Origin of the sequence: Flagellimonas sp. CMM7 (genome assembly GCF_021390195.1) — a bacterium.
GTDB lineage: Bacteria > Bacteroidota > Bacteroidia > Flavobacteriales > Flavobacteriaceae > Flagellimonas.
In genome coordinates, this window is the sequence record NZ_CP090003.1 from 994385 (window position 1) to 1052055 (window position 57671).

The following is a 57671-nucleotide window of genomic DNA, read 5'->3' on the forward strand; positions in this document are numbered from 1 at the left end:
TTTTTGATAACGGCACTGATCTCATCTCCAGGGATTGTAATTACCTGTCCAACCCGAAGTCCGGTATAGGTTTTAACCGTTTGCTCATTGTAGCTTTGTAGGCCAGTAACTGCCAACCCACCTAAAATATAACTCTTTCCATCTTCAAAGGAAGTTTCCTGAGAAAAGCTTTGATTGGTAAAAAGTAATAGGAGGAGGAGTTTTAAGTATAGTTGGGTGGAATTTTTTATATCCTTAATTGAGTTGTTCGCTAGTTTTTCCAAATCGTCGTTCTCTATTTTGGTAACTTAATATTGCTTCTACCAAATGATGCTCACTAAAATCAGGCCAAAATACATCAATAAAATATAATTCAGCGTATGCAATTTGCCAAAGTAAAAAATTACTTATTCTACGTTCCCCACTGGTACGTATAAGTAAGTCTACATCAGGTAAAAAATGCGAGTAAAGATGAGTATTTATAACGGTTTCGTCAATATTTTCAGGTGAAATTATATTATTTTTAACTTTGATGCTAATCTCTTTTATGGCTGTTTTTATTTCTTCCCTAGAACCATAGCTAAGGGCCAAAGTAAGCATCATACCAGTATTGCCAGATGTTTTTGAAATAACTTCCGCAAGTTGTTTTTGGGCTTTAGAAGGCAAAGAATCTATATTGCCAATTGCATTTAACCTAATGTTATTTTTATTTAACGTCTTTAGTTCTTTGCGTAAAGAAGCCACTAAAAGTTTCATTAAGGTTTCCACTTCCAGTTTGGGGCGGTTCCAGTTTTCAGTGGAAAAAGCATAAAGCGTTAAAAATTGTATTTGAAGTTTTGCGCAGTTCTCAACGGTTTTTCTTACCGCTTCCACTCCATTCTCGTGACCAAAAACTCTGAGTTTACCGCGTTGTTTGGCCCACCTACCATTACCATCCATGATAATGGCAACATGTTTTGGAAGCTTATCAGTGTTTACGTCCTCTAATGTGTGCATTTTTATTCAAAACAATCCTGGCAGGGCTTACGTCCAAAGGTATACGTTAACGTAAAACCTGAAAAGACATACCAGTCATCGCTTAAAATATTTCCAAACCTAAATTGCTCAAAATTGGAACCTTCGGGATTGCTTCCATCCAAATTGTCTGTAAACGTGTACCTAGCCCCAATTTCAGCACCAAGAATCAAGAATTGATTTAATCGATACTTTGCCCCTACCGTCATAGGAATTGCAAAACTACCTTCTTTTTGGTTAATATCCTGCACCTGAAGGGCATCAAAATAATTAAAATCGTACCTAAAGAAGGTAAGACCCCTGTAAAGATAAGGGGTAAAGGCCGGTCCAAGTTTGTGAAGATTATACTCAACAAAGTTAAATTCGATGCCTGCAGAGGCCTCCAGAACAGAATTATCTATTACATATCCGCGTTGTTCTCTTGAAGATTTGCTGGATTTGGAGTCGTCAGCGGTAAAGCTTCCGTACATTACACTTGCACGCCATGCATATCTTTTACTTTTATTCCACTTAAAAATACCTCCAAAAGCAGGCCCAGAGGGTAGTATGTAATTTGTTCTGCCCACATCACCAATTACATTGGCTCCACCGGCAAAAACACCGATCTCATAGGTTTGGGCATTCACCTTAACTACAAAGCACAAAAAAATAGCCAAAACTATTCGCATACTATCTAAACGTTATACATGTTAGGGGTAAAGGAAGGTCTATAGGATATACTGTTATAAATGTTCTCTTTTGTTAAACAGTTTTTAGCTTCTTTTATTGTTTTTGATAGGTTCAATTACGTTTATCTTGTCCCCAAAGTAATTTATTGCGAAGCGTTTTAAAAAAACTTTCTGAGTTATATTCTATCATTTTAATGGTAAAATCAGACTTTTTAATAATGATTTCCTTTCCATTGGGGATACTTGCAATTCTAGAATCCAAGGAAACTAGATGGTTTTCTTCTCGTCCAGATACTTTTAACCGTATATAGGTATCATCTGAAATTACCAAGGGTCGTGCATTAAGGTTATGGGGAGCAATTGGTGTTAACACCAATGATTTTGCCGTTGGGGCTATTACCGGGCCTCCACAACTTAACGAATACCCTGTGGAACCAGTTGGTGTTGAGATAATTAATCCATCTGCCCAATAAGATGTCAAATACTCATTGTTCAAATAGGTTTCCACCGTTATCATAGAAGTGGTATCCTTTCTGCTGACCGTAATTTCGTTTAAAGCAAAATTGATATTTCCAAATTCATCCAAATCAGAATTTAAACCTACCTCTACCAAACTTCTTTCTTCTATCTTGTAATGTCCTGCAACAAATTCAGTTACTATTTTCCGGACATCCTCTTTTTTAAATGTGGATAAAAAACCCAATCTACCGGTATTGACACCTACTATAGGAATCCCAAGATCCTTGACATACGTTACAGCTCTCAGCATAGTACCGTCACCACCAAAGCTTATAAACATATCAAAAGAGCTATCTAAGCCAGAGGTCTGGGAAAATACGCCACAATCAAAGTCTAAATTATATCCAGAAAAAAGCTCAACAAACTCTTCTACTACATAAACAGAAGCCTTTATCTTTTGAAGTTCTTCCAAAAGCTCCATGACATAGGCTTTATCATGCTCTTGAAAAGCTTGACCGTAAACAGCGACTTTCATCTTAAACGTTAAGATATTTTTCTAAATAATCTGACCGTTGTTTTAAATCCTCTAAAAACTGGTCATCACTATTCCCATATACAATTGTGTAGTTGTACCTTCTAAAAGTTTGCGCCACTTCATTAAGGTTAAGTGTACCTACCTTTAATGTGATCTGTACTACATCATTTTGGGAATCTGTAATAAATGCACCCAATAAACGAGCATTGTTACTTTCCACTATTTGAGCTATTTCACTAAAAGAATAGTCTTTTATGCCCTTAGCAACAACAAGTATTCCTCCTGGTTCTTTAAAAAAAGGAGTGTTTATAAAAAAGGCCACAATATCTTCCAAATCGTAATAACCAATTATAATCTGATTTTCATCCAATACAGGAAGAACATTTGCTTCGTTTCTAGAAAACATTTCCAATACATCTAACCAGGCCGTATCCTTTGTTACCGAAAAGGTTTCCAGTTCAAACCTAAAGTCCTCTATTTTTTTGCCTGGTTCAAAACATGCGAGGTCATTTTCAGACAATAACCCAATATAAGTTCCATTTTCAGTAACTGCAACGTGAGAAAAAGTGGTTTCTTCAAAAAATTGAATAACCTCTTTTAAAGTCTCGGAGACCTCAAAAACGGGTACAGTAGTAATTATTTGATTTTGGATTTGCATTACAATTCTATTAGGCGCAAAATACTACTTTTAAATCGCAAAAGGCGTGCCTAATTCTTATTTTTGACATTCAAAAAATGTAATCTTATGACAAAATTAAGTGTCAACATCAATAAACTGGCAACATTAAGAAACTCACGAGGCGGCAACATGCCTAATTTGATTAAATCTGCCAAGGACATTGAATCTTTCGGGGCAGAAGGCATAACTATTCACCCAAGGCCAGATGAGCGACATATTCGCTACAAAGACGCTTATGACCTAAAAAATGTGGTTACTACGGAATACAATATAGAAGGTAATCCAATTCCGAAATTTATGGATATGGTTCTTAACATAAAACCAACCCAAGTTACCTTGGTTCCAGATGCGGAGGATGCAATTACCTCCAATGCCGGTTGGGACACCATTAAGCATAAAGATTTTTTAGCAGATGTAATCAAAACCTTTAAAACCAATGGAATTCGCACTTCCATCTTTGTTGATGCAAATGTAGAGATGGTCAAAGGGGCCGCCCAAACAGGTACAGATAGAATTGAATTATACACAGAAAGTTTTGCCAAAGGATTTTCTAAAGGAAAAAACTTAGAAAGTATTCAGTCTTTTGTGGATGCTGCCAAAATGGCCAGTGAAATGGATTTGGGGATCAATGCCGGTCATGATTTAAGTTTAGATAACATCAAGTTTTTCAAAGAACATATTCCCAACCTATTGGAAGTTTCCATTGGTCACGCGCTTATTTGCGAATCCCTTTATTTGGGCCTGGAAAACGTAATCAATATGTACCTACATAGATTAAAATAATGAAACTATTACATTCAAAAATTTTGGGAGAAGGGAAACCGTTATTAATTCTTCACGGTTTTTTAGGCATGTCCGACAACTGGAAAACGCTAGGAAATCAATTTGCCCAAAATGGCTATCAAGTGCATTTAGTGGATCAACGTAATCATGGAAAGAGTTTTCACTCAACTGATTTTGATTATGAATTGATGAGTGAGGATGTTTTATTCTATATGGACTCACACAAAATTGATAATGGCGATTTTATTGGGCATTCCATGGGAGGCAAAACGGTAATGCAACTAGCCACCTCACATCCAAAACTTGTCACTAAATTGATTGTTGCGGATATTTCCCCAAAATACTATCCTCCACATCATCAACCAATTATCGATGCTCTAGGAAAACTGGATTTTGCTAAAATTTCGAGTAGAAAAGAAGCTGATCAGGAGCTTTCTAATTATTTGGCCGATTTTGGAATACGTCAATTCCTTTTAAAGAACCTCCATTGGGTAGAACCAGGAAAATTGGGTTTACGTTTCAACTACGAAATTCTCAAAAACAAAATGGATGAAATTGGAGAAAATATAAGCGCTACGGCAAATTATGAAGGGCCTACCCTATTTTTAAGAGGAGATCGTTCAGAATACATTATGCCCAATGACTTTCCTGAAATAAAAAAACATTTCCCAAATGCTGACATTGAAACTGTTGATAACGCTGGTCATTGGCTCCATGCGGAGAACCAAAAACAGTTTTTTGAAAAGACGTTCCGCTTCTTAAATTCATAAAATTTAGCCCTTTTTATTATGCATGCATAATTTTTTTAGCCATTTAATTGTCTGTATAACAAATTTGACATAGTTTTGGTAATACAGGTTTAACTAAAATTTAACCTAAACTAACTCTAACAGATTTTAAAGATGAAAAAGTTTTATGCCCTGCTCCCCTTCTTAGGCTTATTCTTGATAGCATGCTCAGATGATGATGCCCCTCTTACAATGACGCCAACACCAGACCCAGTAGTTTATACTTCTGGATCTGCAGATTTTACAAAATATGTATCTGTAGGAAACTCACTTACCGCAGGATTCTCAGACAATGCCCTTTTTACGGCAGGTCAAGAAGCTTCTTTTCCAAATATGCTAGCATCAAATTTTGCTTTAGCAGGAGGTGGAGCCTTTGAAATTCCTCTTATGGCTGATAATCTAGGTGGCGCTACCATAAACGGACAAACAGATGCCAACATGGATGGTTCACCAGATATAGGCAATAGATTAATTTTGCAATTTACTGCAGATGGACCTGTCCCAACTCCAAAAGAAGGAACGGGCACTACTGAAATCACCAGTAAATTATCTGGACCTTTTAATAATATGGGAATTCCAGGCGCCAAGAGCTACGAGCTTTTAGCTCCTGGCTATGGTAGTTTGGCAGGTTTGGCTGTAGGAGCGGCCAATCCTTATTTTGTTCGTATTTCTTCTGCTGAAGATGCCTCGGTAATAGGAGACGCAGCTGCACAAGCTCCATCTTTCTTTTCACTCTGGGCAGGGTCAAATGATATTCTGCTATATGCAACCAGTGGTGGTTCCGGAACTAATCAGTTAGACCCTATGGTAAGTCCAGCTACCTATGCAAGAAACGATATAACTAATCCCTTGGTTTTAGCTGGTGCATTGGATGGCATGTTACAAGCACTAACCGCTGGCGGTGCAAAAGGTGTTATTGCCAATTTACCCAATGTTACAGATATTCCATTTTTCACTACAGTGCCCTTTGCTCCATTAGACCCAACAAATCCAGCATTTGGCCCTCAAATTCCGGCTCTAAACGAACAATTTGCTGGCTTAAACTTGGTTTTTCAAGCTTTGATGGTACCAGAAAGACAATTTGTTTTTTCCGAATCTGAAGCTAGTGCGGTAATTATTAATGATGAAGATTTACCAAATTTATCCATTCCAATAAGAGATGCATTAATTAATTTTGGAGTAGATGCGGGTACGGCAACCTTAACCGGCATAATTTACGGCCAAGCACGTCAGGCAAATGAAGATGACCTTTTGGTACTTACCAGCAGAACAGCAATTGCCACTTTGAATGAGGAAGTTTTTGCTATGTTACAAAATGATTTTGGCTTACCTCCCGAAACAGCTGGTCAATTAGCTATAAACGGAGTTACCTATCCATTAGAAGACAAATGGGTTTTAACACCTGAAGAACAATCAGGTATTGAAGATGCTTTAACTGCATACAACCAGACCATCTCTGGTTTGGCCACAACATATGACTTGGCCTTTGTTGATGCAAACGCGCTTTTAGCGGAGTTAAAAGCCAACGGTTTCCCGCAGGCAGATGGCAGTGTAGTTACTTCCACTTTTGGTACTGGTGGCGGTTTCTCCTTAGATGGGGTTCATCCTGCACCAAGAGGGTATGCCATACTGGCCAATGCTTTTGTTGCAGCCATTAACGAGAAATACGGTTCCAATTTACCAGGTGTAAATCCATTGGATTATACCGGATTATATATTGATTAAATAACGCTTAATTTCATTATATTAAAGGCACCGTTAAATAACGGTGCCTTTTTTTATTAAAAAATAAATTACCCTGTATGAAATTACTTTTAAAACTTCTTCTAAATGCACTGGCTGTTGTTATACTATCTTATGTACTGCCTGGTATAGGTGTAGACTCTTTAACCACTGCCGTTATAGTTGCTTTGGCACTCAGTATCCTTAATTTTATTGTAAAGCCTATACTAGTTATTTTAACCTTACCCATTACCATAGTCACCCTAGGTTTATTCCTACTTGTCATCAATGCTATTATCATTCTCATTGCTGCCGATTTTATTTCTGGGTTTCAAGTTTCCAGCATTTGGTGGGCCATCATCTTCAGTCTGTTACTTTCATTTTTACAGTCTATTTTACATTCAATCATTAAAGAGGATAAAAAGAAATGATTGTGTTTGGCAATCAACACTTTAAAAAAGTTGTTGTCATGCAGAAAATGCGTTACTTTTGCCACCCATTTTTGAATAGGAAAATTAAGTAGCAGATGAATATCACAAAAGAGCAGATTGACGAGCTTAATGCTGTTGTAAAAGTTGCCATAAGTAAAGATGATTATCAAGATAATGTAGAGAAAATCCTTAGGGATTATAGAAAGCAGGCCAATATTCCTGGTTTTCGAAAAGGTCAAGTTCCCATGGGACTTATAAAAAAGCAGTACGGTAAAGCCGTTTTGGTCGATGAAGTAAACAAATTACTTCAAGACAATCTGAATAAATATCTAACTGAGGAAAAATTGGATGTTTTAGGTAATCCTTTGCCAAAACAGCAAGACAATTTTGATTGGGAAAACGATAACCTTGATTTTGAATTTGAACTAGGCTTAGCTCCTAGTTTTGATGTACAGGTAAAAACCAAAAAAGCAGTTACCCAGTACAAGATTGTTGCCGATAAAAAAATGATTGAAGAACAAGTTGATCGTATTCAAAAACAATACGGAAAACTAGTTTCTAAAACTGAAGTTGGAAAATCTGATGAAGTAACCGGCACTTTCACAAATGAAGCAGAAGAAATAGAACACAAGGCCACTGTTGAACTGGATAAAATTAAAAGTAAAAAAGCTATTGATGCTCTTGTAGGCAAAAAAGTTGGAGAGGTTGTTTCACTTAAGACAAAAGGGCTGTTCAAAGAAGATTATTTACTTTCAAGTGCTCTTGGAATCGACAAGGAAAAAGCTGCCAAGCTGAATATTGAGGTTTCCTTAAACATTGAGGAAATTAATGAACGTGAGCCAGCCGTACTTAATCAAGAATTGTTTGATAAGTTGTTTGGAAAAGACAACGTAAAGACGGAAAAAGAATTAAAAGAGAAAATCAAAGAAGATTCTGAAAAACAGTTTGAACAACAATCTGACCAAAAGTTGTTGAATGATATTACTGAAAAGCTGATAGATAATACCAAATTTGACTTGCCAGCTGAATTTCTACGAAAGTGGATTCAAGTAAGTGGTGAAAACCCACTATCTGATGATGAGGCCAAAGAGGAGTTTGACAAATCAGAAAAAGGGCTTCGTTATCAACTTATTGAAGGTAAGATAATTCAAGAAAACAACCTTCAAGTTCAAATGGATGAGTTGAAGGAATTTTCAAAAGGTTTCATCAAATCTCAAATGGCGCAGTATGGTCATTTGGACCCTCAAGAAGAGGAATTGGAAAACATTGCCATGCGTGTTATGAGCAATCAAGACGAGGTTAAAAGACTTTCAGAACAGTTGATGAGCCAGAAGTTATTGGATTTCTATAAAGAAAAGGCAAACCTAAAAGTAAAAGAGGTTACCTATGACGACTTTGTTAAAGAGGCCTATAGCTAATCTTGGGCTAAAAGAAATTTAAGTATCTTTACGGTGCCGAAAAGCTTAATTTTCGGCACCTTTTTTTTAAGCAAAATCGAAGAAAATCCTATGGATTACGGAACAGAATTCAAAAAATACGCTACCCAGCACCATGGAGTAAACAGTATGTACTACGATCAAATCATGAGCAGTATGTACCCCATGAACATGACACCCAATATTATTGAGGAAAGACAACTTAATGCTATTGCAATGGATGTTTTTTCTAGATTGATGATGGATCGTATTATATTTTTAGGTACTGGCATCAATGATCAAGTGGCCAATATAGTCCAAGCGCAATTACTTTTTCTAGAAAGTGCTGATGCTGTCAAGGACATCCAGATTTATATTAATTCTCCGGGCGGAAGTGTTTATGCTGGATTGGGAATTTATGACACCATGCAGTTCATCAAACCAGATGTTGCCACCATTTGCACAGGTATTGCTGCATCTATGGCAGCTGTACTTCTCTGTGCTGGACAATCTGGTAAAAGAAGTGGATTAACCCATTCTAGGGTTATGATCCATCAACCTTTATCTGGAGCCCAAGGTCAAGCTAGCGATATAGAAATAGCAGCGAAAGAGGTACTTAAGATAAAAGATGAATTGTATCAGATTATCTCTAGTCATTCTGGCCAAACCTTTGATAAAGTCTATGAAGACAGTGACAGAGATTACTGGATGAAGGCAGAAGAAGCCAAGAAATACGGTATGATTGATGAAATTTTGGTAAGGGAAAAGTCTTAAAACCAAACAAAGAAGTTAAAAAACAATCGTTTGGCGCAAACCAAATCGTGTTTTTTTACGTTATTAGTGGTTCAACTTTATGTGTTGATTATATATGGCAAAGGAAAACTTGGAATGTTCATTTTGTGGAAGAAAGAAGCCAGAGACCAATCTTTTAATAGCTGGTCTTGATGCTCACATATGCGATAGATGTATAGAACAGGCCCATAGTATAGTTGCTGAGGAGTCTAAACAATCTAAAAATCAGGATCTTTCATCTGAGTTGGTTTTAAAGAAACCAATGGAAATCAGGGATTTCCTGAACACTTTTGTAATTGGACAGGAACGTACCAAAAAGGTAATGTCCGTTGCGGTTTACAACCACTACAAAAGACTATTGCAAGCAAAGAGCAAAGAGGATGATGTAGAAATACAAAAGAGCAACATCGTTATGGTTGGGCAAACAGGGACAGGTAAAACCCTAATTGCCAAAACCATAGCAAGAATGCTCAACGTCCCCTTAGCAATAGTGGATGCCACCGTTCTTACAGAAGCAGGATATGTTGGTGAGGATGTAGAAAGCATCTTGACACGACTGCTACAAGCTGCCGATTACAATTTGGAAAAAGCAGAAAGAGGTATTGTCTTTATTGATGAAATTGATAAAATTGCCCGTAAGAGCGATAATCCATCCATTACCAGAGATGTTTCTGGTGAAGGTGTTCAACAAGGGCTTTTAAAACTTCTTGAAGGTACCGTTGTTAACGTTCCACCAAAGGGAGGGCGTAAGCACCCTGACCAAAAATTTATAGAGGTAAATACAGAAAATATTCTTTTTGTAGCTGGAGGTGCCTTTGATGGTATTGAACGTATCATCACCAAAAGATTGAATATGCAAGCTGTTGGTTATAGCGCTTCAAAAGCAGAAGACAGGTTGGACAATGAGAATATCCTTCAATACATCATCCCAAAAGATCTAAAAGATTTTGGACTTATTCCCGAAATTATTGGAAGACTTCCTGTTCTCACCCACATGAATCCTTTGGATACAAAAACATTAAGAGCTATTCTTACTGAACCAAAAAATGCTATCATAAAACAATATGAAAAGTTATTTGGCATGGATAATATTTCCTTCAGCATTACAGAACAGGCTTTAACGTATATTGTAGAAAAAGCTGTAGAGTACAAATTAGGTGCAAGAGGATTAAGATCTTTGTGCGAAGCTGTATTTACTGATGCTATGTTTACACTGCCAAGTAGTGAAGAAAAAGAATTTAAGGTGACTAAGGCATACGCTGAAGAAAAACTTTCTCACGAAACCATTAAAAAATTAAAAGCAGTCTCTTAGACTGCTTTTTTAGTTACTTTTTCTAAAAGCTCCAGACAAACTTGAGAGATTATTTTTTCATCAGAATATAACTGGTGACCAAAACTTGGTATCACATCCAAATCCACCCCAATTTCCTTTTCCCATGAAGAATCTGGTTTAAACTCGTCGCGTTCTCCAAATATTAAATTTAAAGGAGCATCTGGCTTTTCATTCTCCAATCTAATTCTAGTAGGGGATATTGCTGTTAATGATTTAATAGGCAAGCCTTTTAAAGCAGCTTTCCAGGCTATAGTCCCACCTGTGCTAAATGCAAGATAATGACTAGCTTCCGTTTCTTTTTTAAGTAGATGGGCAACTGCCGTATCAATACCACCGCCAACAAATGCTTTATGAATATTTTCTTCCGTAGTAACTGGAACATCTATATTCCCTAACTGCTGACAATCGTAAAAAACAATGTCATAGTATTGTTGTAAGTACCCAAAATAAGAGGTAATCCAAAGGCCTTTTTTCACGCCCCACATGTCTGATAAGACAACTAATTTTTCTGCCATAACGTATATTTTGTTTGGTAATCAGTTTACATTAAGATCTGGGGAACTCAAAATTTCTGAATCAAACTTCAATCATTAACGGGTAAAATCCATATTTATTTGTCCAAAAGAAAAATTTGTTCGACGAACGGTGAGCGTTTACGAAAACGTTTTCGTAAATCAAAAGAATCTATCTATTTGGTTTACAGGTTCATCTGAAGCAATTCTTCGATGTATGCTCTCTCATTAGAGAGTCTTGGAATCTTATGCTGCCCTCCCAGTTTATTTTTGGATTTAAGCCAATCATGAAACAAATTCTGTCTGGCCACATGCACTTTGGGCATTTTTAAGGTAATGTTATTGTAACGTTTTGCTTCATAATCCGAGTTCAATGATTTAAGGGCATTGTCTAAAAACTCTGTGAAGTAATTAACGTCTTTGGGTGGTTTTCTAAATTCGATAATCCACTCGTGCGCACCCTTTTCATTTCCCGTCATAAAAATTGGGGCTGCAGTATAATCCATAATTTCTGAATCCGTCTTTTGACATATTTGCCTTAGAGCCTCTTCTGCGTTTTCTATAATAAGTTCTTCGCCAAAAGCATTGATATGGTGCTTGGTTCTTCCTGTAATTCTAATTCTATAGGGACTTATGGAAGTAAACCGGACCGTATCCCCGATCTTGTATCTCCATAACCCGCCATTGGTAGTGATAACCACCGCATAGTTTACACCTTCCTTAACATCCCAAAGCGGAATAGCTTTCTCTTTATTTCCATAGGAATCCATTGGAATGAACTCATAAAAAATACCATAGTCCAACATCAACAGTAAATCCTCAGAGTTGTTCCTATCCTGAATGCCAAAAAAACCTTCAGAAGCATTATAAGTTTCATAATAGTTAAAATTCTTCCGCGGTAATAGTTTCTTGTATTGATCTTTATATGGGGCAAAACTTACGCCACCATGAAAATAAACTTCTAGATTTTCCCAGATTTCAAACAAGTGGTTCTTTCCTGTCTTTTCCAGGACCTCATTCAATAATACCAACATCCAAGAGGGGACCCCTACCAAGCTGGTGACGTTCTCATGTATACTTTCTTCAATAATGGCTTCTAATTTGGATTCCCATTCGCTCATTAAAGAAACCTTGCTACTTGGTGTGCTGCTGTATTCTGCCCATAAAGGCATGTTATCAATTAAAATGGCCGAAAGGTCTCCAAAAAAAGTTCCATTGTCCTCGTAAAGCTCCTTACTGCCTCCCAACCTAAGGCTTTTACCATTAAACAATTGGGAATTCTCATTATTGTTTAGGTACAAACAAAGTAAATCTTTACCGGATTTATAATGACAGTCCTCTAAAGCTTCTGCACTTACTGGAATAAACTTACTTTTTGCATTAGTGGTACCACTGCTTTTAGCAAACCACTTTATAGCCGTGGGCCAAAACAGATTTTGCTCGCCCTTACGTGTTCTTTCAATCATTCCTGCCACTTCTTCATAACTTACAATAGGAACTCTATCTGCAAAGTCTTCATACTTATCTATATCCGTAAAACCATATTGTTTACCCAGCATGGTATCTTTGGAATAGTCCACTAAATGCCTAAGCACCTCATCTTGCACGTCCAAGGGGTACTTTAGAAAAAGTTCTATTTGGTGGTAACGCTTCTTAAGTAGCCAAGAAGCGATGGAATTAAACAAAGGTATTGGCATTTTTAGGTATCTTTAACCTAGAATATTGTTAGGTGTATTAGCTAAAATAGGCTATCTAACTTTCATTTTCAAATCAGCTTAAAAACATATCTGTTCCACCATGCTTTACGAAGGAGTTCTGCGCAAAATGCAAACCGAGATAGGAAATCCAATTCAATACTTTTTGGTTTTTGAAAACGATTTTCTAAACATGAACCAATTGTTGAATAAGGAAATACAAATTGATTTTATAAAATTTCAATGTCTTAACTGTGGCAAGGAAAGACCCATTTATCGTATGGGATTCTGTAAATCCTGCTTTTATGAAACGCCATTGGCAGGAGATTGGATCATGAAACCAGAATTGAGCACAGCACATTTGGACAAAGAAGATCGCGATTTGGAATATGAAAAAAAGGTGCAGCTGCAACCACATATTGTTTATCTGGCCAATTCCAGTAATGTTAAAGTGGGCGTTACTCGTAAAACCCAAGTGCCCACCCGTTGGATTGACCAAGGTGCGCATGAGGCCATAGAAATAGTAGAAGTTCCCAATAGGTATTTAGCAGGAATTACCGAAGTTGCCTTAAAGGATTATGTAAGCGATAAAACCAGCTGGCAAAAGATGCTTACCAACCGTATTGAAGATGTGGATTTGGTAGAGTGGCGAAACAAGTTACAACCGAGCATTCCTGAGGAAGCTTCTGAGTACTTTCTAGAAGAAAACACAGAAACTCATCTGGATTTTCCTGTGCTACAATATCCAGAAAAGGTAAAAAGCCTGAATTTGAGTAAAACTCCAAACTACAAAGGAGTATTAAAAGGTATTAAAGGACAATATCTAATTTTTGAAGACAACACCGTTTTTAATATCCGTGGAAATGAGGGATATTATGTTGGAATAGGAATTAGTTGAAAGTAATGTGAAAAACTAAATGGAAACCGTGAAAACAAATGCCACTCTTTATATTTTGCTTTTCATAAGTTTCTTAACATCTGCACAAGAAAAAACAAAACCGAATAAGGTTCTTTTTGAACCTGGTAACATATCAACTAAACATGTTGAATACGGTGCCACCTTTACCGATGATGGTGCCGAAATGTACTTTGCTCGCAGTAAACAAGAATGGGGCAAAAATGATATGAAAAGTAGTATCTATCACTCTTTTTTTGATGGAGAAAAGTGGTCCAAACCCCAAATAGTGTCATTTTCTGGAACATATGATGATAGTGACCCTCACGTTACCTCTGATGGTAAAACCATCTATTTTATTTCAAAAAGGCCTTCTTCAGAAAATACAATTTCACCAGACATTTGGATGGTAAAAAGAACACCTAATAATAGTTGGACAGAACCAGAGCGCATACCCAATCCTATAAATTCAGAAAAAAGCGAGTATAGTCCTTGTACAGATAGTGAAGGTAATTTATACTTTGCTTCAAATAGGCCTGGCGGGTATGGACAGGGGGATTTGTACATGGTTGTAAATGAAGGAAATAGATTAAAGACACCCATCAATCTAGGTAGCATTCTAAATTCTGATACGGGAGAATGGAATTTGGGAGTGAGTGCTGACGGTAACACCCTAATTTTTGAAGCATCAGAAAGAAAACAGAATGTATCCGCCTATGGTGATCTTTATATCAGTTTTAAAAAGAATGGTTTCTGGACCATTCCCCAAAACATTACAGAATTAAATACTTCTGGAAGCGACTTATATCCATTTTTGGACAAGCACACGAGACAACTCTACTTTACCAGCAGTGACAGTCTCAGCAGTGGAGATACCAACATCTATAAGGTAGCATTTGATACTATTCTAAAGAAGTATCAAGAAACAGCCAAAGTTTCATCTATAAGGGAAAAATGTCTTACCAACAATACTTTTGAAGATAGATATGCATCGTACTCACCGGATGGAGAAAATATCCTGTTTGAATCTGACCGGGATGGTTCATGGGAAATCTATACAATGGACAAAAATGGTCAAAATATGCAACAGCTCACAAACACTATTCCAGACAATAGAAGGCCCAGTTGGCACCCCAATGGAAAGAAAGTGCTTTTTGAATCAAATAGAAATGGAAAGCAAGCACTATTTACTTACGATCTTAGGAGTGGAAAAATAAAAAGACTTAGCGATAAAACCATTGATGGAGAATTCATCTTTGCATCCTTTTCGCCAAGAGGGAATACAATTGCGGTTAGTTTAAAAATATCAGAAGACAATAGTCATATCGTTCTTCTAAATAAAAAGGGGAGAATGATAAAAAAACTTACCAATAACCAAAAAAGGAACTACTATCCAAAATGGTCCATAGACGGTAAGGAAATCGTCTATTTCTCAAGAAAAGACACGAACAATGGAGATGATGAGATTTATAGATATACTTTGGAAACTGGTTTAGATACAAGGTTGACAAGTTGGCACAAGCACAATTTTTGTCCGTCCTGGTCAAACGATAACAAAAAAATAGTCTATGTTACTTCCATGGAAAATACTAGACCAGAAATTTACATCATGGACGTAGATGGCAGCAATCAACTACAGGTCACAAATAATAATGATGGAGAAACTCTCCCTGTTTGGCACCCTAAAGAAAATAAAATATTGGTTACCGCATATAGAAACGGAAACTATGAAATTTGCGAATTAGCACTTACTAATTACTAGTCCACTGTATCCTTTTTCTTTTTACCAAAAAGTCCCCCCAAAACAGAGTTTACGGCTTTTTTGGTAGGGTCTTCCTTTGTAGCTGAAGAATCAACTTTAGCACTATCTTTCTTTGAACCTCCCAGCAAAGAACCTAAAGCTTCTTTTACCCCGGACGATTGAGTCTTTGTTGAGTCCTTATCATCATTTTTGAACACATCGGCTATTAAATCTTTTGCTTTATCCTTTCCTTGGTTCAGTAGCTTTTGTTTTTGAATATCCACCAACTGTTTCGTCAATTTGGAAACTCCAGAACTTAAGTCCGTGCTTACCGTTGGGTTGGTATAATTGCCGCCAATATTTGCCACTACAGGAATGGTCAAGTCTTCTAAACTGGAATCATCCATTTGGGCTATAAGATTGTTAACCTCACTACCTAAATATTTAGCGGGCACATCTAAAGTAGCTTTGTATTCCAATTGTTTATCGAACGTATGGCTTCCGTCTACATTTACCGCTATGTCCTTATAGTTTATGGTAAATGGCTTCACTTTTACCGAGCCATTATCAAAACTTAATGCTGTTTTTAAATCGCTTAAATCTAAATCTTTGGTATTTAAAAAACTTAGTTTATTATCTAAAGCGGATAACAACGGAGCATTCTTTGCATCTACTTGTGTGGAAAGTAATTCTGCAAGCAAATCCCCGGATACGGTTGTCAAGTTTGGAGTAAAATCCTCTTTCAAATTTCCAGAAATTTTTACTTCAGAATTTAGCTTTCCTTGAAGCGCATTTGCCAACGGAGCTAACACTTTAAACAATTCTAAAGAGGAAAACGATTCACCTATATTAAAGTTGCTCATTCCCAAGTCCATATTAAATGTGGACGTTTCTTCCTTTGTGGATACTGAGCCAGTGACTCCTAAAGTTCCACCAAATAAGTCTGACTTTAAATTTTCAACGGTAGCTGTTTCATCCTTAATAGTAAGAGTTCCAGTCACGTTCTTTAAAGTTAAATTGTCATACAGTACAGTATTTGCCGTAGCATCTATGGTACAGTCTAAGAATGATGGAATCTTGATTCGCTCTTCCACATCTGAAGGAGAAATGTCACTAGTTCCTTCTTCATTATTCTCCTCAACCATAAAATCATTCAATGCAAACGTATTTGAGGTAAGTTTAAAATTTCCTTCCACGTTTTCATCGTTGAACATAAATCCTAGTAAATTGGTCAGTGTACCAGTAGTATTAAAATCCGTGGCTCCAGTTTTTCCTTCAAATGAGTTTAAGTTTACCGTTTGCGGATTAAAGGTAATTGCAGCAGTGTTTACAACCACAGGGTTCTTTAATTCCTCAGAAGCATATTCAAAACCAGCAAGTTCCATTGTACCGCTAGTTTTGGTGTTTTGATACTGTTTTTTTTCTAAAGAAGCCATATCAAAAGCTGTAGTGACATCAGCATTTAAAACTCCTTTAAGGTCATAATCCGCTGGCACTGGATAGGCTTGGGAAATGTTTGCCAAGTTTATCTTTCCATCCATATGGGCATTCACCTTGGTGTTCCCCAATAAATCCTTAATTCTGGAATTTAGGTTGAATTTGTCTTGGTCAATGGTAAATGACAATTTCTTGATATCTACATAAGTGTCTTCCGTTATTCCCGTAGTGTTATTGATTTCAGTATCAATAAAAACATTACGGACAGTTTTTGGCAAATCTGGATATTTGAACGAAGCGTCTTCAGAATTTATTTTGATATTGAAAGTTGGAATGTGTGTGTCATCCACAATTCCTTTAAACTGACCTTTAATCTCAAAGTTTCCTGTGGTTTGAACATCTTCAATATTCTTTGAATATGCTTCGGGAATCACCGCCAAAAAATTCCTGAAATCGGATGATGGTGTCTCAAAGCTTACATCCACCTCTTGGTTCTCTTCATTCACTTGCACAAATCCGTTAAAAACCAAAGGCAATTGGTTAACCAAGGCCTTATTTTCCAAGAAGGAATATTTGCTGTTTTTTAAATCGATATCAATAAGAGCGTCCAAAGACAGCTTGTTGTTGTTCAAGTACTTTGTACCGTCCATTTCAAAAGAAACCAAGGCATCAGTAAGCGTTTTTAACTGAGAGTTTGCTAAAGAAAGGTCTCCTGTACCAGAATGGTTCATTTCAGAAATCAACAAATGTATTCCTGTGGAAAAATCATCGTAAATAATCTCTGTATTGGTGATTTCATAAGAATCCAATGCCAAAGTGAAGTTATTTGATGGTTCTTCTGCAGAAGAATCCATCTCACCCTCATCCTCTTGGGCTATGTCATAGTTAGCATTTTCAGTGTCATCCACTTTAATATGAAGCTTTGCTTTATCCAATTTTAAACTTTTAATGGCTATTGGCTCTTCCGCAGTTTTAAAAAGTTCTTTGATGGACATTTTCAATTCAATCTGCCCTGAAGCAAACAACGTATCCCCTTCAAAAGGGGCTTTGTTGACCAATGATGTATTGGTTAATTCAACATTTGCATTGGGAAAGCTCTTGAGCAAACTAAGACTGGCTTCTTCAAAATCCAGTGTTGCATTAATGCTATTGTTGACCTTGTTTTTTATAATATCTGCAATTTTACCTTCCAGGAGTAATGGAAGAGCAACTATTAAGGCAACAAAAATAAATAGGGTTATTCCAGTAATCTTTAGGACTTTTTTCTTCATACTTGAATATTTGAAACAAAATAAAGAAGAAGCTTTTAATCCAAACGTATCTCCTCCCCTATTTTTAAGTTAAATCTTTTCCTTAATAGATATACGAAAAGATAGAGCAAAGGGGTGTCTAACAGTGCAATAAAAATCTTAAAGACGAATCCACTGATGACCAGACCATAGAATTTATCCCACGGCAGCACTCCAAAAGCACACAGTAAACCTACCACTGTTACTGTATCTACAAGTTGGGATGAGAAGGTAGAAAAATTGTTTCTGAGCCATAACATTTTCCCTTTTGTGAGCTTTTTCCAAAAATGATAGATTGAAATATCTATGTATTGTGCAAAAAGATATGCCAGCATGGACGCTAATACTCCCAACGGTGACAACCCAAATACTTTGGTGAAAGTTTTATCATCAATAGGTGAGCCTCCTATTGCCGGAACTTCATTGGCAACAAAAATAATGAGCATTGAAAATATTGAAGCAAAAATACCGGCCGTTACTACCTGGTTGGCTTTTTTCTTCCCATATATCTCAGAAATTAAATCAGTAATTAAAAAGGTTATGGGGTAAGGAAGAATACCTACGGACAATTCAAATAAGGGAGCTCCAAAAATGGTAACGTCCCCAAAGGGTTCCCAATAGAAAAATTTTTGAAAAATAAGGTTTGACACCACCAGAGAGGTAATGAACAATGCCCCTAAATAGAGATAAATGGAAAACGCGGTTCCTTTGTCCTTTTGCGTCATCCGGTTATTTAATGTTTAAGCTAAAGGGCATTTTGGCCTGAATTCCCTTTTGTTTTGTAATCTGCTTAAATTCTTTTAAGAATTGATAAGCTTCTGCGCCAATTTCTTCTTGAATCAGAGCTTCTCCTATTTTTGATTTTGCTCCACCCAAATCTTCCATTAAGCGCTCAAAATCAGATTTGTATTTTGGGTATTTTCGAACTCCGTAAGAATCTAATTCCACCATTTCTGCAGCTGCAGCAATAGCATCATCCAAACTGCCCAATTCATCTATTAAACCATTTTCTTTAGCATCAACACCACTCCACACTCTACCTTGAGCCAAGGAATCCACCGCTGCAATGGTCATGTTTCTTCCCGCTGCTACGCGTTCTAAAAAAGTTTCATAGGTATCTTCTATTCCTTCCTGAACTACACTTCTGAACGAATCGCTCATGGGTTCAAACAGTGAATAATCAATAGAGTTTTTATTTGTACCTACCTGTTCTGCATTTATTCCGATGTTACCTGCCAATTCGTTAACATTGGGAATCGTTCCAAATACCCCAATAGACCCTGTAATAGTTGTTGGTTCAGCAAAGATTTTATCCCCGGCAACACCAATATAGTATCCTCCTGAAGCAGCTACATTTCCAAAGGAAACCACCACAGGTTTCACCTTTTTTGCCAATTCCACTTCTCTCCAAATTATATCGGATACCAAAGCACTTCCACCTGGTGAATTTACACGCATCACAATGGCCTTTACATTTTCATTTTCAACAGCTTTTTGTAATGCTCTTGTTAGCAGGCCCTGCCCTATAAATTCTTTACCACCTTCACCATAATAGATTTCTCCTTGAGCATATACCACCGCAATTTTATCCTTGCCCTTTAGCAATCTTTTTTTACTAGCTACTTTGATATAATCTTGAAAATCCACATAATTAAGCTCCCCATTCTCATCCATTCCCATTCTGTTCTTAAGCAGCACTTCATATTCATCAAAATATACTTTCCCATCAATAAGACCAGATTTTACGGCATATTCTGGTGTTCTTCCCCCCAAAGTATCTGCAATCATGTTTAACCTTTGACCGCTCATGCCACGAGAAGTTCCTATTTCACCTAACATTGCATCCCAAATAGAAGTTATCAACTCTTTGATTTGAGTACGATTTTCAGGGCTCATTTTGTTGGCCAAGAAGGGTTCCACCGCGCTTTTGTATTTTCCATGACGAATGACTTCCATTTTAACACCAGTCTTCTCTTGCAAATCTTTATAGTAAAGCACTTCAGTAGCCAAACCTTTAAAATCCATAGCTCCAACAGGGTTTAAATACAATTCATCTGCCACTGTAGCTAAATAATAGTCTTTTTGGGTGTAAAAATCTGAATGGGCATAAATGAATTTTTCACTGGATTTAAAATCCAAAAGTGCCTTTCTTATCTCCTGCACTTGGGCAAGCCCTGCTTGTATGAAGCCAGTAGTTAAGCTGATTCCTTTGATTTTATCATCAGCCTTGGCCACTTTTATCGCGTGTAAGATATCATCAAGTCCAACCTCTTCATCCCATAATCCAGCAAAAGGATCTGTTTCGTCCTTACCAACATAATCTTTGATTGGTTCGGTAAAACTCAACTCCAAAACGGAGCTATCTTTTACCACTACCCCGTCCTCCGCACTGCCAACCAAAGCCACAAATATGAAGAACATCCCCAACAATATTCCAAACGCCACCAAACATCCTAAAATCGCAGCTAATAGATTTCTCAAAAAATTCATTCAAAAAAATTTTATTCTTGGTCAAATATAACCATTGTTGTATTGTTTTGTTTACTTTGTTTCTCTGATTATGGGTCAAAAACAACAGGCATATCTTTCTTTGGGCAGTAACTTGGGCAATCGTTATCTGACCCTTCAAAAAGCTATATTTAGCATTCAAAAAAAAGTAGGGAAAGTTCTGGCACTCTCGTCAGTTTATGAGAATCCCGCTGTTGGTTTTGAAGGTGAGGATTTCTTAAACGCTTGTGTAGCGATTATCACGGATTTATCTCCAACAGAACTGCTCACAACCTTGCTTCAAATTGAGCGGGATTTTGGTCGAGAACGAAGCTCTGGGGATACCTACCAATCTAGAACATTGGATATTGACATTATTCTTTATGGGAATGAAATAATCCATACCAGTGAACTGGAGATTCCACACCCTAGGATGGACCGCAGGAATTTTGTCCTAAAACCCTTGGCAGATATAGCGCCTCAGTATTATCATCCTGTTCTTAACAAGGACATTCGTAATTTATTACAGGAATGCAAGGATAGGAGCAAGCTCAGCAAAACCAAACATCAACTGTTCAAGAATCGTTTGGAATTGTTTTCCAAGCTTCAGTTTATTTCTATTGAAGGTAATATTGGGGCAGGAAAATCCACTTTGTGCAAGATGATTGCAGAAGATTTTAATGCTAAACTGGTTTTGGAGCGTTTTGCAGACAATCCCTTTCTTCCCAAGTTTTATGAAGATCAGGCTAGATATGCTTTTCCTTTGGAAATGTCTTTTTTGGCAGACCGTTACCAACAATTTTCTGATGACACCTCCCAATTTGACCTTTTTAAGAGTTTTATGGTCAGTGACTATGATATTTTCAAATCATTGATTTTTGCAAAAATTACCTTGCAAAAAGAAGAGTTCAACCTGTATAGAAAAGTTTTCAACTTTATGTACAAGGAAGTGAGAAAGCCACAGATTTATCTTTATCTCTACCAGAATACCGAACGCCTTTTAGCAAATATTAAAAAACGCGGAAGAGATTATGAGCAAAATATTGATGCAGCCTATTTAGAAAAAATAAATCAGGGATATATGGATTTTATTAAAGGGCATCCAAACCAAAATAGTATGATTTTGGACCTGAGCGACTTAGACTTTGTAAACAATAAATCTGATTATGAATCCATTTTAGAACAGCTTGATGAACGAATTCTTTTGCTATAATTTTGGGAGAATTTTAGGAAAATGTTTGGATATAACGAATGGTTTTATTTTATTAGACCTCTCTAATCGAGAAACTAACTAACTCAAACTATATGTTTAGCCCTGAATTTTCAGGGCTTTTTTGTTTTTAGGAGTTTATTTTTGACCAAATATCCCACACTACAACTCCCGTACTTACAGAGATATTTAAAGAATGTTTTGTTCCAAATTGTGGAATTTCCAAAACCACATCGCTTGCCGAAACCACCTCTTGAGATACCCCTTTTACTTCATTTCCAAAAACAAGTGCCAGCGTTTCGTTTTCTTTGGTTCCAAACTTATTCAGCATAACAGCATTTTCAGCTTGTTCCACTGCAATTGTCTTTACCCCACTACTTTTCAGCTCTTCAATAAGTTCCAACGTGTTTTCGCGGTACTCCCAGTCTATACTATCTGTTGCTCCCAAAGCCGTTTTCCTAATGTCTTTATGCGGAGGTGTTGCCGTTATACCACACAAATAAATCTTTTGTACCAAAAAAGCATCGGCCGTTCTGAATACCGAACCTATATTATTAAGACTGCGGATATTATCTAGGATAATGATTATAGGAGATTTTTCGGCTTTCTTGAAAGTGGCTATATCCAGCCGGTCCAATTCGCTATTTTCTAGTTTACGCATCATACTTTTTAACTATCACCCTCAAAATATCAACAAAAATTTTTGAAACATCTGGAAAGCCCTACATTCGTTCTAACCTGATTATCGACAAAAATAAAGGAATAATATCGCTTTGGCAGCTACAACAAAAACAAAGAAAGTAACACCGTTAATGCAGCAATACAATGCTATCAAGACCAAACATCCTGATGCGCTGTTGCTTTTTAGGGTTGGAGATTTCTATGAAACTTTTGGAGAAGATGCCATAAAGGCTTCCAAGATTTTAGGCATTATTCTAACCCACCGGAACAATGGTGGTGACAAAACGGAATTGGCCGGTTTTCCTCACCATTCTTTAAATACCTATTTGCCCAAGCTGGTAAAAGCAGGCCAACGTGTCGCCATTTGTGATCAGCTAGAAGACCCCAAACAAACCAAAAGCATTGTAAAACGTGGTGTTACAGAGTTGGTTACGCCAGGAGTAGCTCTTAACGACGACATTCTATCCGCTAAAAGCAATAACTTTTTGTGTGCTATACACTTTGGGCGCAACAAGTTTGGAATTTCTTTTTTAGATATTTCTACAGGAGAGTTTTTAACCTCCGAGGGGTCTGCAGAGCAAATGGACAAACTACTGCAAAACTTTGCCCCAAATGAGGTTTTGGTCTCCAAAACCCATAAAAAGGAGTTTTTAGAGATTTTTGGAACGCAATTTCATAGTTTCTTTTTGGAAGATTGGATTTTTCAAGAAGATTATGCCAATGAAAGCCTAACCTCTCACTTTAAGACCACAACTTTGCAAGGTTTTGGAATTGATCATTTAAACCACGGCATTGTTTCTTCAGGAGCGGTACTCCATTATTTATCCGAAACCCAACACAGGCAGCTACAGCATATCAACAAAATACAAAGGATTGCCGAGGAGGAATACGTTTGGATGGATAGATTCACGATTAGGAATCTAGAACTGTATCACTCCAACAATCTTAATGCCATTACGCTTTTGGACATTATTGACAAGACCATTTCCCCAATGGGTGGAAGACTTCTAAAACGTTGGTTGGCATTGCCTTTAAAAAATATTGAAAAGATTCAGCAACGCCATCAGGTTGTTTCATATTTAACCGCTGAGGAAGAAGAACTTGAAAAGGTACAGCACTGGATAAAACAGATGGGCGATTTGGAACGATTGATTTCAAAACTGGCCACTGGAAAAATAAACCCCAAAGAAGTCGTTCAATTAAAGAATTCTTTGGAAGCCATTGTTCCTGTAAAGCAATTGGCCCTGGAAAGCACTAACGACTCTCTAAAAACAATTGGGGAGCAATTAGATGCCTGTGAAGCTTTACGCTCAAAAATCAAAGAAGTTCTTAATGAGGAAGCTCCCATTAACCTTCAAAAGGGAAATACCGTAGCCATAGGATATTCTACAGAATTGGATGAACTAAGAGATTTAGCTTTTTCCGGTAAAGATTATCTGGACAAAATGTTACAACGAGAAACAGAGTCCACCGGTATTACTTCTCTCAAAATTGCATCCAACAATGTTTTTGGTTACTACATTGAGGTCCGTAACACCCATAAGGACAAGGTCCCGGAAACTTGGATCAGAAAACAAACCTTGGTCAATGCTGAGCGCTACATTACCGAGGAACTCAAAGAATACGAGGCTAAAATTTTAGGTGCTGAAGAGCGTATCTATCAATTGGAGCAACAGTTGTTTGAGCAACTTTTGGTCTGGATGCAAGAATATATTGCCCCAGTTCAAAAGAATGCTTTTTTAATTGCACAATTGGATTGTCTCTGCGGATTTGCCCAATTGGCCAAAGAGAATAATTATATTATTCCAGAGATAGACAATTCCACAAAACTTGAAATAAAAGATGGACGTCATCCCGTAATTGAAAAACAATTGCCCTTGGGCGAGAGTTATGTTACCAATGATGTTGTTCTAAATAGAGATGAACAACAGATTATTATGATTACAGGACCCAATATGAGTGGTAAATCTGCCATATTGAGGCAAACGGCCCTAGTAGTCCTTTTGGCTCAGATGGGAAGTTTTGTCCCTGCCTCTTCGGCCAATATTGGCGTTGTGGACAAAATATTTACCCGCGTTGGTGCCAGTGACAATATTTCTATGGGAGAATCTACTTTTATGGTAGAGATGAACGAAACGGCTTCTATCCTAAACAACCTTTCTGAGCGTAGTTTGGTACTGTTAGATGAAATTGGTCGTGGAACGAGTACTTATGATGGCATTTCCATTGCCTGGGCCATTTCTGAATATCTTCATGAACATCCTGCTCGTGCCAAGACCCTATTTGCTACGCATTACCATGAACTTAATGAGATGACCACCACTTTTGGTCGAATTAAAAATTACAATGTCTCTGTTAAAGAACTGAAGAACAATGTGCTTTTCCTTCGGAAATTGATTCCGGGTGGTAGTGAGCATAGTTTTGGTATTCATGTAGCAAAAATGGCAGGAATGCCGCAGCAAGTGATTCAAAAAGCCAATAAAATTCTTCAAAAGCTGGAAAAATCGCATTCTAGTGCAGAAATGACGGATAAACTACAGGCCTCACAAAACGAAATGCAACTGAGCTTTTTTAATTTGGACGACCCCCTTTTAGAAGAAATTAAAGAAGAAATTTTACACCTGGACATTGATACACTCACTCCTGTTGAGGCACTTATGAAGCTTAATGAAATTAAACGCTTGTTGAGCAAGAAGAAAACAGCATCCTCTTAAAAAAGTTCTTTCTATTTTATAGAAATGTATTAAATTTGCATCCGCAACGGCAAAATATGTTGTTTGCAAATGTTCCTTAAAATGCGAAAATAGCTCAGTTGGTAGAGCATCACCTTGCCAAGGTGGAGGTCGCGGGTTCGAATCCCGTTTTTCGCTCAAAACGCTGGTAAACAGCGTTTTTTTGTTTAAGTCCTGCTCGAGTGGTGGAATTGGTAGACACGCCGGACTTAAAATCCTGTGGGCATTAGCCCGTGCGGGTTCAAGTCCCGCCTCGAGTACTTTAAGCCCTGTAAACATAATGTTTATGGGGTTTATCTTTTTTTCTTCCTTGCATTTTCCTTGCAATGTCCCAAAATTATTGGTTTTCTTTGACTAAAATTATCTTCAAGAAGGGAGGCAGATTTAGCTTAGTAAGCATTAATCTTGCCGACAAATAGACTATTTTATTATTGCTAACATAATTTATACTAACTAAAAGAGATTTTCCTAAAAGCCTTAATTAGTTGATAAAGCAATATTCCCATTAGCGCCCTATGGATGTAATCTAAAAAATACACTGTACTCGGTAAGTTTGCTCCATACAATTCCTGTATATTTCTAGCGGGATTTAAAAGTTGTGCAAACTTGCTTAAATGATTACCAATTTCATAACCAGTTAAACATATACTATTATAGCTTATGTTAAACACATATCCAATTTTATTGGAAAAGAATGGAACGATGACCTCATCGAACGTTGTTGTCTTTCCGTCAATTCTAAATATGTTGCTTCTGTACTTGAATCCGATGAGGTGAGTTTCTCTCATAGTGGCTATCTATTCGGGTATTGGTGGGATGATGTAAAAAGTGAATATGGTTTTTTATGGTCAAAAAGGCATTTACATTTATGATTAGGTGAGCATAGAGAGTATCGCTAAAATTTAATACTTGTAAATCCAAACATCCACTATTTCCTCGCTTTGATTCCTCCAAAACGGGTAATCAATAATTATTACCTCACCATCATCAACAAATACATTGTCAGCTGCTGAAACAACCGGGAGTTCACTGGGGGTTCCAAAAAGGTCATCAGAATCAAATATTCTCAAAGTTGAGTCAACTCCCAATATGTATACTGAACTTCCATCTTCAGAAATGAAAACGTCTCTGGCAGTTGGAGCAACTTGTTCTCCTTCTTGGTTATCAAACCCTGACTTCCACAACAAAATTGTTTCACTACCGGTCAATACGAAATCAACCTCATCATTGGTCTTGAGCAAATCGGCACCCGCTCCAAAAACCCTATCAAATAATTCAGCTGAAAGCCTATTTCCCATTAAGTCGTATTGAAAGGTTGAAATGCCACTCCCGCTGAAAACAGCAAGTTCAATTTGATTAGCACTCGATTTGTTATATCCAATGAACTCTAACCCGTTACTAGAAAAATCAACCGAATTCAGTAGTGTAAGACTAGAACGATCGTAAGTATACAACCGATCTGTACCACCGACAAAAAGGAGGTTGTTAACCTTAAGAACTTGACCAGTGTAAAGGTCGAATTGGCCAGGCAACTCAATTGTATTTATTATATCCAAAGTTGTACCATCAACAACTAGGATTTTCCCGAAATCATCAACGATATAAAGTTCGAACCTGCCATTGTGAACACCATCGGATATAGCAAGCTTAGCCCTAAAATCTGTCCAAGTTATATTATCAAATTCCTTCTCAACAATAACTTGATTTTCCTTGTAGTTAAAAACTGTAATCTTCAAAGGGTTGATAGCAAACCCCTGACTATCTCTGTCATATGACATGAAGTATAATAAATCATCCTTGGAATTATGAAAAATATTGACATTGAGTAATTGGGTAGAAAGGACTAGGGCACCATTCAAAGTTTGAAATGTTAATTCCTCTCCGTAGGAAGTGCCGCCATCGTTAGTGGCGTATGCCCTAACATAATATGTTGTATCCGTTTCAAGTGATTCTATTGTCGCCGAAAAGGAATCAATTCCCTGTCCAAGGGACAATCTATTGTTGCTAATAGTCGGATTAGGTAACGTATTCCAAACAAAACCCTTTTCAGAAATTAGACTTGATCCACTTGCTATAACACTGCTCGAGGCTTCGATGTTGATAGCGCCGATATTCATTATCTCCGATGCGCCAAGGGAAGGGAGAACAATGTCTTCGTTTGGATTTTCTTGTGGAGTTTCATCACCTTGGGGATCATTGGTAATTATAGGTTCTTCACTTGAAGAACTACACGCGCAAACAATGAGAATTGTAACCAATAAGCCGGTAATTACGTTAAGTTTCATGGTGGGATTTTGAATATAGTATAATAATACAAACACGATGTTCCATTACCAAATGTTTTGGGAGTATTAACCCAAATCTCCGACAACGGTTTATAGACAAGGTCTCAAGAATCAAAAACAGTAAGTATAAATTCCTTTTTTTAGCGTTATAAAAAAAATCCGTCATGCTCGGCAGTGATGTTGGAATTTATTACAATTGATACTAAGTTATATTAAGTTCAATGTTGAGTTTTGCTAAGTTCATAATGTGAACAGATGGCAAGGAATTGAAAATCTAACCACTACGCGCGCGTAGTGACCATCAAAAAGTCTTCCATTACGCTACCTCAAAATACTTCTTTGTGTTGGTAATACGATAGGAATGATACTTGCCCATCCTTACCTCAACATCAAATCCCAACTGGACCATTAAGTACAAATAGCGTTATACGCTCTTTCCGTGGATGCTGAGTTGCTCGTTTATCTCCCTGATGGTTCTGAACTCTGAGAAGAACTTTATGAGTTTAAGCACCCTTTCCACTCGTCTGGTGTTGTTTATGGGATTTCCTTTAATTATGAGCCTAAACTAGGTTAGTTTCAATAGTAAAAGCGAGTTATTCAAATGAAGTGTCTAAGATTGTGAGTGAAACGTCCTTAAGATGGAATGAAGCAAAATTCTTATGTAAATTACATAAAAGCACTTCTGTCTTAAGTAGGTAGACTCTTTTAATTATTTGATTATTAGTGGTTTTTCCTCAAACTCTCTTTCATCTCGTCAAAAAAAATTTACGCGAAGCATACATTCATCAATCAAAATCGTGCATGCGTCAATTTCTTCCAAGTTAAAAGGGACATATACACTACTTTTTTGATTCTAATAAAATTTTTAAAGGATATGAAATTAAATCGACTATTTCCTGCAGCAATAGTTATAATAACAGTCTGTTTAACTTCTTGCACCACAGAAGATGGGTTGGATGGAGTTAAAGGCGACCCTGGTACCATAGGGGACGGTGCAACCGGTATTAATTGTTGGGATACTAATAGTAATGGCACAAACGATGAGGAAGAGGATACGAATCAAGATGGTGAGTTCAATGCCCTTGATTGTAGGGGAATGGATGGTGCTGATGGAGCGAACGGAGTTGACGGAGTTGACGGGGAAAATGGAACAAACGGAAGCAACGGGGAAAACGGAGTTGACGGGGTTGGTCTTGAAGATATGCTCAGATTCGGATCTATTGAGGTAGAATTACAAGGAATCAGACCGGATAATGTAGCCTTTGCTAATAATGAGTCTTTCAGATATACCCCTGTCGATGGAGATGATATAGACACATACAACAGTGTAGTGTCTAATAATCAAGGAAATGATATTGTATACCAATTTGAATTACGCCGTTTTTTAAGTACACCTGATGAAGTGTACCAGATTGCCTTCGCTGATATTTCATTATCCATAACCAAACCAGAGCAACTTCCATTTGTCTTTAATCAAGCTTCCATACAAATAAACAACTACGCAGTTATAGGAAATGACAATAAATACTTTGTTTTGGATGATCAGTTTGACAATAATGGTCCCGGGGTCACTGATTTTGTGCTTTCAGATATATCTTTTGATACTGTTACGAACAATCTCCAATTTTCCTACTCGTTTACCGTCGATGCTGCAAACAACGACTCTAATAACGAACTCAACATATCCGGCAATGTAGACGTATTTGTTTTGGAACTGATAAATTAAGGTTGATTTTTCCTGAGAATGAGCATCTATCAACTCAAACTAGTCGCACATCAATTCTTTCCAAGTTTCTATATAAGGTCAAATTATTTTTGTCACAAATAACAGTACAACCCTTATTAAAACAATACTTATGAAATCACTTGGATTAATAACCTTGACAATACTTTCCTTAACAATTTGTATGAGTTCCTGTTCTGGAGAAGATGGAACTAATGGAGTTGATGGAATTGATGGCACCAATGGAATAGATGGTGAAAACGGGGTGGGTTTTGACGAACTGACCAAATATGGATATGCTACCATGAAGATGGAAGGCACAAGACCAGATAATCTTGCATTTACAGATTCTACTTCATTCAAATTTTTCCCAGTTGGCGCAAATTTTCTTCAAGTTGTTCCTCCTGATTTTCCAACAAACTCAGTTCTTTTTTCTCAACAGGGACCAGATACCTTTCATGAATTTGGCATAGCTCGCTTTCTTAGCGCTCCAGACGATTTTTATCAAAATACCGGCCTAGGGTTATTTCTAAATGTTAAGAATTTAGGGCAATCCACGCAGAGTATAGAGTTTGCCTATATGAATGTTGTCAATTACTCTGTAATAGGAGACGACAATATGTATTTTGTAATCAATGACGGATTTTCGAGTGCACCATTTCTAAATGCTGAAGTGGCCGATTTTGAATTTTCCAATATTGCCTATGACTCCACTACCCAAATCCTTACCCTATCATATTCGGTTTCAGTTGTTGCACTTAATAATAGTAGTGGTAATGACTTAACCATATCTGGAACGGTAAATGTGACTCTTCTGGAACAAATAACTGCTCCATAAAACACATCCATACCAAGACTATTAAATAATCTTGGTAATCAGTGAAAAAATAAAAACCAAGCCAAGCCAAAACCTTAGCTTGGCTTTTATATGGTTGACTACCAAACAAAGTAACATTAAAAGAAACGGGAAATGGTCAAGCGTAAAAAGCTATCTTCTCTAAAGTTTCCTAAGATAAATTCGTCATCCGCAACAGAACTGAAGATTCTAGTTTCTATTTCTGCACGCCAATTAGAACCAAAGCGTCTAGAGGCCTCCAAGCTAAAAATCTTGCTACTAGATTCTAAATCGGTAACACCACCAATTAATATGGATGTATCTTGAATATCATTAAAGGCCAATCTACCTCCAAAGAAAATATCATTTTGTAATGCATTTAAAGACAATTCATCCCTTTCGTCATAAAGGTATTCCCCCAGCAAACCAATATCCAATCCATTTCCATCAATATTACTGAACGTATATTCCAATCCAGCTACCAGTGCCACAAAGTCCTGGGCATCTGCATTCCTATAAATGGATTCCAGTTTCCATAGAAAAGCATCATGGGTAATCTGCACATCTATCCCTGTTTGATTTATTACTGGATAAAAAGACTCAATGTTACCAAACGAATCAAAAATAAAGAGCGGTTCACGCCCAGTTCCATAAAAATGGGAAAGCCCTACATCAAAAATCCCAAAATAATGCTTCCAACGCACGGCAAAATCTTGTCTCCATTCTTTAGCCCCACTTTCATAACCTATATCATCTTGGTTTATGACTGTCCCAAAACGCAACCTTCCTTTTTCTCCAGTAAAAGTCCGTTTTCTGTTAAAGGGTAAATAAAAGAAATCAAACGCTCCTATTTTATTGGTAATGTAACTGTACTGAACCATGGGCTGGCCCAATTTTTCCTCACCATCAAAGGTTTCTACAGCGTCAGTTTGATTTATAATATCTACCAAATGGTTACTCTCCGCAACACCCCAATACACTTTTTTGAGCCCTATACTAAGCTCCCAATTGCTTTTTGCTTTTTGATAATACAGTTCACGTATATCCCAGTGGGTACGTTCATCATCCCTATCCAACCTAAAAAAGCCAGTGAAATTGACGCTTTCATAGCCTTTGTTCCATTCTATTGCATAATCTGGCCGTATGGCAATAGATGGGTAATGGTCCAATTGTCCGGCAAATTGGGCATCATTAAAAAAATAACGATACTCTGCTTCCAGTTCCAATTCAAATTCTTGCTCTGGCCTATCCTTTTTTTCTTGTTGGGCACTTGTTGAAAATACACCCATACAAAGTATAACTGTGAAAATATACAGTTGTCCATTCATTCTTATATCTATTGAAAACGATTAAAAAAAACAAGGCCAAGGTATTTACAAGCTTTACACTATCACCCCAAAAGCTCATTAAAGAGAATACCCCGGCTTTGATACTTTACAATGCGTTTTGAAGCATTTTAGCTCCCTGCTCTTTTTAGCGCCACCTCTGTAAAATCTTCTTCTGCCAGCTCTGCCCCAAAATTGTACTCTCCAAATTTCAATACCGTTTCTTTGTTACTTTGATGATTTACCATTGTAAATGTTGCTGCTCTCCAGAATTTATTCTTATAAATTTTATAATCGGTATAGGTCAATGTCTTTAGCAATGCATTTTTTCGGTCGTAGAACTCTATTTTTTCCAAACGATACCCTTTGCTTTTGTTGTAGGTTACAATTCTTCTTGTATAACCAGACTTTGGATCCACGGGATCTTGTTCCACTACCAAAAGATCACCTTCTTCTTTTACAAACTTATAGGCGTACTTTTCTATTTCTTGAGAAGACAAATCTTCATAGGCGAACTCACTGCCCACAAAAGGTCCAGACTTGTTGTTGGAAGAAATTCTTTTCACTCTTTTTATAGATGGCAAATACAACCATTGATCGTCCGTTCCTATTTTATGGGTAAATGTCAATGTCGCCGTTCCCTTAACATCTTTTGGACTTTCGAAGACAATTAAAGATTTATCGCCATCCGTAGTCAATTCCAAAGTACGGGTAGTTAAAAAACGTTCACTTGTTTGTCCGTTTTTGTTTTTAAGGGTCATTTTCAAGTCTACGATCGAACTTCCAAATCCTTCATCCGCCTTTTCAGCTGCTTTTGCAATCTGTAATCCGCGTTCTTCATTTGATTGTGCATTAATACCTGTAATTGTTAGTACTAAAGCTGTTATTGGTGTAAAAAACTTTATTCTTTTCATGATGTAAAATTGTTTGTGTTTATAATTTTTATTTATCCAGTTGCACTTGCACTTTGGATGTCTTAATGGTTTTCTCTTTTTCCTTACTGACCAAAATCAATAAAGAAGGCAGGAGAATAAAATCTATGATCAATGCGGCTATAATGATGATTACCGTAATTCTGGCCATATAACTATTAAGCGCAAAAGAGGATGTGGAAAGCACTATGAAACCTGCCAATAGAACAACGGTAGTGGTTACCAAGGCTTTACCAACAGTTTCAAAAGCGTAAATAATAGCTGCTTTTGCATCATATCCCAGTTCTCTTCGAGCTCGTAAAAACTTGCTCATAAAATGAACCGTGTCATCCACGATAATTCCTAAGGTCATCCCAAAAACGATTACCATTCCTGTATTAATGGTTCCTTTGAGCAGATACCAAAGACCAAAACCTACCAATACGGGAGCAACATTGGGTATAATACTTAACAACCCAAGCTTAAAATTCCTTAAGGCTAACATCAGCACCAAGGAAATAAGAATAAGCGCTATAATATTACCTTTAAACATGCTATCTGCTTGTCGGAAACCTAATTTGGAAAACATGAGCGTTGGACTTACCGCAAGAGCATGCATGGGCTCAGGTGCATTATCCCTCAACCATTTTTCCGATCTTTCGGCAAAGGCAATCATTTCTGCGCTTGAATTGTTCTCCAGGGTAACCGTAACCCTGGATTCGGATTTATCTACATTGATTTGATTGTTTAAATCCAATCCAAAAGGAAGAGAAAGTTCATATAGCAAAAGATACTGAGCAGCTTCTTCCCTATTCTCTGGGACTTTGTAGAAAGATTCATTATCCCCGTGCATAGAACGATTTACCCTACGGGCGACCTCACTAAACGCATTTACATGAACCACCTCTGGTTGCTCTTCCAGCCAATCTTCAAATTCATTTAGTTTTCGCAGGTATTTAGGGCTATTGATTCCTCCACTTTCTCCGCTGCCAATTGAGAATTCCACATTGTAAAACCCAGTCAGGTTTTCATTAATAAAATCGCTGTCTTGCCTAAATTGAACTGTAGTATCAAAATATTCTACAAACTCATCATTAAACACATTTTTCCTTGCTAAAAAAGTAAGCAGTCCAATAACCACTATGGAAATTACAGTTAGCTTAACCGGCTGTCTAACCACAAACATTCCCAAATTGGTGTACCAACCTATTTTAGCTTCCTTTTGTTCCTTTACCTTTTTGGATTTCCAAATTGGAAAGATCGCCATCAACGCAGGCAATGTGGTTGTTGAAAACAAAAAGGCCATACACATACCAAAGGCAACTATGTTTCCTAGATCCCAAAATGGAGGTACATCACCATAGTTTAAAGTTAGAAACCCTATTACCGTGGTTAAGCTGGTGATGAATACCGGCATGAAATTTAATCGCATGGACTCAACCAAAGCCTCTTTCTTTTCCAATCCTTCCTTACGGACTTTTTGAAGGTATGTGATAAGAATATGAATACTGTCCGCAACTGCCAAGGTTAATATCATGGTAGGGAAAACAGCTGAAGGGGGAGTTAACTTAATTCCATTTAAACCAATAAAACCGACAGCACTCATAATAGAGAACAGCACAACAAGCAAAGTTGCTATAGTCGCAAAAATATTTCTGGTAAGCACCAGTGTGACCACAACAACGATCAACAACATGAGCATGGTAAGCATTAAATCTTTCTGCGAGGATTCAAAAAAAGCAGTATTCAATGGAACCAATCCAGTGGTATATACATCAAATTCGGCATGTTTTTCTTGAAACTTGGAAATCATCTCCCGGGTAGCAATTGTCACCTCTGGAATTTCCGCAGCACTATTTTCTCCTGGAAGACGCACGGTAACATTAATAGCCGTAACACTCCCTTCTTTATTGATAATCCTATGGACCAACAAAGGTTCCTTCAATGCCTTTTCCCTAATCTCTAGAATTTCTGCATCTGTTTTATTTGCTGAGTCATAGGAAAGGTCATCAACATATAGATCGTCTCCATTTGCGCTTGTATGCTGAAAATTAGTTACCGCATCCACTCTGGATGAGTAAGGAGTGTTCCAAGCTTCTGCGGTCAACTCTTCTATAGCAGTAAGGTTATCTCTTGTAAAAACATTGCCATTTTTTGGTGCCAAGACAACAATAATATTGTCATCCTTTGTATATTTTTCTTGAAGTGCGTCAAATGCCTCCAGTTCTGGATTAGACTCACTAAAAAAAACGTGATAGTCTCCATCAAATTCCATTTTCCCTTGAGAGCCAAGTCCTACGGCCAATAATATGGTCAATAATAGAACAGGCCATTTGAATTTAATTACAAAATTGGCCCAGTTCTTAGCAAATGCATTGGTTGCATTTTTAGTTTTTTGGATTGCGTTCATTTATTTAAGGTTTATTAAGGTGTTTTGTTTTAGACGATTTACATTGTTTTTAATTGGACAATTATTTTTGGTATTTTAAATAATAGTTGGTCGGTCAACTTTAAAAATAGTAATTGAAATCATAATCATATTGAAATACAAACCATTAATAGATGACCGGTCACTTATAAATGGTTTCAAAAAAAATTAGCTAAGTATAAGTGATCGTATCATTTTCATGAAATTATCAATAGGATAAGAACTATCCTGTTCTTTCATGGAAATCATAGCTCCCCTACCGGCATCTTCCATAAATGCAACTAAATTAGTCGCCTCTATATCGGGGTTGATTTCACCATTTTCCTGACCTTCAATGACCACTGATGTTATATGGGAATTCACAATTTCAGTCTTCATTTGCACGGCCAAACGAATTTCTTCATTATGCTCTGCCATTTCACTTACCAAATTGCACCCCATGCATCCCATCTTACAGTCAAACTCCTCTTTCAAGACTTTAGCCCGATGCTCATAGAAATTTAAAATCCGTTGCTTAGGAGAGACTGCCTTATTCTTAAGAAACTCCAAAGCAGGAGGAAACATAGTGTCAAAATACCTGCCAATGGCCTTAACCGTAAAATCCTCTTTGCTTTTAAAATAAAAGTAAAATGAACCTTTAGGAACCCCAGCTGCCTGAACAATATCGTTTACACTGGTAGCATTGTACCCTTTTGACCAAAGGATTTCCATTCCTTTCTCAAGAAGTGCATCACTTTTTTGTTCGCCTTTTATTGTTTTAATTTCCATTGAAGGACCAAATATATGACCAGTCGTCTAGTTTGACAAAACTCAGTCCAAATTTTAACAATTTTATTGGATTTGCAGTACTTCTTCAAAAAACTTTTCCGTCTCTCTTTTAACTGAAGCCAAATCTTTAGAGGTAATGGAAGAGGTCATTACATGATCTTCAACATTTGAAAAAGCCACCTTTCTTTTCAAACTGGCTTCTGTTCCAAGTTCCTCATACATATTAAGCATGGCAGGTACTGATACCACATTGTCCTGTACAGAATCGTTTTTATAAAAGTAGCCAAGAAAGACAGGTTGCGTTACCTTTTGAAAGGTTTCGGGTATCATTGTATTGTCAACCAATGCTTGCAAGTGTGTCAGTGCCTCTACCCTGTATTTGCTTGTCCAGTATTTTTTCTTCTCTTCACTGGCTTCAAATTCATGATAATCACTCTTTTTAACCGCTTTTGCCAAATTTACTCCCCATGGTCCAGCCAGCAACTTTGCATTTTTGTCATAAATCTCAATATTAGGCGAATACAAAAGGATTCCAGCGATATCTTCATCACCTCCCGCAAGATGTAATGCAAGTGTACCACCTGTTGATGTTGCCATTATAATCACCTTGTTTCCCAATTTTTTTGCCACAGCAATAGCTTCTTTTGCCGACCCCAACACTTTATCTGCTGTTAACTTGAGCATTGCTTCTTCCTCATTTAACCCATGCCCAGCCAAACGAGGTAAATACAAATTACACCCATAACGCCTTGCAGTTTCAATATGCAATGGGTTTCCTTCCATTTTGCTTGCAGACCATCCATGAAGGTAAACTATGCTATATTCGGTTTTTGATGGGATGCTATCAAACCAAATAATTTGTGCTTCGTTTTCAGGTTTTATATTGGTAATTGCTTTTTCTTTTATATTGATCCATTTTTCCAACTGAACCAAATCTGAACTCACTACCGGAAGTGTTTTATCCAAATTTGGTTTTTCCACTCTGGGGCCCAAAAAATAAATAACGGCAATAATAGCAATGGCAAGGACAAGTCCTTTGAGCGTTTTAAAAAGTATTTTCATTTGAACGTTTTATATCAATACTGCCCTAAAGGATTGATTTTTTAAGGAGTAACATAAATATACTATTTTAGACAGATGTACATTTACTTTCATGTCTAAACTAAGGATTCTTCTTAAAAACCTAGGGCCCGGGTTATTGTTTGCCAGTATGGCCATAGGAACTTCTCATTTAGTATTATCAACAAAAGCAGGCGCACAATATGGTTGGGTTATGGTCATCCCCATACTATTGGCCAACATTTTAAAATATCCCTTTTTTGAATTTGGGATCCGCTATACATCCGTTACCGAAAAAAGTTTAGTGCAAGGCTACTTAAATTTAGGAAGGAAATATCTTTGGATCTATGCTTTGGCAACCATTGTTTCAACATTCACAATTTTAGCCGCTTTATATGTTGTAACCGCAGGACTTTTCATGAATTTATTTAATATTTCTGGGGTAAGTGTGAGTATAATAGCTTTATGCCTTTTTACTTTCATAAGTGCAGTTCTTATTATAGGAAGGTATCGATTTCTCGAGAACTCTTTAAAAGCAGTTATTTCAATTCTATTTGTGGCTTTGATCATAACTACGATTCTTGTGCTACAAAAAGGTCCCGTACCTAATATTGAAGAATACCAAAGACCTGGAATTTTCAATGAAGTAGGCATACTTTTTTTAATTGGACTCATGGGCTGGATGCCCACAGCTGTTGAAGCTTCCGGATGGGTAAGTCTCTGGAGCATGGAGAATTTAAAAACAATGAAAGAGAAGCCATCCCTAAAGTTAGCTCTTCAAGAATTTAATGTGGGATACATATTAACGGCCCTGTTAGCTGTTTTCTTTTTGATCATTGGATGGATGACCTTATATGGTACAGGAACCGAGCTTAGCGGAAGTGCTGTAGTTTTTGCTGATCAAGTTGTAAGCCTGTTTACTATTCATATTGGTAATTGGGCATATATTCTAATTGCCGTTGCCGCTTTTGCTACGATGTTCAGTACTTGTATGACTGCTCATGACGCTGTATCCAGAGTAAGTATAGATGTTCTGGAGAAGCTTTTCCCCCATAAAAAAGAGCTTAAAAGTAAAAATGCTTTTGCTATTGCCGTAATCATAATGGCCTTAATCAATTGGGTGGTTATTTCTGTCTTTGGTGCCAATATGGCCAATCTCGTTGCCCTTGCCACATTTGTCTCTTTTGTTATGGCTCCCCTTATTGGATGGATGAATCTTAAAACAGTTATGGGTAAAGACTTTCCAATGGAAAACAGGCCTAAAATGGGATTGCAGATATTAACGTACCTAGGAATATTCTTCTTATCCCTCTTTGCATTGTACTATTGTTGGGTAGTATTAAATTAACTTATTCAAAAAGAACATTGTCATTAAGAACTACAATCAATGATCTTTGATTTTTCTGATGCAATACTTCCAAACAAAAAACGCCATTGGTGCAATTGTTTAAAATTTTATCCTCGCCATAACCAATGGAATAAAGGATATTGGAAGATGGCACTCCATTCCCAACCAAATATTTTTTAATAGCATCTGAGCGGCTTTGCGTTAATCTAAAATTTGTACTACTACCTCCCCTACTATCTGTGTAGGTTTCTATCCGAAGCTGTACAGATGGAAAATCCCCAACAAATGCCACAACCTTATCAAGTTCTGCTTCTATTTCTGGTGTAAGTTGGGAGAGACTTCTTCCAAAGAAGAACTTTTTAAGCTTAACCACCGTTTGCCCTTCTTTTTCTTCCACTAAATCATCATATTCAGAGACTTCCACATTATAATTTATGTTTTCTGCATCCTCTAGTTCAGCTTCGGTAAAACGTTTTGTAAAACTGGAATAACGCTCTTTGGACGACTCTAAAACCAATTCCTTCTGCCAAGGGATCTCCAATCTATAATTTCCTTCTTCATCTGAATAGGTCTCGGCCAATATAGAACCATTTACATCTTGTAAGTGAACCGCTACCTTATCCACAGATTCCGATTTCTTGTTACGTTTTACAACTTTTCCTTTCAACGTAATTGTTTTAAGCCCTGGTTTCTTATCGACCTTAAAACCATATAAATCATCCTTACCCTTTCCTCCGGGTCTGTTTGATGAAAAATATCCCAAAAGACCATCTCCTTCATTTCTCATGATTAAACCAAAATCATCCTCTGAAGAATTTATCCCTTTCCCAAGGTTAATAGGAATGCTAAATGCATTTCCATCAATATTTGACCTGTAAACATCCATTCCGCCAAGTCCGTAAAAAACATCAGAGGAAAAATAAAAACTGTCTTCAAAAATGTATGGAGCTATTTCATTTCCGGCCGAGTTTATTCTAGGGCCTAAATTTATAGGTGCTGACATTATCTGTCCCCTATTAGTATGTACAAAGTAAATATCCGTACCTCCATAGCCATCACCGAAATTAGCCGCGAAATAGAGTCTTTCTGTCTTTTCATCATAAAAAGGATAGTAAAAAGAAGTGCTTAGGTCTTTAAGCAATAATTGAAACCTACCCTCTTTTACCTGCATCCCTATTGCCAATGCATTTTTCCCATTCTCATTAAAAGAAAGTTCTCCATCCTCTGTATTCGACAATACATAAAAGATACTTTTCAAGCCTTCTGAATAATACGGTGTTGCTTTGTGATAGTTAGAACTCGCAATTTCAGAAAAGGGCTGTGCAGCTAATATTTGACCATTGCTTTGCAATCCGGCTTCATAAATGTTTAAATAACCTTCGCCAGCTGGAACATACCTTCTCTTAGTATCTTGCAATCTGCCGCTTGAAAACAATAATTGTTCTCCATAAAACGAAGGGGAGAAATCTGATTGTGGACTATTACCATTCAAGTTGAAAATTTGAAAATCCATCTCATCTCCAATATTGTTATCCTTCAATAGTTGAGTGTTAAATTCCAAATTCTCCAAAAACTCCTTTTGGAAGCTTGAAGACATCGTTGCCAAAAATGCTTCTTTCTTCTCTTTTTTAGCAGTTTTTGATAGGCTTAGCATCATTTTATTGAAATGGTGACTACTTATCAAAGTATCTTTCTTATACAATGAAACATAAGCATCAGAAGCTTTTTCAAAATTATTTGTCTTAAAGTAAGCATCTGCTAAATTCAAAAACTGCTGCTCAGTTAGAGTACCTTTTGTTAAATCCAGCTCATATGCACTTATAGCATTTTTATAGTCATACTGAAAGAAGTAATTGTCCCCCTTGGATTTTTTGTTTTGGGCAAAGCAGATGACCATACCTAAAAAGTAAACTAGTAGTGTAGTGCTTATTTTTTTCACCTTTGCCATATTAGAAAAATCTTGGGGAATCTATCTGTTTCGGTTTGCCTTTTAATTTTTTGTCCTTGCTTTTTGTTTTGGAGTTTCCACTTCCAAAACCACCACGTCCAATATAGAATTTTAGTATTGCCTCATGTGAGCCTCCGCTAAACTCTCCCAGCCCATTTGTATTATAATCATACGAATATCCTAAAAACAATCCATTGGAAACCTGAATACCTGCCAAACCACTGACTGCATTATCAAATCTATATGATGCGCCTATGGTAAGTGCATCTATAAATTGAAAATTAGCCGATAGATTTACGTTAACAGGAGATCCTTGAAGATAGTTCACCAAAAATGCCGGTTTAAACTTGGTGTTATCAGATAATTGAAAAACATATCCTCCAATTACGTTAAACTGCATATTATCTTCAACTATCGTTGCCACTTCATCATTATACAATCCATTGGTCAAAAAATTGGGAATAGAAGCCCCCAAATACCAATCTTCCTCATAAAGAAAGAGTCCTGCACCAACAGTTGGATAAAAGTTACTTAAATTTTCACCTATTATTGTTGGATCAGATGGATCCACAAAAGTACCTTCAGCATAATCCAAACTTAAAAGAGATCCTCCCGCAGACAACCCAAAGGACAATTTGGTGATATCCGAAACGTTGATTTGATACGAATACGCCAGATTGATAAACGTCTGTCTTGAAGGTCCCAACTCATCATGTACCACATTAAGACCTAGTCCAGTTTTTTCATTAGCAAATGGAACATTTACCCCGAACCGCATGGTAGTGGGCGCCCCAGGAATATCTACCCATTGTGCCCTGTATAGACCTGCTAGCTCAGGCGACTCAACCGTTCCTACATAAGCTGGATTAAAACTCCCAATATTATACATGTACTGTGTATACTGAGGTTCTTTTTGAGCCATACCAACACTCATAATTCCAATGAGAGTTAGAGCAAGTATTCCGTATGTTCTTAAACCAATTTTATTTGGCATGTTTCATTTATCTTATTATTTGAATCCACCCTTTTACTATTTCGGTTCCATCACCTGCAAGATCCAATATATAAAAGTAGGTGCCTTTTGGCACATCACCACTACTACCCGTTCCATCCCATGTACTATCGTAGCCTTGCATTTCAAAAACACTATTTCCATAGCGATCAAACACCTCTAATGTGTTGTCTGGAAAAAGCTCATGTTGTACAAGCTTAAGAGTGTCATTTTTCGTGTCCCCATTTGGAGAAAAAATATTGCACAAGGTTCCTGGGTCTTGACATGGGCTTTGGTTCACCTGGACAGAAACTGTTGCTGTGTCATTTGAACTCACCGCATCTACCGGAAACGAGGAAGCTATAGTTACTGTATTCTGAAGTTGCCCAGAAGTGGTAACGGTAACTGTAATTTCCAAGGTGATACTTTCTTCGGGTGTCAATTCAGCAATGGACCAAACCCCACTGGTTTGATCATATAACCCTTTTGATGCCGTATGTGAAACATATTCAAATCCATCACCGATTAAATCATTGACAAGAACATCCAACACCCTATCCATAGTTGTATTTTCAAGGGTTATGGTAAAGATAACCTCCTCACCTACTAACGGTTCGTTTTCATCAACCTCCTTTGTAATTGCCAAATCAATAGCTTCAGGATTACAGGCGGGGATCAAAAAAGGATCGCAACTATCTAAGGGATTCGTTGCATTCTCTGGAACTGCTGTTGTACTTGGGTCATCAACCACCAATACTTCTTCACCATCCGTTAAACCATCCCCATCCGTATCAGGATTGTTAGGATTTGTACCTAAATCATTCTCTTCTCCATCTGTTAAACCATCATTATCGGAATCTACAACACAATTGCTTACAGAAACTGTTACTTGTACCGAACTATTCACGCAAGGTGCCACAGCGCCATTCGTGGTGTATTCAAATACGTAACTACCAGAAGGCAAACCTTCAAAATCTACATTATTATCGGTGCCAATTGATAGGGTTCCTCCAGATAGGTCAGTGATTATAGTCCATACTCCTAAATCTTCACCTGCCAGGGTATCATCCAAATCAATAACCGATGGACCTCCATTACCTACTGCATTACAAGCAATAATATTGGTTGGTGTTCCTGCAGAAGGAGTGTCATTTACAGTAGCTATTACTTCTACCCTTTCAGTGCTACAATTATTGGACGTAGCCTCAACAAAAAACGAGGTAGTTGTTGAAATGGTTGGTGTCTCAAATGAAGGCCCACTGCTTAGTATAGTTCCGCCGATTGCAGTTGCATACCAGTTCAGGGTACTATCGTCAGTTACTGTAGCAGTCAATGTCAACGTTCCTTCTCCGCAAATGCTATCACCAGAGGTACTGTCAATATTAGGTGTAAAAAAACGTTCTAAGGATACTGTCAATACAGGACTAGCGCAATTATTTCCTGCATCAAAAAAGAAACCAAAATAAGACCCAGGTGCAGAGACGATGTTACTTCGGTGCGCAACAACTTGTAAAGGATCAGGATTGGTACTCCAAGTAAGTACACTTCCCGCAGGTGCCGAATTGGTAACATAGTCATTTAAATTAGCCTCAACCACATCGCAGAACTCCGTAGGTTCAGAGGTATCAAGAACAGGCGCGCTATTTCCCGCATTACATGGAATGGAACAATCCGTTACACTTATTGTTAAATCCACTGTTTGGTCAACACAAGGTGCTGTTGCCCCGGATGTTGTATATGTAAATGTATAGTCCCCCAAAGGTTGCCCATTAAAGTTTACAATATTGCTAGCATTTATAGTTATTGATGCTCCTCCCGGACTGCCAGTTAAAGACCAGTTACCTGTATCTGCTCCTGCTAATTGATCATCTAAATCCACCACACTATCTCCTTCTCCTGAATTATCACAAGTAGCAATGTTTGTAGTTGTACCCGGGGAAGGTGTTGTATTTTGCGTTAGGGTAACACTAAAAGTAGGGCTAGCACAGTCATTTATTGCATCATAGAAAAATCCAAAATAAGTATCAGCTGAGCTTACCGTGCTTGTTGGCAGATAATCTCCTGTTACACTCGTATCTGAATTAGTGCTCCATCTTAAGTCTGATCCTACAGGTGGAATACTCATCGTATACGCATCAAGATCTTGTGAAAATGCATCGCAAAAAGTAATTATTGAACCACCAATAAAGGTTGGTGCCGCGTTTCCAGCTGCGCAGGTGTCATCATCCCCTATAGTATTAATTGCTCTACGATTGGCGGGTAATGGATCAAGTGTTGCGGCACCACTGGTCACTCCCGTGAGGGTGATGATCACCGTCTCGCCTCCAGCCTCAACTATCACATCCTCAAGGACCGGAACCGTTATCGTTGCCGAGGTCTGTGTCGCCAATATCGTGACCGTACCGCTAAGCACTGTGTAATCCGTGCCAGAAGTGGCGGTGCTGCCCCCACCAACAGTATAGGAAATGACCGTGTCGCTATTAGAAACACCGCTCTGGGAAACGGTCAAAACTCCATTGGTCACAACACCTGCACCGTTCTCAGTACCGTCCGTAGTGTTGGTTATGCTTACAGTAGCGCTGTCATCGTCAAGTATCGTGTTGGTTGCCGTAAGGTTGACGGGTAATGGATCAAGCGTTGCGGCACCACTGGTCACTCCCGTGAGGGTGATGATCACCGTCTCGCCTCCAGCCTCAACTATCGCGTCCTCAAGGACCGGAACCGTTATCGTTGCCGAGGTCTGTGTCGCCAATATCGTGACCGTACCGCTAAGCACTGTGTAATCCGTGCCAGAAGTGGCGGTGCTGCCCCCACCAACAGTATAGGAAATGACCGTGTCGCTATTAGAAACACCGCTCTGGGAAACGGTCAAAACTCCATTGGTCACAACACCTGCACCGTTCTCAGTACCGTCCGTAGTGTTGGTTATGCTTACAGTAGCGCTGTCATCGTCAAGTATCGTGTTGGTTGCCGTAAGGTTGGCCGGTGTAGGGTCTAGCGTTGCGGCACCACTGGTCACTCCCGTGAGGGTGATGATCACCGTCTCGCCTCCAGCCTCAACTATCGCATCCTCAAGAACTGGAACCGTAATTGTAGTACTGAACTGACCAGCGATAATTGTAGCCGTACCGCCAAGTGCTGTGTAATCCGTGCCCGAAGCGGCAGTACCGGTAACTGAATAGCTTATATCCGTATTTGATATTGTGGCCAAGGTCTGGTTAATTGTCAAAACTCCATTGGTCACAACACCTGCACCGTTCTCAGTACCGTCCGTAGTGTTGGTTATGCTGATAGTTATGCTGTCGTCGTCAAGTATCGTGTTGGTTGCCGTAAGATTGACCGGTGTAGGGTCTAGCGTTGCGGCACCACTGGTCACTCCCGTGAGGGTGATGATCACCGTCTCGCCTCCAGCCTCAACTATCGCATCCTCAAGGACCGGAACCGTTATCGTTGCCAAGGTCTGTGTCGCCAATATCGTGACCGTACCGCTAAGCGCTGTGTAATCCGTGCCAGAAGTGGCGGTGCTGCCCCCACCAACAGTATAGGAAATGACCGTATCGCTATTAGAAACACCGCTCTGGGAAACGGTCAAAACTCCATTGGTCACAACACCTGCACCGTTCTCAGTACCGTCCGTAGTGTTGGTTATGCTTACAGTAGCGCTGTCATCGTCAAGTATCGTGTTGGTTGCCGTAAGATTGGCCGGTGTAGGGTCTAGCGTTGCGGCACCACTGGTCACTCCCGTGAGGGTGATGATCACCGTCTCGCCTCCAGCCTCAACTATCGCGTCCTCAAGGACCGGAACCGTTATCGTTGCCAAGGTCTGTGTCGCCAATATCGTGACCGTACCGCTAAGCGCTGTGTAATCCGTGCCAGAAGTGGCGGTGCTGCCCCCACCAACAGTATAGGAAATGACCGTATCGCTATTAGAAACACCGCTCTGGGAAACGGTCAAAACTCCATTGGTCACAACACCTGCACCGTTCTCAGTACCGTCCGTAGTGTTGGTTATGCTTACAGTAGCGCTGTCATCGTCAAGTATCGTGTTGGTTGCCGTAAGATTGGCCGGTGTAGGGTCTAGCGTTGCGGCACCACTGGTCACTCCCGTGAGGGTGATGATCACCGTCTCGCCTCCAGCCTCAACTATCGCGTCCTCAAGGACCGGAACCGTTATCGTTGCCAAGGTCTGTGTCGCCAATATCGTGACCGTACCGCTAAGCGCTGTGTAATCCGTGCCAGAAGTGGCGGTGCTGCCCCCACCAACAGTATAGGAAATGACCGTATCGCTATTAGAAACACCGCTCTGGGAAACGGTCAAAACTCCATTGGTCACAACACCTGCACCGTTCTCAGTACCGTCCGTAGTGTTGGTTATGCTTACAGTAGCGCTGTCATCGTCAAGTATCGTGTTGGTTGCCGTAAGATTGGCCGGTGTAGGGTCTAGCGTTGCGGCACCACTGGTCACTCCCGTGAGGGTGATGATCACCGTCTCGCCTCCAGCCTCAACTATCGCGTCCTCAAGAACTGGAACCGTAATTGTAGTACTGAACTGACCAGCGATAATTGTAGCCGTACCGCCAAGTGCTGTGTAATCCGTGCCCGAAGCGGCAGTACCGGTAACTGAATAACTTATATCCGTATTTGATATTGTGGCCAAGGTCTGGTTAATTGTCAAAACTCCATTGGTCACAACACCCGCACCGTTCTCAGTACCGTCCGTAGTGTTGGTTATGCTGATAGTCTGCCCAAATCCAAAACTAGCACCAAATACTATAAATGCTATTAAGAGTATTTTCTCTTTACCATAGTTAGAGAAAAGTAAAAAAAAAGCTTTTTTTAAGAAGGATAACATCACCTATTTAATGATTTTCAGTATAGTTCTCATTTTGGTTTTGGTCGGTGATTTGGGAAGAACCAATATTACTAAAAAATGAAGGAACACCACAACTTTACAGACTAAATCTATCTTTCTCGGATGAAATACATTTAAGTCAGAAAAATCCTTATTTATATGGTGCCAGAAGATGTTTCTACACTAGAATCTATCTTTCTAACCAAGCCTTGCAATACTTTACCGGGACCAACTTCAACAAAAGAATTTCCACCATCTTTAATCATTTGTTGCACGCTCTGAGTCCATTTTACGGGAGCGGTCAACTGGGAAATCAAATTGGTTTTAATTTCATCTGCATTTGTAACAGCAGTAGTTGGTACATTTTGATATATTGGACAGATAGGTACACTAAAATTTGTTGCTTCTATCGCCGCTGCCAATTCTTCTCTGGCCGGTTCCATTAAAGGTGAGTGAAACGCTCCACCAACAGGAAGTAATAAAGCTCTACGGGCTCCTGCTTCTTTTAATTTTTCACATGCTGCGTTTACAGCTTCAATCTCTCCTGAAATCACCAATTGACCTGGACAATTATAATTTGCTGGGACTACAATTCCTCCTGTTTCTTGGCATGTTTTTTCGACCACCTCATCATCCAACCCTAAAACTGCAGCCATAGTGCTTGGTTGAACTTCACATGCCTTTTGCATTGCCAAAGCTCTTTGTGAAACCAATTTTAGGCCATCTTCAAAGTTTAAAGTACCATTGGCCACCAATGCTGAAAACTCTCCAAGCGAATGCCCCGCAACCATGTCTGGGTTAAAATTTTCTCCAAGAACCTTACTCAAAATAACGGAATGCAAAAAAATAGCAGGCTGGGTTACCTTGGTCTGCTTTAAATCTTCAGGAGTTCCTTCAAACATGATATCCGTAATGGAAAACCCTAAAATATCATTGGCTTGTTCGAATAGTTCTTGTGCTTGGTTGTGGTTTTCATAAAGGTCTAGGCCCATTCCCACAAATTGAGCTCCTTGTCCTGGGAAAATATATGCGTTCATCAGTTTAGTTTTATAGCGGTGCTAAAATAGGGATAATTTAAATTGCCAATACTACTTAAACCAACTTGAATAGGTCACATAGGCATTAGCGATACGATCTATTTCTCCTGAGCTCAATTCTGGACTTACGTCCTTTATTTTCTTTGCGGGCATTCCTGCATAAATACTTCCTTCCTCCACATGGGTCCCTTGGGTTAAAACAGCTCCGGCAGCAATGATTGAATTACTTTCCACAATACAATCATCCATTATAATACTGCCCATACCAATCAGCACATTATCTTTTACGGTACAGCCATGCACCAACGCATTATGGCCAATGGAAACATTGTTCCCAATCGTTGTTGGTGATTTTTGATAGGTACAATGAATGACAGCACCATCCTGCACATTGACCTTGTTTCCAATTTTTATAAAATGTACATCTCCCCTAATCACAGCATTGTACCAAATGCTGCATTGGTCTCCCATAGACACTTCACCAACAATTGTAGCATTCTCAGCGATAAAACAATCATCTCCAATTTCTGGAGTTTTTCCTCTTACGGATTTAAGTATCATATTCTTTAATTGATTTTATTGAAAATAAGATAATAATGCTGCTTTTTTGGATGCAGAAACGGATAGCTCTTTCCCATTTGATAATACAACACTGCCTCCCTTTCCTCTTTTATATTTTACCACTTCGCCTACATTCACCAAGTATGATTTATGAATTCTGGCAAATGAATAATCCGTAAGCGCTTCTTCAAAATATTTGAGTGTTTTGCTCACCACTATTTTTTTGTGTTCTAAATATATTTCTGTGTAATTGTCATCGGCTTTACAAAAGAAGATGTCCCCTACTTCCAAAACTTGAAAACCATCAAGTTGTGGCAGGGTAATCTTTCCTTCTGCTTTAATTGTTCTTGCTTTTAATACTTGTCCGTCCAAGGCATTTTCTTTCTCTTTTATTTCCTTGACATAATCCACCGCTTTTATCAACTCGTCAATGTTTATTGGTTTCATTAAATAATATGCAGCATGATTGTTCAACGCGTCCATGGCGTACTGGTTATAGGCTGTAACAAAAACTGTTTCAAAAGTTCTATCAGGGATTTTGTCCAGAAGATCAAAGGCATTACCAAAAGGCATTTCAACATCTAAAAACACCAAATCTGGCTGATGCTGTTGGATTAGCGCTAGTCCTTCATCAATATTGGAAGCTTCTCCCAACAGTTTCACTCCATCACAATATTTGGCTATATAATTTCTTAAAATCTCTCTACTATTTGCCTCATCTTCCACGATAATAGTCCGTAATTCCATCAATCTTTTTTAAGCTTAAGGGACACTTTTGTTCCTGTTTGATCCTCATTCAAATTGGATATTGAAACATCTACCTTGTTCTTATACATCTCATTAAGAATTTGGATACGCTTTTTAATATTTCCCATCCCTTTTGATTTTTGTTTCTTTTGATTATCCGTCTTTAATGCGGCCGATTTTTTTCTCCCGATTCCGTTATCTACAATTGTTATTTCCAGGAGCTCTTTGTTGATTTGATTTACCTCAATCTTTAAAAAACCCTTTTCTTCTTTGTAGCGCAGTCCGTGCCAAATAGCATTTTCTATATAGGGCTGAAGAAGCATCGGAGGAATTTCAAACGCATCAATATCTATCTTTTTATCTATGTTGATTTCATAGTCAAACTTATCCGAAAAACGGGAATGCTCCAATTTCACGTATAACTCTAAAAGCTCCAATTCTCTGGAAAGAGAGATAAAGTCCTCTTCAGAATTTTCCAGCACGCTTCTCATCAAAACTGAAAAATCACTTAGAAACCGATTGGCACTACGTTCATCACTTTTCGCAATATAATTGTTGACGGAATTGAGTGCATTAAAAATAAAATGCGGATTCATTTGAGTACGCAACGACTTTAATGCCAGTAGATTATTTGCCAATTTCTGTTGTTTACCACTTCGATAAAACAAGAAGGTTGTTAATGCCATTAGTACCAGTCCAAAAATCAAGGAATAAATAATCCATTTTTGTCTTTTGCTTGTCTCTTCAAACAACTGCTGTTCTGTAACGGCAAGGCTATACTTGCTTTGGGATAACTGTCGTTCTTGTTCCAGACTTGATATACGATTTTGCTTGGTAGCTATCTCACGATTAAATCTGGCCGCTCTAGAAATTTCTTGTTCCTTTTTTACGTATAAGCTATCTACAACAGCAACATAATCTTGATAGGATTCCAACGATTTGGAAAAATCTCCTTTGTATTTGTATACTTCTGATAATTTTCTGGTTGCATCTTTTTGTACAACCAAATCATCTTCACTATCTGCCTCAACAATACTTCGCTCCAAATAAGGAATAGCCTCATCCAACTTATCCTGTGCTATGTATGCATTGGCTATTTTGTAATTGATGCGTTGAGCAGTTATGGAATCTGGACTTGGCAAGGCCTTATTTTCTCTACCAACTGATTGTCTAGGTAATTGCGACAATCCACTCAAACTCTTTTTCCTTAGTTGAATTTCATCTTCATATCTATTCTCTTGATTGTAAAAATCCGCCACTTTTTCATTCTCCTCTATTAATCGTTCTGGAGCTACTTTTTTAGAAAGGTTCAGTGAATTGTTATAAAACCCTTCTGCCTCTACTAAACGATTTTCGCTTGCATAGGCATCTGCAATTTTTGAGTTTAAATCAATGACCTTGGGAGAGATTTGGTTTTTTTGGGCAATTTGAAGCCCCTCCTTATAAAAATCCACCGCCTCATTCAATTTGGACAAACCCTTGACGGCATCTCCTAAATTTTCATACAATTCTACACGTTGAAAAGGAATCATATTCTTTACTTCCAATAATGGAGTAAGAATGGATTCTGCATTTTGAAAATCGCCATTCATCACATAAGCTTTGCCCAATAACAACTTCGTTTTGGATGACTCCCTATGTTCAAGAGCATCCCTGAAGTTTGTAATAGCCAGGTCATATTGTTTATGATATAAATAAATCTCGCCCAAAATGGTCAAAGAAGAAGAAAGCTCGTTTCTATTTCCACGTTTGCCCAATTGAGATATAGATTGAGCTATAAAGTCTATGCTCTTCTCCAAATCTGTTCTTTTGTAAACATTGGCAGAATCTAGAAACCTCTGATGATTAGAAATGTTTCTGGAGCTTATACTTTTTTCTTTCTTTGAACTTCTTTTGGAAATATAACCTTCTACCAACACATCTACCTCTTCATCTGAAGTTATTCTATGCCTAACAGGTTCAAATTCCAAGCTTTCAAAAATGAGTATATCACCAATTGAAGCTTTAATTTTGAACTCACCCAGTCCATTGGTTGTTGTATAGGAACCCTTATCCGTAGAAACTTCAACCCCTGAAATTGGAGCAAAGTTTTCCTTTCCTTTAACCGATCCGGTAATCTCCATGGACAAGCGTTCATTGTTTACTTGGGAAAACCCAGAGTAAAACACGATTAGAAAGAAGAAGAATATGTGTTTTCCTTTTACCATTTATTCCTAAATACTTAGGTAAACTTAATTCATATAAAGCGTATTAAAAAATGGCTTCTTCTTCAAAAGTTGCCAAAAACAGTGCCATTTTACCTCTTTACAAAACCATTTGTCTCACTCACTCATTCTAAGTTCCCGTTCCCTCATTCTTGGTTTTTATTAAAAAAAGATGGCAATATTTTTACCCCATACTTTAAAACATTGAACTATGAAACATTTAAAACATTTATTGGGAATAGCACTTTTTACAATAGCAGCCGGAACAGTATACGGATGCAATTTAAAACCAAGGGAATATCAAAACACTGCCTTGATAACAAAATCTATTGCAGACAAACCAGCCAAGCAATATGTAAAGGTTGCATTGTTATTGGACACTAGCAACAGCATGGATGGTCTTATTAATCAGGCAAAAGCACAACTTTGGGATATTGTCAATGAATTTACCTATGCCAAGTGTGGGAATGAGGCCAGACCTTCATTACAAATAGCACTTTATGAATATGGCAATGATAATTTAGCCTCTAATGAAGGCTACATTAGGCAAGTAATAGGTTTTAGCAGTGATTTGGATGAAATCTCTGAAAAGCTGTTTTCCTTGACTACCAATGGAGGCGAAGAATATTGTGGTCAAGTTATTCAAACTTCATTAAAACAGTTAGACTGGGGCAAGAATGCAGATGACCTTAAAATGATTTTTATTGCAGGAAACGAGCCATTCACCCAAGGTAAATTAAACTACAGGGATGCTTCAATCAACGCCAAAGAAAAAGACATTGTTGTAAACACAATTTTTTGTGGAAATTATGAGCAGGGCATCTCAACCAAATGGAAAAACGGAGCCACTTTGACCGGAGGTGAGTATATGGCCATAGATCACAACAGACAAGTAGTTCATATTGACACTCCTTATGATGATGTTATTATTAAACTCAATTCCAAATTAAACAATACATATATTTCTTATGGAGCCTTGGGAAGGGAAAAGAAAATGATGCAGGAAATACAGGACAGTAATGCCGTTGAAATGGAACCTGCAGTTGCGGTAAAAAGGTCAATCAGCAAAAGCTCTAGACTATACAAAAATTCTAAATGGGACCTAGTAGATGCCGTTGAAGATTCAGAAACGGTTCTTGAAGAATTGGATGATGAAGATCTACCTACCGAACTAAAGGGAAAAACTGATAAAGAAATCAAACAATACGTCCAAGACAAAAAAATGGAGCGTGAAAAAATTCAAAAGCAGATCCAGGATTTAAACACAAAACGTGAGGCATACATTGCCAAAAACCAAAAAGAAGAAACTGGAGAATTGGAAAATGCATTGTTATCAGCCATAAAAAATCAAGCTGCTAAGAAAAATTACAAATGGGATTAGATTGTTGAAGTGTGAGAAAAAAGTGGTCCATCATTTTTGATGGGCCATTTTTAGTTATTGGCGGCAGGACAGTAGCAATCGTAACGTTTGCCTTGATCACTCTGACCAAAATCATATCCTAAGGTAATTTGATGAAAGCCTCCATTATCAAAACGAATATCACCAGATTGGTAAGAATAATTATAGGAGAACAAGAACTGGTTTACGTTAACTCCAATTATTGGCGTAAACAATTGCAAACGCTGTTCACCAAAACCACCATTGGTCTGGAACTGTGCCCCATCAAAACTTCTACGGTAAGACAAGCCAGCCCATATAGTACCAAAAGCAACATCCTTATAAACTTTTGCGTTAAGGTCAATGGTTTTTTCCTTGGTAAAATCGGTCATCTGAAATAAAACAGAAGGCTCAATTCTAGTTTTCTTTCCAAAAACATATCCTGCTGAAAGCAAATATCTTCTCAAATTATCAAATTCTGCTGCAGTGTACAAATCACGACCACTTCCCAAGATATTCAAAACAGCGGCGTGTGCATAAAATTCAAAAATATTATACGATACTCCTAAATCTACATTAAAGTAGCTTGTAGTGTTTTTTGTTCCTGAAACCACAGGATCCGGTATTATAGATCTAAACTCTGTTTCATCTAAACTGCTTAAAATAACCCCGGCACTAAGACCAAAGGATATTTGGTTTAGTGTTCTAAAGTCTCCCGCCAGCTGCAAATGATGAGCGTAGGTTGCTTTAAAACCTGTTTGGGAGTGGTATCCGTTAGAATCATTAAATAAGATCCCGCCAACACCGCTTCGTTCACCCACCCTAAAATTAGCATTCAAAGTCTGTAAACTAGGTGCTTCGTCAACATTGAACCATTGTTTCCTTGCTGTAAGCCTTATTTTTGCTCCTTCGCTAATACCTGCCATAGATGGATACACCAAATAGTAGTTATCTGCTAAGTAATCAAAATATACAGGTATTCCTTCTTGAGCCTTAGTAGTTAGCCCAAAAACTAGGGTAATGATTAGTAGGGTTAAATAGCGTCTCATGTATTGATTATGGGGCTAAAGTTGATATTTAAAGGTAATCAAACATTTAGATAACGATTGAAGCGGTACATTATTATATATTTTACCTCTCATGTTTACTTTGTATTTTTGCATTAAATATCCGCTATGAAAGAATTTAATATCACAGTTGTTGATACCAACAACCCCAAAATACTAAAATTTGAGGCCAACCAGTTCTTGGCAAAGGGCAATTATGAGCTTAAAAACATAGATGAAGCAAAGGATTCCCCATTAGCTCAGCAGTTATTTTATCTCCCCTTCGTTAAAACTGTATATATCTCCGGAAACTTTATAGCTCTTGAACGATTTGATATTGTTGAATGGGATGATGTAAAAGATGAAGTTGCTCAGCAATTGGTTGAATATTTAAATGCTGGAGAACCTGTGGTAAATGAAGCAGAAACTCAGAAAAAACAGCCCATTACCGTTTACGCAGAAGTTACTCCCAACCCTGCGGTGATGAAGTTTGTTTCCAACAAAAAAATAGTTCCCACCACATACGAATTCAAAAATATTGATGACGCAAAGGATTCCCAGTTGGCTAAAGAGCTTTTCCACTTTCCATTTGTAAAAGAGGTGTTCTTTGATGAAAACTACGTATCCGTTTCAAAATATGAGGTTGCTGATTGGGAGGAAATTACCATGCAGTTACGAGAATTTATTAGAGACTTTTTAGCAGATGGAAAGGAAGTAGTTTCCAGTGAAGCAATTCAGAAATCCAAAGAAACTGCAGAGCAAAGCCTATCACCAACGCAATACGATGATACTTCTCAACAGATTATAGATATTTTGGAAGAATACGTAAAACCGGCAGTTGCCAGCGATGGTGGTAATATTCTTTTTCAATCCTACCAAGAAGACAGCAAAACAGTGAACGTAATTTTGCAAGGGGCTTGCAGTGGCTGCCCGTCCTCTACTTTTACCCTAAAAAATGGTATTGAAACCATGTTAAAAAATATGATGGGAGATAAAGTAAATGAGGTGGTTGCACTCAATGGCTAATTTTCGGTTTTTCTTAGAAATAGTATCGTCAAATTTTCATAACTTGAATTAATTTAAAAAACATTAACCATGGCAGTTTTAAAAGTTATTGAAGTATTGGCAAACTCTGATGAAAGTTGGGAACAAGCAACGAAAAATGCAGTAGCCCACGCTTCCAAATCAGTTAAGAATATCCGTTCGGTTTACCTCAACGAGCAAAGTGCTTCCGTTAAGGATGGTAAAATAGACGAATACAGGGTCAACGTTAAAATCACTTTTGAGGTTAAATAACCAAAGGGTGAATAACAAAAAATGCGCCCACCTCGGGCGCTTTTTTTATGTTCAAAATTGTTTACATGCTTAAAAGAATTACCATTTTATCGGTTTTATTGTCTTTAACCCAAGGTTGCACCCAAAAATCTAATAAAGTGACCCATAAACATACTAATGCCCTAATCCATGAGACCAGTCCATACCTATTACAGCATGCACACAACCCTGTAAACTGGGAAGCTTGGAAACCTGAAGTTTTAGAACGTGCAAAAAAAGAAGGTAAGCCCTTACTTATAAGTATTGGTTATGCCGCATGCCATTGGTGCCATGTAATGGAGAAAGAATGTTTTGAAGATGAGGAAGTAGCACAAATGATGAATGAGAATTTCATCAATATAAAAATTGATAGAGAGGAAAGACCTGATGTGGACCAAATCTATATGGACGCCATTCAGATGATATCTGGAAATGGTGGATGGCCTCTTAATATAGTAGCCCTGCCAGATGGAAGGCCATTCTGGGGTGCCACCTATGTTCCAAAAGACAATTGGATCAAATCCTTGAAACAACTTACAGATTTATATAAAAACGATAAATCTAAAATTGTACAATACGCCAGTGATTTATCAAACGGAATCAACGCCATAAACCTTGTAGAAAATAAGGGAGATTCCGATGCCTTTACTATGGAACAACTTGACACTTCCGTGGAAAAATGGTCAGCATATTTTGACAGTTATTTAGGTGGATACAAGCGTGCTCCCAAATTTATGATGCCAAACAATTGGGATTTTCTTTTGCATTATGCAACTGCAAATTCCAAACCGGAAATCATGGAACATGTCAATGCAACTTTGACCCGTATGGCCTACGGCGGCATTTATGATCATGTTGGTGGCGGGTTCTCTAGATATGCCGTGGATACCAAATGGCATGTGCCGCATTTTGAGAAAATGTTATATGACAACGGCCAACTAGCGAGTTTATATGCCAAGGCCTATGCCGTAACAAAAAATGAACTGTACAAGACCGTTGTAGAACAGACCATAAGTTTTGTTGAAGAGGAACTACTTGATGAAAATGGAGGTTTTTATTCTTCTTTGGATGCCGATAGTCTAGATGAGCATGGTGAATTGGAAGAAGGAGCCTACTATGTTTGGACCAAGGATGAATTGTCCCAACTCTTAGAGGATGATTTTGACATCTTCAAAGATTACTATAATATTAACTCTTACGGCCTTTGGGAAAAAGGAAACTATGTTTTAATCAGGGATAAAACAGATGAAGAGATTGCAAAAAAACACGATGTTTCCATAGCTGTTTTAAAAGAAAAACTGAACAATTCTCTCAAAATATTAAAAGAGAAAAGAACTGAACGTTCCAAACCTAGGTTGGACGATAAAATTCTTGCTTCGTTGAATGGGTTAATGCTCAAAGGACTTGTAGATTCCTATCGTTATTTGGGCAATTCAGATTATCTTGAATTGGCGCTTAAAAATGCTGAGTTCCTTGAAAAGGAAATGATCCAAAAGGATTATTCCCTTAGTAGAAATCATAACAAAGGTAAAAACAACATAAATGGCTTTTTAGAGGACTACGCAAGTGTAATTGATGCCTTCTTAGCACTTTATGAAGTTACTTTTGACGAAAAATGGTTAAATCATTCCAAGAAACTTTTGGATTATACCAAAATTCACTTTTTTGATAAGGAATCAGGAATGTTCTTTTTTACATCTGACAAGGATGAAGCGCTCATTAGAAGGAGCATCGAAACCTATGACAAGGAAATTTCATCCTCTAATTCCATCATGGCCAAAAACCTGTTGAAATTCCACAAGCTGTACACGGAGGAAGATTATGGAGTGCTTGCCAAACAAATGGTAAAAAATGTGCAGGAGAATTTTGAAGAAAGTGCACAAGGTTTTAGTAACTGGATGCATTTGGTACTTTACGAAAATCAAAACTTTCATGAGATAGCTGTAGTGGGAGAAAATTATAAAGCTATAGGAAAGGAATTGAGTAGCGAATACCTACCCAATAGTATTCTGGTGGGTTCAGAAAAAGAAGGTGGTATTGACCTATTAAAAAGTAGATATAATGAAGGAGAGACTTTGGTCTATGTTTGTATAGAAGGAGCTTGTAAACTCCCAGTAACCTCTACCAAAGCAGTGTTGAATCAATTAAAAAAATAAGGGAAATTAAAATTATTCACTTCTAATATGGAAGAGCTTCGGAATTTTGAACAACATATAGAAAGGGCCATTGAATGGTTTTGGGATTTTATGCCCAATCTCATCTTGGCAATTGTTATTCTTTTAGGCGGGTTATGGATCATACGTTTCATTAATCGTTTGGTTCGCAAATTTTTTGAACGTAAAGATTACGACCTTACTCTAGAGAGCTTTTTACAAAGCTTTATAAGTATTGCCCTTAAAGTTCTTCTTTTTACGGTAGTTGTGACCCAACTAGGAGTAAAATCATCTTCTCTTGTTGCCATGGTCGGAGCAGCAGGTTTGGCAATTGGTTTGGCGCTGCAGGGTTCTTTGGCCAATTTTGCGGGAGGCGTATTGATACTTCTTTTTAAACCTTTTAAAGTGGGGGATTTTATTTCTGCTCAAGGAATAGACGGCAGCGTAAAGCAAATCACCATTTTTAGCACTAAACTGAACACTTTTGGCAATCAAGTCGCGATTATACCAAATGGACAACTTTCCAATGGAAGTATTATAAACTACAACATGGAAGATACCCGCCGAGATAAGTTCGATGTAGGAATAGGTTATGGCTCCAATATAAAGCAGGCCAAAGAAATTTTATTACAAATTTGCGTAGAACACATAGACATATTAAAAGAACCTGTACCTGAGGTATATGTTGGTGAACTGGGAGATAGCTCGGTAAACCTTACTCTTAGGTTTTGGGCAAAAAATGACGTTTTTTGGTCTGCGCACTTTCATGTAATTGAAGAAACTAAACTTCGTTTTGACCAGGCCGGAATTGAGATTCCTTTCCCACAGAGAGTGGTACATGATGTAGATTAAGACTTCTTCTTTACCTGAAGAACAAAGTCTTTAAGATAATAGGGCTCAAAATATGCTACATCTTCAAAAGAGCCTTCTTGAAATTTTCGGGAGGCAATCTTTCCCATTTCCCTTGCTGATGGTACCACGGAAGTATTAAAGGTAAAGTTGGAGTGTTTCACGATTTCTCTACACTTTTCCGCCCCGCTGCCAACAATGTAAATCTTAGAATGGGAACCAAACTCTTTAAATGAATCCTCATCAATAACCTCTGCTCTAGTATCACGAACTTCTTGATAAACCGAATTGTACACTGAGGAATACACTTCCATCCGTCTTGCATCCAGTACAGGAATAATTACTTCTCCTTCTGATACTTTGATCTGATTGGCCATACTCTCTAGAGTAGGAATCGAAATCAAAGGTAAATCCAAAGAAAAACATAGTCCTTTGGCCGCAGAAACTCCTATACGAAGTCCTGTGTAAGAACCCGGACCTTTACTGACTGCAATAGCATCTAAATCTGAAAAAGACAAAGAAACCTCTTCCAAGGCTTCTTTTATAAAAAGGTGTAATTGTTCTGAATGTGAGTAGTTTTCAGCATTATTTTCTTTTAAACAAATAATGTTGTTTCCCTCTGAAATACTGACC

46 protein-coding genes and 2 tRNA genes (2 of these 48 running past the window's edge) are annotated in these 57671 nt (G+C 37.9%); 21 read left to right on the forward strand and 27 right to left on the reverse strand.

Annotated elements, in window-relative coordinates; all coding sequences use genetic code 11:
- From LV704_RS04600 to LV704_RS04620, 5 genes are all read right to left on the reverse strand, one after another.
- A protein-coding gene (locus LV704_RS04600; protein ID WP_163421516.1) for an outer membrane protein assembly factor crosses the window boundary here: on the reverse strand, nt 1-263 show its 5' end (the start). Its footprint begins 2407 nt before the window's first position; the window shows 263 of its 2670 coding nt (coding positions 1-263); its start codon is at nt 261-263; the stop codon falls past the left edge of the window.
- A complete protein-coding gene (locus LV704_RS04605) occupies nt 235-975 on the reverse strand; it encodes an isoprenyl transferase (protein ID WP_163421515.1) in 741 nt (246 codons plus the stop codon). The genes LV704_RS04600 and LV704_RS04605 overlap by 29 nt, the downstream gene beginning before the upstream one ends.
- A 2-nt stretch (nt 976-977) precedes the next feature.
- On the reverse strand, nt 978-1661 hold the full coding sequence (locus LV704_RS04610; RefSeq protein WP_233782144.1) for a DUF6089 family protein: 684 nt from the start codon (nt 1659-1661) through the stop codon (nt 978-980).
- A 112-nt stretch (nt 1662-1773) separates the two neighbouring features.
- On the reverse strand, nt 1774-2655 hold the full coding sequence (locus LV704_RS04615) for an NAD kinase (RefSeq protein ID WP_163421513.1): 882 nt from the start codon (nt 2653-2655) through the stop codon (nt 1774-1776).
- 1 nt (nt 2656) lies between these two features.
- A complete protein-coding gene (locus LV704_RS04620) occupies nt 2657-3313 on the reverse strand; it encodes a CBS domain-containing protein (RefSeq protein WP_163421512.1) in 657 nt (218 codons plus the stop codon).
- 87 nt (nt 3314-3400) lie between these two features.
- Between LV704_RS04620 and LV704_RS04625 the strand changes: the two genes are divergently transcribed.
- The 7 genes from LV704_RS04625 (at nt 3401) to clpX (ending at nt 10577) form a co-directional block, all read left to right on the forward strand.
- Entirely contained in the window at nt 3401-4117 is a 717-nt protein-coding gene (locus tag LV704_RS04625) for a pyridoxine 5'-phosphate synthase (RefSeq protein WP_163421511.1), read from the forward strand.
- Nucleotides 4117-4887, forward strand: coding sequence for an alpha/beta fold hydrolase (locus tag LV704_RS04630; protein ID WP_163421510.1), 771 nt, complete (start codon nt 4117-4119; stop codon nt 4885-4887). The genes LV704_RS04625 and LV704_RS04630 overlap by 1 nt, the downstream gene beginning before the upstream one ends.
- 132 nt (nt 4888-5019) lie before the next feature.
- Nucleotides 5020-6630 (forward strand): G-D-S-L family lipolytic protein, encoded by a 1611-nt coding sequence (locus tag LV704_RS04635; protein ID WP_163421509.1) that lies wholly within the window; start codon nt 5020-5022, stop codon nt 6628-6630.
- A gap of 77 nt (nt 6631-6707) precedes the next feature.
- On the forward strand, nt 6708-7058 hold the full coding sequence (locus LV704_RS04640; RefSeq protein WP_163421508.1) for a phage holin family protein: 351 nt from the start codon (nt 6708-6710) through the stop codon (nt 7056-7058).
- Between the two features lie 95 nt (nt 7059-7153).
- Nucleotides 7154-8476, forward strand: a complete 1323-nt coding sequence (tig, locus tag LV704_RS04645) for a trigger factor (RefSeq protein WP_163421507.1) — start codon at nt 7154-7156, stop codon at nt 8474-8476.
- Nucleotides 8477-8566: 90 nt separating this feature from the next.
- Nucleotides 8567-9247, forward strand: coding sequence for an ATP-dependent Clp endopeptidase proteolytic subunit ClpP (gene clpP, locus LV704_RS04650; RefSeq protein WP_163421506.1), 681 nt, complete (start codon nt 8567-8569; stop codon nt 9245-9247).
- A 94-nt stretch (nt 9248-9341) separates the two neighbouring features.
- Nucleotides 9342-10577: an ATP-dependent Clp protease ATP-binding subunit ClpX gene (clpX, locus tag LV704_RS04655; RefSeq protein ID WP_163421505.1), complete on the forward strand. Its 1236-nt coding sequence runs from the start codon at nt 9342-9344 to the stop codon at nt 10575-10577.
- Here the strand turns inward: clpX and LV704_RS04660 are convergent.
- Together LV704_RS04660 and LV704_RS04665 are read right to left on the reverse strand one after the other, a co-directional pair.
- Nucleotides 10574-11113, reverse strand: a complete 540-nt coding sequence (locus LV704_RS04660; protein ID WP_163421504.1) for a hypothetical protein — start codon at nt 11111-11113, stop codon at nt 10574-10576. The two genes, clpX and LV704_RS04660, sit on opposite strands and share 4 nt — an antisense overlap.
- Before the next feature lie 182 nt (nt 11114-11295).
- A complete protein-coding gene (locus tag LV704_RS04665) occupies nt 11296-12807 on the reverse strand; it encodes a GH3 auxin-responsive promoter family protein (protein ID WP_163421503.1) in 1512 nt (503 codons plus the stop codon).
- Nucleotides 12808-12907: 100 nt separating this feature from the next.
- Here LV704_RS04665 and LV704_RS04670 point away from each other — a divergent pair, with 100 nt between their 5' ends.
- Complete coding sequence (locus LV704_RS04670; RefSeq protein WP_163421502.1) at nt 12908-13702, forward strand: DUF2797 domain-containing protein; 795 nt, start codon at nt 12908-12910, stop codon at nt 13700-13702.
- A 19-nt stretch (nt 13703-13721) separates the two neighbouring features.
- On the forward strand, nt 13722-15461 hold the full coding sequence (locus tag LV704_RS04675; RefSeq protein ID WP_163421501.1) for a PD40 domain-containing protein: 1740 nt from the start codon (nt 13722-13724) through the stop codon (nt 15459-15461).
- Here LV704_RS04675 and LV704_RS04680 read toward each other — a convergent pair.
- From LV704_RS04680 to sppA, 3 genes are read right to left on the reverse strand one after another with little or no spacing between them, the layout of a single operon-like run.
- Nucleotides 15458-18148, reverse strand: coding sequence for an AsmA-like C-terminal region-containing protein (locus tag LV704_RS04680; protein WP_163421500.1), 2691 nt, complete (start codon nt 18146-18148; stop codon nt 15458-15460). The genes LV704_RS04675 and LV704_RS04680 overlap by 4 nt on opposite strands.
- A gap of 35 nt (nt 18149-18183) precedes the next feature.
- The gene (locus tag LV704_RS04685) at nt 18184-18891 is read right to left on the reverse strand and encodes a queuosine precursor transporter (protein ID WP_163421499.1); all 708 of its coding nucleotides are present in this window, start codon (nt 18889-18891) and stop codon (nt 18184-18186) included.
- Nucleotides 18892-18895: 4 nt separating this feature from the next.
- On the reverse strand, nt 18896-20656 hold the full coding sequence (gene sppA / locus LV704_RS04690) for a signal peptide peptidase SppA (RefSeq protein ID WP_163421498.1): 1761 nt from the start codon (nt 20654-20656) through the stop codon (nt 18896-18898).
- 70 nt (nt 20657-20726) lie between these two features.
- Here sppA and folK point away from each other — a divergent pair, with 70 nt between their 5' ends.
- The gene (gene folK / locus LV704_RS04695) at nt 20727-21866 is read left to right on the forward strand and encodes a 2-amino-4-hydroxy-6-hydroxymethyldihydropteridine diphosphokinase (RefSeq protein WP_163421497.1); all 1140 of its coding nucleotides are present in this window, start codon (nt 20727-20729) and stop codon (nt 21864-21866) included.
- A 127-nt stretch (nt 21867-21993) separates the two neighbouring features.
- Here folK and LV704_RS04700 read toward each other — a convergent pair whose 3' ends face one another.
- Nucleotides 21994-22524 carry an RNA methyltransferase gene (locus LV704_RS04700; RefSeq protein ID WP_163421877.1) on the reverse strand — a complete coding sequence of 177 codons (531 nt, stop codon included), beginning with the start codon at nt 22522-22524 and terminating at the stop codon, nt 21994-21996.
- Nucleotides 22525-22675: 151 nt separating this feature from the next.
- Between LV704_RS04700 and mutS the strand changes: the two genes are divergently transcribed.
- The 3 genes from mutS (at nt 22676) to LV704_RS04715 (ending at nt 25536) form a co-directional block, all read left to right on the forward strand.
- Nucleotides 22676-25258 carry a DNA mismatch repair protein MutS gene (gene mutS, locus LV704_RS04705; protein ID WP_163421876.1) on the forward strand — a complete coding sequence of 861 codons (2583 nt, stop codon included), beginning with the start codon at nt 22676-22678 and terminating at the stop codon, nt 25256-25258.
- Between the two features lie 83 nt (nt 25259-25341).
- Nucleotides 25342-25414: transfer RNA gene (locus LV704_RS04710), tRNA-Gly, on the forward strand.
- 38 nt (nt 25415-25452) lie between these two features.
- Nucleotides 25453-25536 (forward strand) — tRNA-Leu (locus LV704_RS04715).
- A gap of 189 nt (nt 25537-25725) precedes the next feature.
- Here the strand turns inward: LV704_RS04715 and LV704_RS04720 are convergent.
- Nucleotides 25726-26064 (reverse strand): hypothetical protein, encoded by a 339-nt coding sequence (locus LV704_RS04720; protein ID WP_163421496.1) that lies wholly within the window; start codon nt 26062-26064, stop codon nt 25726-25728.
- Nucleotides 26065-26178: 114 nt separating this feature from the next.
- On the reverse strand, nt 26179-27561 hold the full coding sequence (locus LV704_RS04725; RefSeq protein ID WP_163421495.1) for a fibronectin type III domain-containing protein: 1383 nt from the start codon (nt 27559-27561) through the stop codon (nt 26179-26181).
- Nucleotides 27562-28435: 874 nt separating this feature from the next.
- Here LV704_RS04725 and LV704_RS04730 point away from each other — a divergent pair.
- Together LV704_RS04730 and LV704_RS04735 are read left to right on the forward strand one after the other, a co-directional pair.
- On the forward strand, nt 28436-29287 hold the full coding sequence (locus tag LV704_RS04730) for a collagen-like protein (protein ID WP_163421494.1): 852 nt from the start codon (nt 28436-28438) through the stop codon (nt 29285-29287).
- A gap of 130 nt (nt 29288-29417) precedes the next feature.
- On the forward strand, nt 29418-30122 hold the full coding sequence (locus LV704_RS04735; protein ID WP_163421493.1) for a hypothetical protein: 705 nt from the start codon (nt 29418-29420) through the stop codon (nt 30120-30122).
- Between the two features lie 116 nt (nt 30123-30238).
- Here the strand turns inward: LV704_RS04735 and LV704_RS04740 are convergent, their stop codons facing one another.
- The 5 genes from LV704_RS04740 to LV704_RS04760 form a co-directional block, all read right to left on the reverse strand.
- Complete coding sequence (locus LV704_RS04740; RefSeq protein ID WP_163421492.1) at nt 30239-31447, reverse strand: hypothetical protein; 1209 nt, start codon at nt 31445-31447, stop codon at nt 30239-30241.
- Nucleotides 31448-31575: 128 nt separating this feature from the next.
- Nucleotides 31576-32358 carry an outer membrane lipoprotein-sorting protein gene (locus tag LV704_RS04745; RefSeq protein WP_163421491.1) on the reverse strand — a complete coding sequence of 261 codons (783 nt, stop codon included), beginning with the start codon at nt 32356-32358 and terminating at the stop codon, nt 31576-31578.
- A 28-nt stretch (nt 32359-32386) separates the two neighbouring features.
- The gene (locus tag LV704_RS04750) at nt 32387-34765 is read right to left on the reverse strand and encodes an RND family transporter (protein WP_163421490.1); all 2379 of its coding nucleotides are present in this window, start codon (nt 34763-34765) and stop codon (nt 32387-32389) included.
- Between the two features lie 186 nt (nt 34766-34951).
- On the reverse strand, nt 34952-35551 hold the full coding sequence (locus LV704_RS04755) for a TetR/AcrR family transcriptional regulator (protein ID WP_163421489.1): 600 nt from the start codon (nt 35549-35551) through the stop codon (nt 34952-34954).
- Nucleotides 35552-35614: 63 nt separating this feature from the next.
- Entirely contained in the window at nt 35615-36613 is a 999-nt protein-coding gene (locus LV704_RS04760) for a carboxylesterase (protein WP_163421488.1), read from the reverse strand.
- Between the two features lie 91 nt (nt 36614-36704).
- Between LV704_RS04760 and LV704_RS04765 the strand changes: the two genes are divergently transcribed.
- Nucleotides 36705-37958 (forward strand): NRAMP family divalent metal transporter, encoded by a 1254-nt coding sequence (locus LV704_RS04765; protein WP_163421487.1) that lies wholly within the window; start codon nt 36705-36707, stop codon nt 37956-37958.
- A gap of 1 nt (nt 37959) precedes the next feature.
- Here the strand turns inward: LV704_RS04765 and LV704_RS04770 are convergent, their stop codons facing one another.
- The 7 genes from LV704_RS04770 to LV704_RS04800 form a co-directional block, all read right to left on the reverse strand.
- Nucleotides 37960-39906, reverse strand: coding sequence for an OmpA family protein (locus LV704_RS04770; RefSeq protein ID WP_163421486.1), 1947 nt, complete (start codon nt 39904-39906; stop codon nt 37960-37962).
- Nucleotide 39907: 1 nt separating this feature from the next.
- Nucleotides 39908-40900, reverse strand: a complete 993-nt coding sequence (locus LV704_RS04775) for a type IX secretion system membrane protein PorP/SprF (RefSeq protein WP_163421485.1) — start codon at nt 40898-40900, stop codon at nt 39908-39910.
- 7 nt (nt 40901-40907) lie between these two features.
- Nucleotides 40908-45749 (reverse strand): Calx-beta domain-containing protein, encoded by a 4842-nt coding sequence (locus LV704_RS04780; RefSeq protein ID WP_233782145.1) that lies wholly within the window; start codon nt 45747-45749, stop codon nt 40908-40910.
- 155 nt (nt 45750-45904) lie between these two features.
- A complete protein-coding gene (fabD, locus tag LV704_RS04785; protein WP_163421483.1) occupies nt 45905-46786 on the reverse strand; it encodes an ACP S-malonyltransferase in 882 nt (293 codons plus the stop codon).
- Nucleotides 46787-46837: 51 nt separating this feature from the next.
- Nucleotides 46838-47347, reverse strand: coding sequence for a gamma carbonic anhydrase family protein (locus LV704_RS04790; protein WP_163421482.1), 510 nt, complete (start codon nt 47345-47347; stop codon nt 46838-46840).
- Nucleotides 47348-47362: 15 nt separating this feature from the next.
- Nucleotides 47363-48094 (reverse strand): LytTR family DNA-binding domain-containing protein, encoded by a 732-nt coding sequence (locus LV704_RS04795; RefSeq protein WP_163421481.1) that lies wholly within the window; start codon nt 48092-48094, stop codon nt 47363-47365.
- Entirely contained in the window at nt 48094-50301 is a 2208-nt protein-coding gene (locus LV704_RS04800; RefSeq protein ID WP_163421480.1) for a histidine kinase, read from the reverse strand. The genes LV704_RS04795 and LV704_RS04800 overlap by 1 nt, the downstream gene beginning before the upstream one ends.
- 208 nt (nt 50302-50509) lie before the next feature.
- Here LV704_RS04800 and LV704_RS04805 point away from each other — a divergent pair, with 208 nt between their 5' ends.
- Nucleotides 50510-51679 carry a VWA domain-containing protein gene (locus LV704_RS04805; protein WP_163421479.1) on the forward strand — a complete coding sequence of 390 codons (1170 nt, stop codon included), beginning with the start codon at nt 50510-50512 and terminating at the stop codon, nt 51677-51679.
- Nucleotides 51680-51729: 50 nt separating this feature from the next.
- Here LV704_RS04805 and LV704_RS04810 read toward each other — a convergent pair whose 3' ends face one another.
- Nucleotides 51730-52725, reverse strand: a complete 996-nt coding sequence (locus tag LV704_RS04810; RefSeq protein ID WP_163421478.1) for a type IX secretion system membrane protein PorP/SprF — start codon at nt 52723-52725, stop codon at nt 51730-51732.
- Nucleotides 52726-52851: 126 nt separating this feature from the next.
- Between LV704_RS04810 and LV704_RS04815 the strand changes: the two genes are divergently transcribed.
- The 4 genes from LV704_RS04815 (at nt 52852) to LV704_RS04830 (ending at nt 57041) form a co-directional block, all read left to right on the forward strand.
- On the forward strand, nt 52852-53748 hold the full coding sequence (locus LV704_RS04815) for a NifU family protein (protein ID WP_163421477.1): 897 nt from the start codon (nt 52852-52854) through the stop codon (nt 53746-53748).
- Between the two features lie 69 nt (nt 53749-53817).
- Nucleotides 53818-54018, forward strand: coding sequence for a dodecin family protein (locus LV704_RS04820; protein WP_163421476.1), 201 nt, complete (start codon nt 53818-53820; stop codon nt 54016-54018).
- 65 nt (nt 54019-54083) lie between these two features.
- Entirely contained in the window at nt 54084-56192 is a 2109-nt protein-coding gene (locus LV704_RS04825) for a thioredoxin domain-containing protein (RefSeq protein ID WP_163421475.1), read from the forward strand.
- Between the two features lie 27 nt (nt 56193-56219).
- Nucleotides 56220-57041, forward strand: coding sequence for a mechanosensitive ion channel family protein (locus LV704_RS04830; RefSeq protein WP_163421474.1), 822 nt, complete (start codon nt 56220-56222; stop codon nt 57039-57041).
- Here the strand turns inward: LV704_RS04830 and tsaB are convergent.
- Nucleotides 57038-57671: the 3' portion of a tRNA (adenosine(37)-N6)-threonylcarbamoyltransferase complex dimerization subunit type 1 TsaB gene (gene tsaB / locus LV704_RS04835; RefSeq protein WP_163421473.1), read on the reverse strand. It continues 44 nt past the right edge of the window; the window shows 634 of its 678 coding nt (coding positions 45-678); its start codon lies off the right edge, out of view; its stop codon occupies nt 57038-57040. The two genes, LV704_RS04830 and tsaB, sit on opposite strands and share 4 nt — an antisense overlap.

Bases quoted from the DNA above. Each gene is read 5' to 3' on its own strand.
- LV704_RS04780 (WP_233782145.1), bottom strand. From the start codon at position 45,749: ATGTTATCCTTCTTAAAAAAAGCTTTTTTTTTACTTTTCTCTAACTAT.
- mutS (WP_163421876.1), top strand. From the start codon at position 22,676: ATGCAGCAATACAATGCTATCAAGACCAAACATCCTGATGCGCTGTTG.
- LV704_RS04810 (WP_163421478.1), bottom strand. From the start codon at position 52,725: ATGAGACGCTATTTAACCCTACTAATCATTACCCTAGTTTTTGGGCTA.
- LV704_RS04775 (WP_163421485.1), bottom strand. From the start codon at position 40,900: ATGCCAAATAAAATTGGTTTAAGAACATACGGAATACTTGCTCTAACT.
- LV704_RS04755 (WP_163421489.1), bottom strand. From the start codon at position 35,551: ATGGAAATTAAAACAATAAAAGGCGAACAAAAAAGTGATGCACTTCTT.
- folK (WP_163421497.1), top strand. From the start codon at position 20,727: ATGGGTCAAAAACAACAGGCATATCTTTCTTTGGGCAGTAACTTGGGC.
- LV704_RS04745 (WP_163421491.1), bottom strand. From the start codon at position 32,358: ATGAAAAGAATAAAGTTTTTTACACCAATAACAGCTTTAGTACTAACA.
- LV704_RS04625 (WP_163421511.1), top strand. From the start codon at position 3,401: ATGACAAAATTAAGTGTCAACATCAATAAACTGGCAACATTAAGAAAC.
- LV704_RS04750 (WP_163421490.1), bottom strand. From the start codon at position 34,765: ATGAACGCAATCCAAAAAACTAAAAATGCAACCAATGCATTTGCTAAG.
- LV704_RS04700 (WP_163421877.1), bottom strand. From the start codon at position 22,524: ATGCGTAAACTAGAAAATAGCGAATTGGACCGGCTGGATATAGCCACT.
- LV704_RS04815 (WP_163421477.1), top strand. From the start codon at position 52,852: ATGAAAGAATTTAATATCACAGTTGTTGATACCAACAACCCCAAAATA.
- tig (WP_163421507.1), top strand. From the start codon at position 7,154: ATGAATATCACAAAAGAGCAGATTGACGAGCTTAATGCTGTTGTAAAA.
- LV704_RS04725 (WP_163421495.1), bottom strand. From the start codon at position 27,561: ATGAAACTTAACGTAATTACCGGCTTATTGGTTACAATTCTCATTGTT.
- LV704_RS04760 (WP_163421488.1), bottom strand. From the start codon at position 36,613: ATGAAAATACTTTTTAAAACGCTCAAAGGACTTGTCCTTGCCATTGCT.
- LV704_RS04605 (WP_163421515.1), bottom strand. From the start codon at position 975: ATGCACACATTAGAGGACGTAAACACTGATAAGCTTCCAAAACATGTT.
- LV704_RS04825 (WP_163421475.1), top strand. From the start codon at position 54,084: ATGCTTAAAAGAATTACCATTTTATCGGTTTTATTGTCTTTAACCCAA.
- LV704_RS04610 (WP_233782144.1), bottom strand. From the start codon at position 1,661: ATGCGAATAGTTTTGGCTATTTTTTTGTGCTTTGTAGTTAAGGTGAAT.
- LV704_RS04665 (WP_163421503.1), bottom strand. From the start codon at position 12,807: ATGCCAATACCTTTGTTTAATTCCATCGCTTCTTGGCTACTTAAGAAG.
- LV704_RS04640 (WP_163421508.1), top strand. From the start codon at position 6,708: ATGAAATTACTTTTAAAACTTCTTCTAAATGCACTGGCTGTTGTTATA.
- LV704_RS04615 (WP_163421513.1), bottom strand. From the start codon at position 2,655: ATGAAAGTCGCTGTTTACGGTCAAGCTTTTCAAGAGCATGATAAAGCC.
- LV704_RS04795 (WP_163421481.1), bottom strand. From the start codon at position 48,094: ATGGAATTACGGACTATTATCGTGGAAGATGAGGCAAATAGTAGAGAG.
- LV704_RS04680 (WP_163421500.1), bottom strand. From the start codon at position 18,148: ATGAAGAAAAAAGTCCTAAAGATTACTGGAATAACCCTATTTATTTTT.
- LV704_RS04735 (WP_163421493.1), top strand. From the start codon at position 29,418: ATGAAATCACTTGGATTAATAACCTTGACAATACTTTCCTTAACAATT.
- clpX (WP_163421505.1), top strand. From the start codon at position 9,342: ATGGCAAAGGAAAACTTGGAATGTTCATTTTGTGGAAGAAAGAAGCCA.
- LV704_RS04685 (WP_163421499.1), bottom strand. From the start codon at position 18,891: ATGACGCAAAAGGACAAAGGAACCGCGTTTTCCATTTATCTCTATTTA.
- sppA (WP_163421498.1), bottom strand. From the start codon at position 20,656: ATGAATTTTTTGAGAAATCTATTAGCTGCGATTTTAGGATGTTTGGTG.
- LV704_RS04820 (WP_163421476.1), top strand. From the start codon at position 53,818: ATGGCAGTTTTAAAAGTTATTGAAGTATTGGCAAACTCTGATGAAAGT.
- LV704_RS04675 (WP_163421501.1), top strand. From the start codon at position 13,722: ATGGAAACCGTGAAAACAAATGCCACTCTTTATATTTTGCTTTTCATA.
- LV704_RS04770 (WP_163421486.1), bottom strand. From the start codon at position 39,906: ATGGCAAAGGTGAAAAAAATAAGCACTACACTACTAGTTTACTTTTTA.
- LV704_RS04720 (WP_163421496.1), bottom strand. From the start codon at position 26,064: ATGAGAGAAACTCACCTCATCGGATTCAAGTACAGAAGCAACATATTT.
- LV704_RS04790 (WP_163421482.1), bottom strand. From the start codon at position 47,347: ATGATACTTAAATCCGTAAGAGGAAAAACTCCAGAAATTGGAGATGAT.
- LV704_RS04805 (WP_163421479.1), top strand. From the start codon at position 50,510: ATGAAACATTTAAAACATTTATTGGGAATAGCACTTTTTACAATAGCA.
- LV704_RS04740 (WP_163421492.1), bottom strand. From the start codon at position 31,447: ATGAATGGACAACTGTATATTTTCACAGTTATACTTTGTATGGGTGTA.
- LV704_RS04830 (WP_163421474.1), top strand. From the start codon at position 56,220: ATGGAAGAGCTTCGGAATTTTGAACAACATATAGAAAGGGCCATTGAA.
- LV704_RS04660 (WP_163421504.1), bottom strand. From the start codon at position 11,113: ATGGCAGAAAAATTAGTTGTCTTATCAGACATGTGGGGCGTGAAAAAA.
- LV704_RS04765 (WP_163421487.1), top strand. From the start codon at position 36,705: ATGTCTAAACTAAGGATTCTTCTTAAAAACCTAGGGCCCGGGTTATTG.
- LV704_RS04800 (WP_163421480.1), bottom strand. From the start codon at position 50,301: ATGGTAAAAGGAAAACACATATTCTTCTTCTTTCTAATCGTGTTTTAC.
- LV704_RS04620 (WP_163421512.1), bottom strand. From the start codon at position 3,313: ATGCAAATCCAAAATCAAATAATTACTACTGTACCCGTTTTTGAGGTC.
- fabD (WP_163421483.1), bottom strand. From the start codon at position 46,786: ATGAACGCATATATTTTCCCAGGACAAGGAGCTCAATTTGTGGGAATG.
- LV704_RS04670 (WP_163421502.1), top strand. From the start codon at position 12,908: ATGCTTTACGAAGGAGTTCTGCGCAAAATGCAAACCGAGATAGGAAAT.
- LV704_RS04730 (WP_163421494.1), top strand. From the start codon at position 28,436: ATGAAATTAAATCGACTATTTCCTGCAGCAATAGTTATAATAACAGTC.
- LV704_RS04630 (WP_163421510.1), top strand. From the start codon at position 4,117: ATGAAACTATTACATTCAAAAATTTTGGGAGAAGGGAAACCGTTATTA.
- LV704_RS04635 (WP_163421509.1), top strand. From the start codon at position 5,020: ATGAAAAAGTTTTATGCCCTGCTCCCCTTCTTAGGCTTATTCTTGATA.
- clpP (WP_163421506.1), top strand. From the start codon at position 8,567: ATGGATTACGGAACAGAATTCAAAAAATACGCTACCCAGCACCATGGA.